Source organism: Paraburkholderia sp. BR14312, from assembly GCF_040948675.1.
GTDB classification, from domain to species: domain Bacteria; phylum Pseudomonadota; class Gammaproteobacteria; order Burkholderiales; family Burkholderiaceae; genus Paraburkholderia; species Paraburkholderia nodosa_A.
Window position 1 is genome coordinate 451,905 of record NZ_JBFPKI010000007.1, and the last position, 49,893, is coordinate 501,797.

The window sequence follows — 49,893 nt, forward strand, 5'->3', positions numbered from 1 at the left end:
TCTGGCAGCCGGGCCACGCGAGCCCGATCCATGCGCATCACACCTGGTGCGGTTACGCCGTGCTCGACGGCACGCTGACCGAAACGCTCTACGCGTGGGACGACTCACGCCAGGGCGCCGACGTGATGCGCTCGCATCGGCGCGCGAGCGGCGCCGTGTCGTTCGGCGGACGCGGGCGCACCAGCATTCACCGGCTGTCGAACGGCAGCGACGCGCAGGCCGTCTCGCTGCATGTCTACGGCGTCGCCGCCGAGCACATCTCAACGCAGGTCAACGACGTGCTGCCGCTCGTGCGCAAGACGGCGCTCGTGTCTTAACGCGACTGGCCCCTATCCATCGAAGGCGTCACAGGTGATTTGAGTTTGAACTGAGCGGCGCAGACCTTCAGCCGCGGCTGCCCGCCGTGGGAATCTGGGGCGGTGCGCCCTCGGGGCCCGCCGTCGGCGGCGGCGCGGGCCGCGGCTCGTGCGAGGCATCGCGTGCCACGCCGCCGCCCACGTGCACGCCATGCGGATGCGGATGACCATGCGGCTCCTCGACATCGCCGCCGCGCGAGGACATGTGCACCTGCATCTGCGGCACCGGCATCTCGATGCCGGCTTCGTCCATGTGGCGCTTCAGGCGCGCATTGAACGCGCGCGCCACACTCCACTGCTGCAGCGGCCGCGTCTTGATCTGCCCTTTCACGACCATCCAGTTCGGGTCGAACCGGTCGAGCCCCCACACTTCCACGGGCCCGAGTATCTCGCGGCGATAGCGGAAGTCGGCCACGAGTTCCGCGCCGGTCTCGCGAATCATGCGCGTGACCGTATCGAGATCGACCGAGAACGGCACGCGCACTTCGAACACGGCGAACGCGAAATCGCGCGAAAGGTTCTTCACGATCTTGATCTGCGAGAACGGAATCGCGTGGATCGCGCCCTGCCCGTCGCGCAGCCGCACGGTGCGGATCGACAGATGCTCGACCGTGCCCGCATGCCCGTTGTCGATGTCGATCCAGTCGCCCACCGAAATCGTCTCTTCGATGATGATGAACAGACCGGTGATGAGATCGGCCACGAGCGACTGCGCGCCAAAGCCGATGGCGAGACCGATCACGCCCGCGCCGGCGAGCAGCGGCGTGACGTTGATGCCGAGATTCGCCGCGGTGGCGATGCCGGTGATGGTGAGGATCGTCACGAGCACCGCGTTGCGCACGAGCGGCAGCATGGTGCGTGCGCGCGTGCTGGGCGCGCGGCCCTTGGTGCGCGGACCGCTCGGATTGAGCGCTTCGAGGATCGCAGTATCGACCGTGATCCACACGAGCCACGCGAGGAACACCGTCGACACGATCGCGAAAATGGCGTGCGCGATGCCGCGCGCGGCCACGCTCGCCTCGATGATCGCGGCGAGCGAAATGTCCCACAGGCGTGCGCACGATTCGAAGTACGCGAACCAGATGAACACCACGAGCAGCGTGCCGGCAAAGCGCAGCAGGCGCCGCAGATACGGCGAGCGCCGCCGCACGCGCGCGGGGTTCGGGCGCGTGATGCGCAGCACGACCGCCGAGAGGAAGAACGCGAGCACGAGCAGGAGCGCGGAGACCACGGAAATCTGCAGCACGTCGTCGCGGCTGCCGATCCCGCCGAACGTGGCGACGATCGAAGCGCCGGCGAGCAGCAGCATCGGCAGTTGCCAGAGCGAGGCGAGCACGTCGAGGACTTCGGTGAGCGCCTTGTGGCCGTGGCGCAGCGAATAGCTGCGGTTGCGGATGAGATGCGCGACCGGGCGCCGGAAACCAAAGGCGAACACCACCGTCAGCACTGCGGCCGCCATGTTCGCGGCGGTGCTCACCAGTGCCGCCGTGTTCGCGCCCAGCTGGCGCGCGACTTCGAAATTGGTCGCGGCGTCGCCGAGCGCGGCCAGCACGCCGATCGCAAAGAGCAGCCGGCGCGAGCGCGCGATCAGCAGGCGCACGGCCGCGCGCCGGTGCCCCGAACCGAACAGCGAAAACATGATCAGGCAGATGGACGAGAACACCGCGCCCGCGACGATCGCGTAGGCGATCACGAGGGCGAGCGTGCGCCCGAGCGCGTCGGGCAGCGAACGCTCGACCACGAGCGCGCCGAGGAACGCCACGATCCACGGCGCCGCGCGATGCACGACGAAAATCAGCAGATCGATGGTGCGGGGATCGGGCCGCAGGCCGGTCTCGACATCGAAACGCCTGAGCAGCCGCCGCTCGATCCAGCGCAGCACCGCGGCGCATGCGCCCCAGCCGGCCAGCATGGCGAACAGATCGAACACGATGCGGCCGAGGCTTTCGCCTTCTCCGCCCGAGGCGATGTCGTAAAGCTCGACGCCGGCTGCCCTGAAGCGCCCCGCCCAGTAGTGAAACGGACTGCGGCCGCGGCGGGCGTCCGCCTCGACCGAGGCGAGCCCGGATGCGATTGCGCCCAGCAGCCCCGCCGAGTTCGCCGCCGCGCCCGAAGCGGGCGCGGGCGCCACGTTTTGCGACGCGCTGCGCAGCTTCTTGAGCTGATTCAGGAGCGCGGTGCGCTGGCGCTCGTTGTCGAGCGTATTGATGACGCTGTCGAGCGAGCGCGTGAACTCGGCCTGGCTCGCCGGTGACGGCGCAGAGGCCGCCTCGGCCGCCGAAGCCCCCGAGGCAGCCGCCGGCGCCCCGGTGATGATGCTCTTGAGCACCGGCAGCACGGGCGCCGGCGCGGCTTGGGCGGCGGCCCGCAGCGGCGCGGCGAGGCACGCCGCGAGGCATGCGAGGAGCATGAGTGCGCGCAGGAACGCGCGTAGACCCGGGCGCGCCGGCGCGGCGCGTGAAAGAAGTGCACGATCCGCCGGGTCGATGCGCATGCGCGACGGCCCGGCGCCCGCGCCATCGCGTCCGATGCTGGTATTCATGGCGGAGGGGCATAAACAGGACGTTCCAGTTTAGCCGCACTCCACCTCGCCGCGCCGCGCGCGTGCGTAACAGTTTGTCAGCGCGCAGGACGCGCCGCGTCGCGCCTCAGTAGGCCACCGTTGTGATCTGACGAATGAAGCGGCCCTGCTCGAGTTCGTCGACGAAGGCGATTGCGTAGTCCTCGGCAGAAATGCGGCTCTCGCCCTTCGCATCGGCGATCAGCGTATTGGCGCCCGTGCGGAATGTGCCCGTGCGCTCGCCGGGCGCGATGATCGCGGCCGGCGCGAAGAAGGTCCAGTCGATGTCGGTGACGGTACGGTAGTAGTCGAACGCCTCGCGATGGGCGAGCGCGATCGCCCTGTAGGCGTCGGGGAAGCCTTCGGTATCGACGAGCTGCTTGCCGGGCGCCACTTCCAGCGAGCCGGCGCCGCCCACCACGACGAGACGCTCGAGCCCCGCGGCGCGCACGCCTTCCACGAGCGCGCGGCTCGCGACCAGCAGGTCGCCAAGCTGATCCTTGGGCGGCGCATAGGCGCTCGCCACCACATCGTGACCGCGCACCGCGGCTGCGACGCTCGCCGCGTCGAGCAGATCGGCCTTCGCCGCGTGGACGTTCGGTGCGGCCGCAACGCGCTCGGGCTGGCGCACCAGCGCGCTCACCTGGTGGCCGCGGCGCGCCGCTTCGGCGGCGATGCGAGAACCGACCATGCCGGTTGCGCCAAAGAGGGCGATTTTCAGCGTCTTGCTCATGAACTGACTCCTGTTTTCCGTAATTATGTAACTAACGAGGTTACATTTCGGGGGTGAAAAAACGGGGCAATGCCCCGCTGATGATTCTGCTTGCGCGCAGCCCGCTCAGGCCCGCCGCGCCCGCGCGCGTTCGAGCTTGCGCTCGCTGCGCGTCATGTCGTCGACGACGTCCGCGAGCGTGCGCGTGGCGAGCGACGCCTCCATGGCGCGCTGTGCGTCGTCGATCACGCCGCGCAGCGTCTGCTGGATGTGACGCCCGACGAGGCAGGCCGGATTCGGCTCCTCGCGGTGCATGGCGAACAACTGCGCGTCGTCGACTGCATGGTAGACGTCGAGCAGCGTGATTGCCTGCGGCTCGCGTGCGAGCAGCGCGCCACCGCCCGCGCCCAGTTGCGACGACGTGAGGCCCGCGCTGGCAAGCATCGACAGGAGCCGGCGGATCAGCGCGGGATTGGTGTTCACGCTGCCCGCGATGATCTCCGACGACAGCGGCACGCCCTCCTGCTGCGCCAGCAGCGCGAGCACGTGAACGGCAAAAGCGAAACGGCTACTCGTATTCACGGCAAACCTGCCACTGCTGTGCGGCGCACGAATGGTTCGAACCACGCGCGCCAAAAAGTGTAACCATCATAATTACATTAATTCGTAGCGTCAACCCGTCAGCCGCGGCCTGCACGGCTGCGGCCTTACTTCGAAGCATCCGATGCCGGCGCCGACGCGGCCGCGTTGCTCGCCCAGCGCTGCAACGAATGCCCCGCACTCGTCAAACCGGTCCCGGTGGCCGCGGCGGCCTGCCCGAGCAAGGCCTGCGCCGTGCTTGCCGCGCCGCGCAACTGGCCCTGCGCCGCCGAAGCCAGCTCGGCCGTGGACGCGCTCGCCTGTTGACCTTGCGAGGCCGCCGAATCGAGCTTCTGCTGCGCTGCACCGAGTTGCTGGTTCACGAAGCTCGCGGCCTTGTCGAGCGTTTGCGCAGCCTGCTGCGCGGCCTGGTTGGCGGCGTCCTGCGTGGCCTGCTTCACGGCGTCGGCGGACTGCTTGCTCAGATCGGGTGCGGAAGCATCGTGCTTGTTACAGCCGGCGAGCGCCGCACACACAAGCAGGGAGACCAGCGTCAGCCTTTGCGTCGAAACCTTCGAATACATGGTCATCCTGAAAAATTCGCCGCATGAAGCGGCTTGCATAGATGAAAACGCGGCAATGATACGCCGTCGCGCAACACCGACTCCGACGAAATGAGCGAAAAACCCGCGCGCTCGAAAATCGGCCGCGACACCGCGCTCGCGTCGGCACTCAATACCGTCGAGCGGGCCTCGCGCGCGAGCGCTTCGAGCCGCGCCAGCGACAGCGTCGCGAGGCCGCGGCGCGACCACACCGGCGCGACGTAAAGCATCTCGACGTGATCGAGCGGAAAGAGCTGCCCGAACGCCGCTGCCGCGCCGTCACAGTACGCCACGAGCGTGACCCCGCGAGAAAGACGCGCGTCGAAGTCCGCGAGATCGTCGGCGGCCGCAGCCCACGCGCTGCGCTGCGCCGCGTCGTAGAACGAGGCAGCGAGCGTGGTCACGGACGCGCGGAACAACGCGGCCAGCGCGCTCGCATCGCGGCCCGGCACGTAGCGCCGCCAGTCGATGGTGTGCAGTGCGGCGCCCGCGACGCCGTGCTTTGCGAAATCGTCAAACATGATGGAGTAGACTGCCCACGCGCACGATCTGTTCCACCGTCCACCTCCGGAGACAAACGATGGCCGTCAAGAAGATCCTGTTCCTCACCGGCGATTTTGCCGAAGACTATGAAACGATGGTGCCGTTCCAGGCGCTGCAGGCAGTCGGCCACCGCGTCGATGCGGTATGCCCCGGCAAGAAGGCTGGCGAGCGCGTGAAGACCGCCATCCACGATTTCGAGGGCGACCAGACCTACACCGAAAAGCCGGGACACCAGTTCGCGCTCAACGCGACTTTCGACGAAATCGACGCCGCCAGCTACGACGCGCTCGCCATCGCAGGGGGACGCGCGCCCGAATATCTGCGCCTCGACCCGAAGGTCATCGAGATGGTGCGTCACTTCGCCCAGGCGAACAAGCCCATCGCGGCGATCTGCCATGCGGCCCAGCTGCTCGCCGCGGCCGAGGTGATCCGCGGCAAGCGCATTTCGGCCTATCCGGCCTGCGCGCCCGAGGTGCGGCTCGCGGGCGGCGAATATGCCGACATCGCCATCGACAGCGCCGTGACCGACGCGCCCTTCGTCACCGCGCCGGCGTGGCCCGCCCATCCCGAATGGCTGCGCCAGTTCCTCGTGCTCCTCGGCACGCGCATCGAGCCGTGAGCGAGCGCTGATCCACGCGCGCGCCAGCCGCCAATTCGGGCAGCTCCGATAGAGCGCGCTTGTCTGGACGTCTAAGCGCCTGCCGGTGGTCGCAACGCCGTTGCAGGCGCCGCCCGCGATTCGCTTCGCTCGCTTGCCTTCGCATTCGCGCCACCCGCGCCATCGCCCGCACCCTATTCCGCAAGGCTACTGGGCGAAGCCTCCGAGCGCTCCGCGCGTTCGAGCGCGCTGATGATCTGCTCCGCGTCGCCGGGCAACGGCGGCGCGACCGCAAGCGCATCGGGCAGCGACAGATAGAACGTCGTCCCCTCGCCTTCCGTCGACTCCACCCACACGCGCCCGCCGTGCCGCTCGACCACGCGGCGCACGAGCGCGAGCCCGATGCCCTCGCCTGGCGCCACGTTGCCGTGCATGCGCTGAAACGCCTGAAAGAGCCGCGGCAGGCCGACCTCGGGAATACCGAGCCCGTTGTCGCGCACATAGAAAATCTGCAGCGACTCCACGCCCGGCGGTGCATGAGCCGTGCCGATCTCGACGCGCCCGTCGCGCGCCGGATCGAGATAGCTGAGCGCGTTGCCGATCAGGTTTGCAAACACCTGTTCGAGCGCAGTAGGGTCGCCCCATACGTCGGGCAGCGTTTGCACGCTCACCTGCGCGCCGCGTGCGCGGATCGACGCGTGCATCGCGTCGACCACGCGCTGCACCAGTTCCTGCACACTGATACGCTGTCGCCGGTACTCCACGCGCCCCGCGCGCGCGAGCCGCAGCAGCGCGTCGATGATGTGCGATGCGCGCAGCACCGCCGTTTGCAGATAGCGCAGCGCCTCGCCGATATCCTCGTTGATGGTGCGCTCGATGCGCGCGCGCACCTGCGGCGAGAGCGAAGAATGCGCGATACGCTCGCGCAGGTCGTTGCACGCGTGATTGAGCTCGCGCGAAAAGCCCTGCAGGTTCACGAGCGGCGCGCGCAGATCGTGCGACACGCCGTGGATGAACATCTCGTTTTCTTGAGTCTGCTGGCGAAGGTTTTCGTTGATGCGTGCGAGCTGGTCTGCGCGCCGTGCAAGGTCGGCCTGAAAACCGAGCCGCAGCCGCTCGGCTTCGATCAGCCGCTGGCTGATCTGGTGCAGCGTGAGGTCGAGTTCGGCGATTTCGTCGTTGCCCGCCGTGAGCGGCGCAAGCGGTTCGTTCGCGGCCAGCCGGTTCGCGTTGTCGGAAAGCGCATCGAGCCGCCCGCGCACCCCGCGCGTAAAGACCCAGACGGCAAGCGCAACCAGCACGATCGAACCAAGCACTGCCGTCATCACGAGCGTCTGCTGCTGGGCGCGCGCCGCTTCGGCGGCGGACACCCGTAATACGTCGAGGCGGCGCTCCTCGGTCTGGAACGAGACGATCTGCGTGCGCACGCGGTCGAGCACGTCGGCGGCCATGAGCGCGCGAAAGCGCTCGGCCAGGTCGGCGCGGCGGCCAGAACGCAAGAGGTCCTGCACGCGGTCCGACCATTGGCGATAGTTCTGCACGGCGTGGCGAATCTGCACGGCGCGCTCGACCTGTGTGGGATTATCGGCCACGAGATCGACGAGCCGGTCGATGCGGCGGTCCACGTCCATCCACATCGAGACCGGCGTGGCATAGCTCGTGTCATTGGCCGCCACCGCACCGCGCAGCTTGACCGACTCGACCAGCACCGGTTCGAGCACGCGCGAAGCCTGCGCCAGCACCGCCTGGCTGTGCTGGCCCCAGCGCTCCGCGGCGGCGGCGTCGGTCTCGGCCTTCACGATGGCCGACAGCAAGCTCAGTTCGAACACGGCGGGAATCGCGATCAGTAGAAGCCCTTTGGTCGTGAGGCGCATTGCGTGGCGGGTACCGGGCGGCCGGACGTGCGTGAGGTGGCAATCTGGCCATTATGTCGGCGTTTGCGCCCTATGTGCGCCCGAAATTTATCCTCGCGAAAACGCAAGAGGATTTCGATTCGCCGACAATCCATTGATGTGGAAAGGAAAATCGAATTAAGCGCCCTAACTTGGCGCGCGAGTTCCCCACCTTTGCGCGGGAGCCCCGAGGTTGTGCCGGAACGTGGTGCATGCGCCCCGGAAATCAGCACCGGCACCGGCGATACGGCGCCTGCCATTTTTCCGCATCGGTGCACGGCCGCACCGGCTTGACGCCTGCTTTCGCTGCGAATTCACCAGTTTGGCGCTGAAGCTGGCCCATATCTTGCTCACTATGCGCCATTTTGGGCAAACTGGGTACGCCAGATGGACAATCTAAAAACCGGCACCGACACGCTATTCCTGCTGCTGGGCGCCGCCATGGTGCTCGCCATGCACGCGGGGTTCGCGTTTCTCGAACTCGGCACCGTGCGCAAGAAGAACCAGGTCAATGCGCTCGTGAAGATCCTCGTCGATTTTTCGATTTCGACGATCGCCTACTTCTTCATCGGCTATACGCTCGCCTACGGCGTGCAGTTCTTCTCGCACGCCGACGTGCTCGCCGAGCACAACGGCTACGCGCTCGTGCGCTTCTTCTTCCTGCTCACCTTCGCGGCGGCCATTCCGGCCATCGTGTCGGGCGGCATCGCCGAGCGCTCGAAGTTCAATCCGCAGCTGTTCGCGACCTTCGTGATCGTCGGCTTCATCTACCCGTTCTTCGAGGGGATGGTGTGGAACAACCGCCTCGGTTTCGAGGATGCGATGACGCACGTGTTCGGCGTGCCGTTCCATGACTTCGCGGGCTCGGTAGTCGTCCACGCGTTCGGCGGCTGGATCGCCCTGCCGGCCGTGCTGCTGCTCGGGCCGCGCCACGGCCGCTATACGCGCGACGGCCGCATCGCCGCGCACCCGCCTTCGAACATCCCGTTCCTCGCGCTGGGCGCATGGGTGCTCGCGGTGGGCTGGTTCGGCTTCAACGTCATGAGCGCGCAGACCATCGACAAGATCAGCGGTCTTGTTGCCGTCAACTCGCTCATGGCGATGGTGGGCGGCACGCTCGCCGCGTGGTTCGCAGGCCGCAACGATCCGGGCTTCACGTACAACGGGCCGCTCGCGGGGCTCGTGGCCGTGTGCGCGGGCTCGGACATCATGCATCCGCTCGGCGCGCTCGTGACGGGGGCGGTTGCCGGCGCGCTGTTCGTCTATATGTTCACCTGCGTGCAGAACCGCTGGCGCATCGACGACGTGCTCGGCGTGTGGCCGCTGCACGGCCTGTGCGGCGCATGGGGCGGCATCGCCGCGGGCATTTTCGGCCAGCGCTGGCTCGGCGGCCTGGGCGGCGTCTCGCTCGGCGCGCAGATCGTCGGCACGATTGCGGGCATCGCGATCGCCTTCCTTGGCGGGCTCGTGGTGTACGGCCTGCTGCGCAAATTCGTTGGGCTGCGCATCGATCGCGAACAGGAATTCAACGGCACCGACCTGTCGATCCACAAGATCACGGCCACGCCGGAACGCGAAACGGTTTCCTGACCGACGCGCAGTACGCTCACGCGGGCGGCGCCCTGCCGCCCGCATTCCGTACGCATCACTAACGGATCATCAAAGCTGGCCCATGCCGCCGGCGACGATCACTTCGGTGCCGATCATGAAGGCCGATTCCGCCGCGCTCAGATGCAGCACGGTCGACGCGATCTCTTCCGCCGTCGCAAAGCGCTTGAGCGGCACCAGCCCACGAATCGATTCCTCGGCCGCCGCGAGCGCGGCGGCATCCATGCCGAACTTGTTGTAGAGCGGCGTCTTCACGGGCCCGGGGCTCACCACGTTCACGCGAATGCCGCGCGGCAGCAGTTCGGCCGAAAGTGTCTTCGCGAACGAGATCAGCGCGGCCTTGCTCGCCGCATACACCGACGACGTGGGCATGCCGATATGCGCGTTGATCGAGCCGTTGAGCACGATGGCCGCACCGTCGCCCAGCACCGGCAGGAGCGATTGAATCTGGAAGTACGCGCCCTTCACGTTGGTGTCGAAGGTGACGTCCCAGAGCGCTTCGTCCACTTGCTCGAACGGCGCGAGCTTCGCCACACCCGCATTGATGAACACCGCGTCGAGGCGCAGGCCGGCGTCGCGCACGGCGGCGGCCAGCTCGCGCGCGCCGGTGATCGAGGCCGCGTCGTTGCGCCATGCGTGCGCGTTCGGGCCGAGCGCGCGCCGCGCGGCTTCGAGGCCGGCTTCGTCGCGGCCCGTGACGATGACGTGCGCGCCTTCGGCGGCATAGGCCTGTGCGGCAGCGAGGCCGATACCGCTGGTTCCGCCGGTGACGAGGACAGTTTTGTTTGCAAAGCGGTTCATGACGTTCTCCTTGAAGGGGATAGTCTCGATCTGAGACTGTGATGCCATATTGCCGGGCGGCGCGCTTTCTGCCGTACGAAGGTTTTGGCGCAGACGTTCGAAGCTGTCGAACGTTTTGCACGGGCAGCCGGCTTCAGCCCGTGACCTCGATTCCGTCCACGAGGCGCCTGGCAAGACGCGGCTCGCGCAGCCGGTCGATCCACCATTGCAGTGCGCGTCCCACGTGTTCACCGCGCCACGCCACGTAAAGCATGTTCGGCTCGCGCGGGTTCGCCGTGACCTTCGCGACCAGTTCACCGCGCTCGATGAGCTTCGCCGCGCGCCGCCGCGGCACCCAGCCGACACCCAGGCCCGCGCGCTGCGCGAGGATCTTCGCGCGCATCGACGGCACCGCCAGCACCTCCTGCCCCCCGAGCAGCCCGTAGCCGCGGCCCGGCGTGAGCCGTGCCGAATCGCCGACCGCTACGCCGCGCTCAGCCAGCATGCGCTCGCGCGTGAGCGGCGCCTTCTCGCCCGCGAGCCGATGGCGAGGCGCCACCGCGAACACCCACTCCATCACGCCGAGTTCGAACCAGTGCAGGCCGTCGATGGCGGGCGGTTCGTTGGTCGCACCGACGATGAGATCGGCGCGGCCGTCGCGCAGCGCCTCCCAGGTGCCGGAAAGCACCTCGTGCGTGAAACGCAGCTTGACGCCCGACTGCAGCGCGTCGAAGTCGCGGATCACCGGCATGAGCAGTTCGAATTCGAGAATCTCGTCGGTGACGATCCACAAGCGGTCTTCCCAGCCGTTCGCGACCTGGCGCACGCGCTGCGTCATGCGCGCGACGTCCTGCATCAGGCGGCTCGCCTCCTCGGCGAGCAGATGCCCGGCTGGAGTGAGCTGCAGCCGGTAGCGCCGGCGGTCGAAGAGCAGCGCGTCGAAGCGCGCCTCGAGTTGGCGCGCCGCATGGGAGATCGTGGAAGGCGCCTTGTTCAGCCGTGCCGCCGCGCGCGACAGGCTGCCGGTTTCGCGGATGGCGTCGAGCAACGCCAGTTCCTCTTCGGAGAGCATGTGCGACTCCATCGAACGGGTGATGAGCGATGGTATGGCAGAAAGGGAACGTAGGTCGGTTCACATGACGCCGCGTCCTTGGGGGCGAGCTGTCAAAGTCGCCTTGACGGTCTGTCCAACAAAATTGTCGTTGCCTGGCGCAATGACCAGCCCGAGAATCGAACGCACGTTCACAAACCGTGAAGCGTGCCCGCGCGCCCATCAAAAGGGAGACCATTGCGCAAGAGAACTGCATCACGCCCGCGAAAACATCTTTCCAGTGAGGTATGAGGCCATGTCCGTGCAGTCCCCGTCCCCCGACTCCCCGTTCGTCGACTTGACCGCCATGATTCGCCAACGCACGGCGGAACACGGCGCGCGCGCGGCCATTGTCTGCGAAGACGAGACCGTCACGTTCGCCGCGCTCGATGCGCTGATCGACCGCTGTGCGGCCGCGCTGCAGCGTGACGGGCTGGCACCCGAAGACGTCGTGGCCATTTGTGCGTCGAGTTCCATCCCCTATGCCGCCGTTTTCTTCGGCGCGCTCCGGGCAGGACTCGCGGTCGCCCCGCTGTCGCCCTCCACGCATGCGGACAGCCTCGTCGCCATGCTGGAGAACTCGCGGGCGCAAATCCTCTTCGCCGATGCGGCGGTTTGCCAGTTGCTTGCGGGCGTCACGCTGCCGCCTGCGCTGCGCGTCGTCGACATCGGTGCAGCCGGGCAATTCGATGCCTGGCTCGCGCCCGTGGGCGCCGCGCCCTCGCACGTGGAAATTCGGCCGGAGTGGGCGTTCAACATCATTTACTCGTCCGGCACGACGGGCGCGCCCAAAGGGATCGTCCAGTCGCACGCGATGCGTTACGCCTATACGCTGCGAAGTCTCGAGCGCGGATACGGGCCGCACGCCGTCACCTTGATTGCGACGCCCCTCTATTCGAACACCACGCTGGTGAGCTTCTTCCCGACGCTCGCGCTCGGCGGAACGGTCGTCCTCATGCCGAAGTTCGATGCGAAGCAATATCTCGAGCTTGCCGAGCGCAAGCATGTCACGCACACCATGCTGGTTCCGGTGCAATACCAACGCATCCTCGGTCATCCGGACTTCGATCGCTACGACCTGTCCAGCTTCCACTCGAAGTTCTGCACGAGCGCGCCGTTCGCGGCGGCCCTCAAGGCGGACGCCCTGCGCAGGTGGCCGGGCAAACTCACCGAGTTCTATGGCATGACCGAAGGCGGCGCGTCATGCGAGCTTTGCGCGGACGAGTTTCCCGACAAGCTGCACACCGTTGGCCGCCCGCTGAACGGCCATGAAATGCGCCTGATCGATGCCGACGGACGCGAGGTCGCCGCCGGGGAAGCCGGTGAAATCGTCGGGCGCTCGCCTGCCATGATGACCGGCTACTACCGGCAACCGGACAAGACGGCGCAAGCCGAGTGGTACGACGGCGATGGGCGGCGCTTCATTCGAACCGGGGATGTCGGCCGCTTCGACGAAGACGGCTTCCTCGTGCTGATGGACCGCAAGAAGGACATGATCATCTCGGGCGGCTTCAACATCTATCCAAGTGATCTGGAACAGGTGCTCGCCCGACACCCCGAAGTCGCCGAATCCGCGGTGGTTGGCGTTCCATCGGCGCGCTGGGGCGAAACGCCGGTGGCGTTCGTCACGCTCCGGCGCGGTTCGGCATTGACCGCCGACACGCTCGCCGCTTGGGCCAACGGGCAATTGGGGAAGTTGCAGCGACTTGCCGACGTGGTGATCGTCGACGCGCTACCGCGCAGCCCGATCGGCAAGGTGCTCAAGCGTGAGTTGCGGGAGCGCTATAGCGGCGAGGTCGCCTGACCGGCCGCCTGGCGCACGTTCGTGGATTTGGAGCCGGCGGAAAAAAAAGCGCCACGTTTGCACGTGGCGCCTTGAAAAGTTCTAGCCATTCCGAGGGCCGTGCTAGAACCTGAGAGCCGGTATTCGGATGCGCCGTGCCGTCGGAAAAAGATGCGCAATTATGCGAATTGCATACCGCATGGCACATTAAAACCCCGCAATTTTGCGGGGTCGAGGCGGATTGCCGAAATCGCATTCCATTTTTTACCTACATGCTGACTAAGTCAAGCAAAATCTCGCCAAAATGCGCCAATCGTCGAGCTTCTGGCATCCATTACAATCGTCTGAGAATTAGCGCCCTAATTTAGGGAGCGCCGCATTGATCGAACGCAAACGGCTGTATCGCGCGGCACGCCCGCGCTGACTTTGTAACGGCTCGCGCGAAATCTCAAAACTGAAATCCTGTTTCGGAAAATTGTCCCGCCAATGACTTCCGCACCCGATTCGCGCCTTCCTGAAGACGCTCCGCGAGATAAAGACGGCGGCGCCGACGAAGTGACGGCGCTCGCGCGCGGCCTTGCCGTCCTGCGCTGCGTCGCGGCCGCCGACGCGCCGCTCAGCAACCGCGAACTGACCGAACTGACGGGCATTCCCAAGCCCACGCTTTCGCGCCTCACGGGCACGCTCGTGAGCACGGGCTTTCTCGCCCGGCTGCCCGACAGCGAACGCTTCGTGCTCACTTCGTCGGTGCTCGAGCTGTCCAACGGCTTCCTGCGCAACGCCGACATCCGCAGCCGGGCGCGGCCGTTTCTCACGCGGCTGGCCGAGCGCACCGCGCTCTCGGTGCACCTGACCGTGCGCGACCGTCTGGACATGGTCGTGATCGACGCGATCCGCCCGCGCACCGCCGTGCTCGTCACGCGCCTCGAGGTCGGCTCGCGCATCGACATGGGCCGCACCGCCGTCGGACGCGCCTACCTCGCCGCGCTCGACCCGCACGCGCGCGCGGAACTCACCGCCGCGCTGCAGACTTCGACCGGCAACGACTGGGGCGTCTTCGGCAGCCGTCTCGACGCCGCGCTCGCCGAGACCGCCGCCCACGGCTACGGGCTCGCGATCGGCGAATGGTACGAAGGGCTCAACGCCATCGCCACGGCGTTCGCGGGTCCCAACGGCGAGATCTACGCCATCAACTGCGGCGGCGCCGCGCAGCAGTGCCCGCGCGAGTGGCTCGTCAGCCACGTCGTGCCGCTGATGCGCGAATGCGTTGCGCACGTCGTCGACGAAATCGGCGGCGCCCTGCGCCTGCCTCACGCGACCTGACAACACGAGCGGCTGCGCCTTACAAAAAGCACTCGAAGGGTGTAACGCTCGTAACGTCTCGAAAGAAACGGCACTGGACTGTAACGAAGGGGGCAACGTAGCATCATGCTTTTTGGCGGCAAGGGCCAGCCGCGCCGCCGCCCTTCGCCCATTACGCCAGCCAGCCGCCAGCGACGCCGTCCATGCCCGTGAGCGCATGGCGCGGCACCCGGGCCGCAGCGCGGCGCGTCCTGACATCTTGCTAGCGCACGGCCTGGGTGGCATCGGCGCGCGCCGTTGCGCCGGCGCCATGCGCTGCGGCGCGCTTGTGCGAGCGCTTCGCGGCCGGCCCCCTGTAGTGAGCTCCGCCAAGAGCCTTCGAGAACCCCGCTTCGAGAACCTGTTACCGACCTGACCGATGGATCAACAAGAAAAGCGCCCGGATTCCCCCCGTAAAGACACGACGCCGCAGTCCCCCGCTCCGGTCGCCGCGAGGCGCGGCAAGGGCAAGTTCATCGCACTGGGTGTGGTCATCGTGATCACCGGCATCGTGCTCGCGCGCTGGCAGCCGTGGAACAAGGCGCTCTCGGGCGGCAACGCCGCACCGGCGGCCGGCGCGCACGCGCGGCGCGGCGGTCCGGGCGCCATGGCCAACATGCCGCAGCCCGTGAGCGTGGCGACGGCGAAGGCCGGCGACATGCCCATCGTCATCACCGCGCTCGGCACGGTCACGCCGCTTGCCGACATCACGGTGCGCACGCAACTATCCGGCACGCTTCAGGACGTGTACTTCCAGGAAGGCCAGATGGTGAAAAAGGGCGACGTGCTCGCCCAGATCGACCCGCGCCCCTACCAGATCTCGCTCGCCAACGCCGAAGGCCAGCTCGCGCGCGACCAGGCGCTGCTCGCCACGGCGCGCCTCGACCTCAAGCGCTACCAGACGCTGCTCTCGCAAGACTCGATCGCGAGCCAGCAGGTCGACACCCAGGCCTCGCTCGTCAAGCAATATGAGGGCACCGTCAAGTCCGATCAGGCCAGCGTCGATACCTACAAGCTCGACCTGACCTATGCGCGCATCACGGCGCCCGTCTCGGGCCGCGTGGGCCTGCGCCAGGTCGATCCGGGCAACTACGTGACGCCCAGCGACACCAACGGCATCGTCGTGCTCACGCAGCTCGAGCCGATCAGCGTGATCTTCACGACTTCGGAGGACAACCTGCCCCCCATCATGAAGCAGCTGCGCGCGGGCACGAAAATGTCGGTCACGGCCTACGACCGCAGCAACACGACGCTGCTCGAAGCCGGCTCGCTCCAGACCATCGACAACCAGATCGACACCACCACGGGCACCGTCAAGCTGCGCGCGAGCTTCACGAACCATGAGCAGGGGCTCTTTCCGAACCAGTTCGTGAACGCGCGCCTGCTCGTCGATACGATCCACGACGCCGTGATCGTGCCCACTTCGGCCGTGCTCAACGGCTCGCAGGGGCAGTACGTCTATGTCGCGAAGCCCGACAACACGGTGACGGTGCGGCTCGTGAAGGTCGGCCCCGTCGATGCCGAACGCACCAGCATCGCCTCGGGCCTCACCGTGGGCGAGCGCGTCGTGACCGACGGCTCCGACCGTCTGCGCGAAGGCGCGAAGATCACGATTCCCGCCGAGCATCCGCAACACGCTAAGGGAGCGTCGGGAGCGTCGGGAGCCGCGGGCGCGCAAGGCGCATCAGGGGCCGGCGCGGCCTCGGGCGCGCGTCATGGCCATCGCCACGCCTCGCAGACGCAAGCCCAGTAAGCCAGCATGAATCCATCCCGCGCCTTTATCCTGCGGCCGGTCGGCACGGCGCTGCTCATGGCGGCGATCATGCTGGTCGGTCTCGTCGCGCTGCGCTTTCTGCCGCTTTCCGCGCTGCCTGAAGTCGATTACCCGACCATCCAGGTGCAGACCTTCTACCCGGGGGCGAGTCCGGACGTGATGACGTCCTCGGTCACGGCGCCGCTCGAACGTCAATTCGGGCAGATGCCGTCGCTCAACCAGATGTCGTCGCAGAGTTCGGCGGGCTCCTCGGTCATCACGCTCCAGTTCAGCCTCGACCTGCCGCTCGACGTGGCCGAACAGGAAGTGCAGGCCGCCATCAACGCGGCCGGCAACCTGCTGCCCTCGGACCTGCCCGCGCCGCCGATCTACGCCAAGGTCAACCCCGCCGACGCGCCGATCCTCACGCTCGCGATCACCTCGAAGACGCTGCCGCTCACGCAGATCCAGGATCTCGCCGACACCCGCCTCGCGCAGAAAATCTCGCAGGTGGCGGGCGTGGGCCTCGTGAGCCTCTCGGGCGGCCAGCGCCCTGCCGTGCGCATCCAGGCGAATCCGCGCGCGCTCGCGGCCTACGGCCTGAACCTCGACGACCTGCGCACGAGCATTTCGAACCTGAACGTCAACACGCCCAAGGGCAACTTCGACGGCCCCACGCGCGCCTACACGATCAACGCGAACGACCAGCTGACCGACGCCGACGCCTACAAGGACGCGGTAATCGCCTACCGCAACGGCCGCCCCGTCATGCTCACCGACGTCGCGAACATCGTGCAGGGCGCGGAGAACACCAAGCTCGGCGCGTGGGCCGACGGCACCCCCGCGATCATCCTGAACGTGCAGCGCCAGCCGGGCGCGAACGTGATCCAGGTGGTGGACAGCATCAAGGCGCTCCTGCCGCAACTGCAGGAATCGCTGCCCTCTTCGCTCGACGTGCAGATCGTCACCGACCGCACCACCACGATCCGCGCCTCGGTGCGCGACGTGCAGTTCGAGCTGCTGATGTCGGTGGTGCTCGTGGTGCTCGTGATGTACCTGTTCCTCGCGAACATCTACGCCACGATCATTCCGAGCCTTTCGGTGCCGCTATCGCTGATCGGCACGCTCGCGGTCATGTACCTGTGCGGCTTCTCGCTCGACAACCTGTCGTTGATGGCGCTCACCATCGCGACCGGTTTCGTGGTGGACGACGCCATCGTCATGATCGAGAACATCGCGCGCTACGTGGAGGCGGGCGACACCCCGCTCGAAGCGGCGCTTAAGGGCAGCAAGCAGATCGGCTTCACCATCATCTCGCTGACGGTGTCGCTGATCGCCGTGCTGATTCCGCTGCTGTTCATGGGCGACGTGGTGGGCCGCCTGTTCCACGAATTCGCCATCACGCTCGCGGTGACGATCGTGATCTCGGCCGTGGTCTCGCTCACGCTCGTGCCGATGATGTGCGCGAAAATGCTGCGCCACACGCCGCCGCCCGAAAGCCACCGCTTCGAGGCGCGCGTGCATGCGTTCTTCGACTATGTGATCGGCCGCTACGGCGTGGCGCTCGAATGGGTGCTCGCACGCCAGCGCCTCACAATGATCGTGTTCCTCATCACACTCGTGCTCACCGGCATTCTCTACGCGATCGTGCCCAAGGGTTTCTTCCCCGTGCAGGACACGGGCGTGATCCAGGCCATCACCCAGATGCCGCAATCGGTGTCGTATGCGTCGATGGCCGAGCGCCAGCAGGCGCTCGCCGTGGAGATTCTCAAGAACGAGAACGTCGAGAGCCTCACCTCGTTCATCGGCGTGGACGGCACCAATATCACGCTCAACAGCGGCCGCATGCTCATCAACCTGAAGCCGCGCGACGACCGCAGCGAAACGGCGAGCGAGATCATCCGCGACCTGCAAACGAGTGTGGCCCACGTGCCGGGCGCGACGCTCTACATGCAGCCGGTGCAGGACCTCACGATCGACTCGACGGTGAGCCCCACGCAGTATCAGTTCATGCTCACCACGCCGAACATCCAGGACTTCACGACCTGGGTGCCGAAGCTCGTGCAGCGCCTGAAGCAACTGCCCGAACTCGCGGATGTGGCGACCGACCTGCAGGACCAGGGCAGCTCGGTGTTCATCGAGATCGACCGCGCGAGCGCCGCGCGCTACGGCATCACGCCCGCGACGGTGGATAACGCGCTCTACGACGCCTACGGCCAGCGCATCATCTCGACGATCTTCACGCAGTCGAACCAGTACCGCGTGATTCTGGAAGCCGATCCGGTTCTGCAGCACTACACCGACGCGCTGAATTCGATCTACCTGCCCTCCTCGACCTCGAGCACGGGCCAGGTGCCGCTCTCGGCCATCGCGAAGTTCCACGAGCGGCCCGCGCCGCTGCTCGTCACGCATCTCTCGCAGTTCCCGGCCACGACGATCTCGTTCAACCTGGCTCAGGGCGCCTCGCTCGGCGCGGCGGTGAAGGCGATCGAGCAGGCGGAAAAAGACATCGGCCTGCCGGGCTCGTTCCAGACCCGCTTCCAGGGCGCCGCGCTCGCGTTCCAGGCGTCGCTGTCCAACGAGCTGTTCCTGATCCTCGCGGCCATCGTCACGATGTATATCGTGCTCGGCGTGCTGTACGAGAGCTTCGTGCACCCGATCACGATTCTCTCGACGCTGCCGTCGGCCGGGATCGGCGCTTTGCTCGCGCTGATCCTGACCGGGCACGACCTCGACATCATCGGCATCATCGGCATCGTGCTCTTGATCGGCATCGTGAAGAAGAACGCCATCATGATGATCGACTTCGCGCTCGAGGCCGAGCGCCACGAAGGCAAGCCGCCGCGCGAGGCGATCTACCAGGCGTGTCTGCTGCGCTTCCGGCCGATCATGATGACGACGATGGCGGCGCTGCTCGGCGCCGTGCCGCTGATCCTCGGCTACGGCGCGGGCAGCGAGCTGCGCCGGCCGCTCGGCATCGCGATTGCGGGCGGCCTGATCGTGAGCCAGGCGCTCACGCTCTTCACGACGCCGGTGATCTACCTCGCGTTCGACCGGATCGCGCAGCGTCTGCGCCAGCGCTTTGGCGGCGGTTCGCACGGCGCGGCGTCGTCTTCGTCGGAGAGCTGACGCGATGAATCTCTCGCGCCCGTTCATCTCGCGCCCCGTCGCGACCACGCTGCTCGCCGTCGGCATCGCGCTGGCCGGCCTCTTCGCGTTCACGAAGCTGCCGGTCGCGCCCTTGCCGCAGGTGGACTTTCCGACCATCTCCGTGCAGGCCACCTTGCCGGGCGCAAGCCCCGAAACGGTGGCAACCAGCGTGGCGAGCCCGCTGGAGCGGCATCTGGGCTCGATCGCCGACGTCTCGGAGATGACCTCGCAAAGCTCGGTGGGCAGCACGCGCATCACGCTGCAATTCGGCCTGAACCGCGACATCGACGGTGCGGCGCGCGACGTGCAGGCGGCGATCAACGCCGCGCGCGCGGACCTGCCCACGAGCCTGCGGCAGAACCCGACCTACCACAAGGTCAACCCGGCCGACGCGCCGATTCTGATTCTCGCGCTCACCTCGCCCACGTTGAGCGCGGGCCAGCTCTACGACTCGGCGGCGACGGTGCTGCAGCAGTCGCTCTCGCAGGTGGACGGCGTGGGCGAAGTCGACGTGAGCGGCTCGGCCAATCCGGCCGTGCGCGTGGAGCTGGAGCCGCATGCGCTCTTTCACTACGGCATCGGCCTCGAGGACGTGCGCGCCGCGCTCGCCTCGGCCAACGCGAACAGCCCCAAGGGCGATATCGAATTCGGTCCGCAGCGCTTTCAGCTCTACACCAATGACCAGGCGAGCAAGGCGAGCCAGTACAAGGACCTCGTGATCGCCTACCGCAACGGCGCGGGCGTGAAGCTCTCCGACGTGGGCGAAGTGGTCGATTCGGTGGAAGACCTGCGCAACATCGGACTCGCCAACGGCAAGCGTTCCGTGCTCGTGATCCTCTACCGCCAGCCGGGCGCGAACATCATCGAGACCGTGGACCGCGTGATCGCCATGCTGCCGCAGCTCAAGGCGTCGCTGCCCGCCGACGTCGAGGTGATCCCGACGTCCGACCGCTCGGTCACGATCCGCTCCTCGCTCAAGGACACCGAGCGCACGCTCATCATCGCCGTGGCGCTCGTCGTGATGGTGGTGTTCCTGTTCCTGCGCAACTGGCGCGCGACGCTCATTCCGAGCGTGGCCGTGCCCATCTCGATCATCGGCACCTTCGCGGCCATGTACCTGATGGGCTTTTCGCTCGACAACCTCTCGCTGATGGCGCTCACCATCGCGACCGGCTTCGTCGTCGACGACGCCATCGTCGTGCTCGAGAACATCTCGCGGCATATCGAAAACGGCGTGCCGCGCATGAAGGCGGCGCTGCTCGGCGCGCGCGAAGTGGGCTTCACGGTGCTCTCGATCAGCGTCTCGCTCGTCGCCGTGTTCCTGCCTATTTTGCTGATGGGCGGCATCGTCGGGCGCCTGTTCCGCGAGTTCGCGCTCACGCTCTCGCTCGCCATTGCGGTGTCGCTCGCTGTATCGCTCACGCTCACGCCGATGATGTGCTCGCGCCTGCTCGAAGAAGCGCACGAGAAGAAGGAAGAAGGCCGCTTCGCGCAGTGGCTCGAGCGCGGCTTCCAGCGCATGCAGGGCGGCTACGAGCGCACGCTCGGCTGGGCGCTGGCGCATCCGTTCGTCATCCTGCTCACGCTCGTCGCGACCATCGCGCTGAACGTCGCGCTCTACGTGATCGTGCCCAAGGGCTTCTTCCCGCAGCAGGACACGGGGCGTCTGATCGGCGGCATCCAGGCCGACCAGTCCACCTCGTTCCAGGCGATGAAGGTGAAGTTCGCAGAGATGATGCGCATCGTGCAGGCGAACCCGGCGGTGGAATCAGTCGCGGGATTCTCGGGCGGGCGCGCGACCAACTCGGGCTTCATGTTCGTCTCGCTCAAGCCCAAGAGCGAGCGCAAGATTTCCGCCGACGAAGTGATCGCGCAACTGCGCGGGCCGCTCTCGAACGTGGCGGGCGCGCGCACCTTCCTGCAAGCGGTGCAGGATATTCGCGTGGGCGGCCGGCAGTCGAACGCGCAGTACCAGTTCACGCTGCTCGCGGACAACACCGCCGACCTCTACAAGTGGGGGCCGAAGCTCACCGAGGCGCTGCAGGCGCGCCCCGAACTCGCCGACGTGAATTCGGACCAGCAGCAAGGCGGCCTCGAATCGATGATCAACATCGACCGGCAGAGCGCCGCGCGGCTGAACATCACGCCCTCGCAGATCGACAACACGCTCTACGACGCGTTCGGCCAGCGCCAGGTCTCGACGATCTACAACCCGCTCAACCAGTACCACGTGGTGATGGAAGTCGCGCCGAAGTACTGGCAGAGCCCGACCATGCTCAACGAGATATGGGTGAGCACCTCGGGCGGCACGGCGAGCGGCGCGCAGAGCACCAACGCGACGGCGGGCACGGTGACGGGCCCCACCACCGCCAAGACGGGCGGCACGGCCGCCACCACGGCGTCGAGCGCCGCGGCCATCGCAGCCGACTCCGCGCGCAACCTCGCGACCAACTCGCTCGCCGCGAGCGGCAAGTCGAGCGCGTCGTCGGGCGCGGCTGTGTCCACGTCGAAGGAAACGATGGTGCCGCTCTCGTCGATCGCCTCGTTCGGCCCCGGCACGACGCCGCTTTCGGTGAATCACCAGAGCCAGTTCGTGGCCTCGACGATCTCGTTCAACCTGCCGCCCGGCAAATCGCTCTCCGACGCCACCCAGGCGATCTACGACACGATGGGCGAGATCGGCATGCCCGCGACGATCCACGGCAGCTTCCAGGGCACGGCGCAGGCGTTCCAGCAATCGCTGGACAACCAGCCGCTGCTGATTCTCGCGGCGCTCGCGGCCGTGTATATCGTGTTGGGCATTCTGTACGAGAGCTATATCCACCCGCTCACGATTCTCTCCACCCTGCCCTCGGCGGGCGTGGGCGCGCTGCTCGCGCTGCTGCTCTTCAAGACGGAGTTCAGCATCATCGCGCTGATCGGCGTGATTCTGCTGATCGGCATTGTGAAGAAGAACGCGATCATGATGGTGGACTTCGCGATCCAGGCCTCGCGTGAGGGGCTGAGTTCGCGCGACGCGATTCACCAGGCCTGCCTGCTGCGCTTCCGGCCGATCATGATGACGACCTGCGCGGCGCTGCTCGGCGCGCTGCCGCTCGCGTTCGGGCGCGGCGAAGGTGCGGAGTTGCGCGCGCCGCTCGGTATCTCGATCGTGGGCGGGCTGATCGTGAGCCAGATGCTCACGCTCTATACGACGCCGGTGGTGTACCTGTACATGGACCGGCTGCGCGTGTGGTGGGATGCGAAGCGCGGGCGCGCGGCGCCCGCGGCGCAAGTGGAGTGAGCGAGCGCTCCCGCAGTAGAAGACGGCTGAAGCGTGGCTTCAGCCGTTTTTTTATGCGCGTGCCTGGCGAGGCCGCGGGTGGCGCAAATGCGCAGGCAGGCAACGCACGATCAGGTGCAACACGAGCGGCACGATGATGCCGTCGTCCACGACACCGGCGACCGGCATCGCGATATTGAACGGGTCGAGCGCATAGAGCGCGAGCAGCGCCGTGGCGGGCACGAGCCACACGGGACGCCCCGGCTGGCGCAGCGCGTGCCACAGCACGCGCGCATCGCCCTTCACCACATGCCATAGCAACGCGATACGTTTCATCTGCTTTCTCCTTGCGGCTGGCGCGATCGATGCGATCGATGCGCTCGCCGACTCAATGCTGCTCGTGACCCGGTGCGTCCGAGCGCGAGGTCCTGATCACGAGCCCATCCGGCGCGAAATGGGCGTTGAACATGCCGTCCCCCGCCACACCGCCTTCGGCCCAGTGCCAGCTCCATACTTCCTCGTGGCTCAGCGCATATTTTGCTACCGTGGCCGGCTTGCCGAGCAGGCGCCGCACTTCGTCCTGCGTCATGCCGGGCACGACCTGAGCGATATTCTGCGCCGTCAGCGCCTGGGTCATCGCCACGAGCTTGCCGTCCGCGTCGAAGTCGAGCATCCACGTGGTGAGGCCGTTGGGCCCGCGCGGGTATTCGAGGCGCTGCGCGCCGTCGTCGTCCTCCCACACCATTTCGGGCTTGCCCGCCTGCCGGCGCACGTCCTCGACCGTCGACACGCCAATGCGCAGGCCGCCGAACGCCATCGAATCGGGCTTGATCGCGTTGACGGCGTCGGCGACCTTTTGCTGGTCGCACGCCGCGAGCAGCGTGGCGCAGACAGCGATCAACGCCGCCGCGATCCAGGGTTTTCGTGACATATCCAGTCTGCGTTGCCGGGAAGTAGTTGGGACAGCGCTGCGCCCGGATCGTTCAGCGCCGCCGCCGCGCTCAGAGTTTTTGCGCAATCGCCAGCGTGAAAATACGCGCCCAGCGCTTCGCTTCGCGCTCGCTTGGCATCGGCAATTGCCAGAGCGGGCGCTTCGGGTCGGCCACTCGCAGCGCCACGTGCCAGCCGTTGGCATCGCGCGCCGCCTGGGCGCCTTGCAGGTCGGCGAAGATATACGCGCCATGCGCGCCGCCCTGCGTCAGCTCGCAGAAGCGCTTGCCCGCCGCGAGACGGGCCTCGCCCCAGGCACCGGCCACGCGGTGTGTCCAGTCGCCTTCGCCGCGCATATTGGGCGCCACGTCGCGCATCCGGCGCCACACCCAGGCGATGAGCGCGGCGAACAACGCTGCGGCAACCACCGCTGCGCCCACGGCAACGCCCGTGCCGAAGTGCGCCGCGATGGCGTTGAAGGACCAGTACGCGCCGTAGACGAGCGCGGCAAAGGCAAGTAGAACGACGACGATCGGCATGCGAGGGATCCGTGCGGCGGGAGAGAAAAACCAGGGGCGAAACGCGGAGGGACGACTGGGACAGATCGCGACGAGGCCCGCGCGCGTGGCGGGCCCCATGGCTTACTACGTTTGCGATAACTTGCGATCCCTACTGCTGCGGATGCTGCGCGGCCCACTCCTTCAAGGCGCGCAACGTGTTACTCACGTGCTGGTCCGGCGACAGGCTCGTGTATTCGTAGATGATCTTGCCGTCCGGCGCGATCACATACGACACGCGATTGGCCATCGACTCGTGCAGCGGCATCGACGCGTCGTACGACTTGATGATCTTCGAGTCTTCGTCGGCGGCAACCGGGAACTTGCTGCGGCACTCGCTCACCGAAAACTTCGTGAGCGTGTCGATGTTGTCGTGCGAAACGCCGATCACGGTCGCACCGTACTGCTTGTACTGATCGACCGCTTCAGCGAATTCGTGCGCCTCGATCGTGCAGCCCTTCGTGAACGCAGCCGGATAGAAGTACACCACCACTGGCCCCTTCTTGAGCTCCGAAGCGAGCGAATAGGTGTAGGTCTTGCCGCCCAGCGATGCCTGGGTCGTGAAGTCGGGGGCGGAATCGCCTGGCTTGAGCGTTGCCTGCGCAGACAGCGTAAAGAGCGCAAGCCCGGCGCAGACGAGCGCCGCGGCTCCCGCCGCAAAGAACCTCGGTTTCATGTCAAATGCCCTCGAGTTGAATCGCCACGCCGGCGCGCGTTTTGCCCGCGGGTCTTGCCCATCATGCAAATGAGACGCATGACGCCGCGACGATACCGATATTGGATCACACAATTGCGGCACTCGCAGCGCGTCCCCCGGGCGCAAACCTGACAAGCTGTATTCAACCCTCGGCATAAGCCGTGAACCACGCGCCGGCCCACAGGTTCAACTCGCCGAGCAGCGGCGGCGTGAGCGCATTGAACATGCCCCCCGCCTCGCGCGCGAGGCGCTGCGCGCCGTCGTGATCGCCGCGCTCGGCCGCGGTCGCGATGCGCAGCAGCGTACCGAGCTCGCCGCGATGACCGTCGACGGCCTCGACGATCTCGCGTGCAAGGCCGAGACGATCGAGCGTGTGCTCGGGCGTCGAGCCGACCAGCACGTGCACGAGCGAGAAGATGCCGGTCATGAAGGCGGCATCGGCAAAATCGGGGTCCTGCGGGCTCAGGCTGCGCGCGGCAAGTTCCATGAAATGCGAGCGCGTGCCCGCGAGCTGCACGAGCGGGTCCGAGCCCCAGGGCAGGTCGCGTCCGCTCGCGTAGAGCAGCAGTTGCGCCCAGCGCGCGATCTGGCGCGTGCCCGCCGCGAGCACCGCTTCGCGCAGCGACGAAATCGGCCGCCCCGGTGAGTACGCGCTCGAATTGACGAGACGCAACAGTTGCACCACTACGCCGGGGTGGCTGCGCAGTTCGCGCTCGAGTTCAGCCGTGCCGACGTCGTTGGCGACCAGCGCGAGCAGGCGCACGAGCGCGAGGCGCGACGCGCGCACGCGCGGCGCGCGCAGCACCTGCGGGCGCGCGAAGAAGTAGCCCTGAAACAGCTCGAAGCCGAGCGACGAGGCCAGCTCGAAGTCCTCGCCCGTCTCGACCTTCTCGGCGATCAGCGTCTTGCCGTGCGCGGCGAGGCTCGCGACGAGCCCAGGCAATGCCGCGCGCTCGGTTTGCAGCAGGTCGACCTTGATGATGTCCGCGTAGGGCAACGCGCGCAGCAGGTTCTCCGTGATCTCGCACACGTCGTCGAAGGCAATGCGGTAGCCGGCGCGCCGCAGTTGCGCGAGACGCTCCAGCACCGCGGCGTCGAAGCGCACGTGTTCGAGCACCTCCAGCACGAAGCGGCCCGGCGGCAGCAGATGCACGATGTCGTCGAACAGCAACTCGCGGCTGATATTGACATAGCCGTAGTGACGGCCAAGCACCGCGGGCACGCCGAGCTGGCCGATCGTGCGCGTCATCACCTGGGCCGTGGCGAGCGCGTCGTCGTCGACGTCCGCGCGGTTCTGCGCGCCGCCGCGGAACAGCAGCTCATAGGCGTTGAGCGCGCCATTGCGATCGAGAATAGGCTGCCGCCCGAGATAGACGAACGGCTGCGGACCCGTTGATGACCCGGTAGCAAGGTCCGGTTGTGAAGCTGACGGCATAGAAGGCGCGGAACCAGGGGTGCCCCTGCCCGCATCGTCTCGCGCAGCCTCGCTTGCCGGCGCGGCAAACGCTGACGATGAATCGGACATGGCGGATGACTCGTACGGATGGAATGGCCGGTAATGGCCGCCGACGCGCCGGGCCGCCCCTGCGGCCCGCAAGACGGGCGCTTCACGCGCGCCGACCCATCGCGCATGGCGAACGGCGTCTCGACCGGCGCCACTTTAACCGAATCTGGACGCCACCGCACCGATCTCCCGTCACGTTTATGCGTTAGGTGTTTTTTCGGTCGCCGCGGCTAAAGATTTCCCGTCCCGGGTCGATAACTTGCTCTGATGGGCGGCTTCAGACGGACGTGGAAACCGGCCGGGATGCCACAGACAAACAAAGGGTTGCCAGCGACAGACATGGAAGCGAACAGGATCTCCGCGCCCCGCGAGGGCTGGTTGCGCACGGTCGTCGACCGGTTTTACGCGCTTGCCGGCCTCAAGGGCGTTGCCGGCGACCCGCCCATGCCTGGCGACGCGAACGCCTCACATGCCGCGCAGGCGCAGAGCGCGGCGCGCGCAGCCGAAACAGCCGACGACAAAGCCGCCGCGCCGCTCGTGCCCCCCTCGCCTCCCGCCGCCGAACCCGACTACGCCGACGCCGTTTCGCTATCGTTCGAGAACACGGCCGCCGCGGTGGACTTCCTCGTGCACGTGGACGCGAGGCTGCACTTTCTCTACGTCTCCGACGCGAGCCTGCGCTTCGCGGGATATCACCGCGAGTTCCTGCTCGGCGCGACGCTCGCCGACATCGTCACCCCCGAGCATCACGAGCGCCTCGAGGCGCTGATCGCGCGCGCCGCGCACAGCGGCGCCGTGGAAAAGGACACCATCGACCTCGTCAAGGCGCTCACCTACCCGCTTCCCGTGGAGCTGCGCGTGCAGCGCGCCCAGTATGGCGAGACGACCGGCTTCGCCGTGGCGGGCTTCGACGTCTCCGGCTGGCAGGGCACCGAGGCCGCGCTCACCCACGCGCTCCATCACGATCCGCTCACCGGTCTGCCCAACCAGACCGCGCTCGCGCCCGAGCTGCAGCGCGCCCAGGCCGACGCGGACCATTTCGGCGTGCCGGTGGCGCTGCTGCTGCTCGACCTCGACGACTATCAGCGCGTGAACCGCGCGCTCGGCTACGACGCCGGCGACGAGCTGCTGCGCGAGACCGCGCGGCGCCTCACCCACCTCGCGCTGCAGGGCGAGATGATCGCGCGCATCGGCAGCGACGAGTTCGCCATCCTGATCACGCCGCAACGCCACGCCGCGCCCGACGAAGTGCGCGCCGCCGCCGAAGCGCTCGGCCGCCGCCTGCTCACCTCCATCCTGCAGCCGTACTCGTTTCGCAACCAGCCCGTGCACCTTTCGGCGAGCATCGGCATTGCCTTCCATCCCGACCAGCGCCCGGACGCCTCCGGGGCGGGCGAGGGCGAGGCCGATGCCAGCGCCGACACCACGCCGCTCATCCGCCGCGCGGACCAGGCGCTCCAGCAGGCCAAGGCGATCGGCGGCAACACGCTGACGTTGCACGTGCCCGTCGACGATCCCACCGACGCCATACGCCTGAAGCTGGAGTCGGACCTCTACGACGGTGTGCGCAACGGCGAATTCTCGCTACACTTCCAGCCCATCACGAGCAGCGCTTCGCGCGGCGTGGTCGGCGTGGAGGCATTGATCCGCTGGCAACATCCATTGCACGGTCTCGTGCCGCCATCAACGTTTATTCCGCTTGCGGAATCCGTCGGCCTGATTAATTATCTCGGCAACTGGGTTTTGAAGGCTGCCTGTATGCAACTGACCCAATGGGACGAGCAAGGCATCGAGCTGCAGTACGTCGCGGTCAATGTCTCGCCCCAGCAGTTCCGTAATCCGCGGTTCAGGGAAAGTGTCGAGGAGGCGATCGAGCTCACCGGAGTCGATCCGGGCCGGCTGGTGTTCGAGATCACCGAAAGCCTGCTCATGCACGATCCGCAGCATGCGAAAACGCTGCTCGAAGAGCTCACCTCGCTTGGCATTCGCTTCGCGGTGGACGACTTCGGCACGGGGTATTCGAGTCTGGCGTATCTGCAGCGCTTCCCGCTCTCGAAGCTGAAGATCGATCGAAGCTTCGTCGAGAACCTCATCACTTCGCGCAACGATCAGGCGATCGTCAACGCGGTGGTGGGGCTCGCGCGTACGCTCGATCTCGAGCTCGTGGCAGAGGGCGTGGAGACGGAGGCGCAGCGCGAGCTGCTGACGAACATGGGTTGCGAGCATATCCAGGGATGGCTCGTCTGCAAGGCGCTGCCTTCAGAAGAATTGCAGCAGCGCTTCGTTTCGGGTGCGTTGCACGTGCACGAGGTGCAATGATGCGGGCATCGCAAACAGCAGGGCTTTCGCGAAATTGACATGGTTCAGATGGTAAAGGCCGTCCTGCTAGACCGCTTGTGGGCCCGCATGAATGAACGCGGGGACTTCCCCTTGCTGTCGCAATCGCTGCGTACCACAGTCGCGGCGATGACCAACGACGATTACGATTTCAGCGCGCTCGTGAAGGTCGTGCTCTCGGATTTCGCGCTCACGCAGAAGGTGCTGCGTCTCGCGAATTCGGCCATGTACATGGCGTTCGGCGGCAACATCACGACCGTCACGCGCGCGCTGATGGTCCTCGGCATGGACGCGGTCGGCCATCTCGTCGTCGGCCTGAAGATCGTCGATCACTTTCACCACAGCGCGCCGCGTCGCATCGACGCCAAGCTCGAACTGAACCGCACCATGCTCTCGGGCTGCGTCGCACGCAAGCTCACCGAGCACGGCGACCTGCGCGCGGGCGAAGAGGCCGTGGTCTGCACGCTCATGCGCCAGGTGGGCAAGCTGCTCGTGGTGTTCTATCTCGAGCCCGAGTGGGACCAGATCCGCCGCGAGATCGACGAAGGCGCGAGCGACGACGAGGCCTGCCTCGAAGTGCTCGGCGTGACCTTCGAAGAGCTCGGCCTCGAAGCCGCCACGCGCTGGCGCCTGCCCGACACGATCCGTGCAGGCATGCGCCAGTACGACCCGGCCGACAAGGAACCGCGCGACGTGCAGTGGCTGCGCGCCATCACCAACTATTCGACGGAAGTCGCGCGCGTGCTGACCACGCAGGGCCTCTCCGAAGAGATGCGCGAGACGCATATCGCCGAGCTGGCGCAGCACTACGGCCGCGCGCTCTCGACCGATGCCGACGTGCTCGTGCAGATGAGCCTCGCGCTTGCGCGCGAAGAAGCCGAAGACGGCGTCATGCGCGAGATCGTCGAATTGCGCGCCAATGCCGACGCCATCGCTCGCGAAGCGCTCGATCCCGAGGCGCGCATTGCGGCCGGCGTCGAGGACCTGCGCGCATTGCCGGCGGACAGCGCGCTGAGCACCGCCCTCACGCTCGCGACCGAAACCGTGCTCGCGGGCCTGGGTTTCGCCCGCAGCGTGGTATTCGTGCGACGCGGGGCGAACATGTTCGAGGCGCAGCACGGCTTCGGCCCGCACATGGGCGACGTGCTGCCCAAGCTCGCGTTTTCCGCCGCGTTCCAGCCCGACGTGTTTCACCTCGCCATCGCGAACAAGGTCGGCATTTTCATCGAGAATGCGCGCGATGCGAAGATACTCGCGCGCCTGCCCGGGTGGTATCGCTCGAGCTTCGACGACGCGCGCGCGTTCGTCCTGCTGCCCGTGGGCGCGCCTGGCGTCGAGCCCGTGGCGCTGATGTACGGCGACTGGCTCGTGACCCAGGAGCCACGCCGCATTTCACAGAAAGAGATGAGCGCGCTGAACGATCTCGCGCAGCAGCTCGCGCGCTTCTTCACCCACGTACCGCTAACCGCCTGACTCCGACTGAGTCACGACTGAGCGCGGCGCCGCATGGCTTTGCGGCACCGCCCCGCCCGCTCAATCCTCGATCCGCTCCAGCCCCTCGTCTTCCGCGTCTCGGCCGGACGTGCCCGCCCATTCCGCGGCCGTGAGCGAGATCGCCGCGACCGTCGCGGCATCGAGCGGCTCGAGTTCCGCGCACAGCGCATCCACGCGGGCCCAGTCCGCACGCTCCACCGCCTCGGAAAGTTCGAGCAGCCGCCCAAGCGCGCCCTCGCGCTTCACGATCGCCGTGCGGATCGGCTTGGCGAGCGTGAGCACTTCGAGCGTGCTTTCGAGGGGTCCGCCGAACACCGCCTCGACGAACGAGAACACGCCCACGAGGAACGCCGCGTCTTCCTCTTCGAGGTGCGCGTGGGCAAGCTGAGTCACCGCGATTTCCATGAAGCGCGCACGCGTGGCCACGAGTTGCAGCAGCGGGTCGTCTTCGGCGGCGATCTTGCGGCCGTCCGCGTAGAGCAGCAACTGCGTCCAGCGCGCGATCGCGTTGGTGCCGGTCGCATTGATCGCCTCGCGCAGCGTCGTCACCTTGCGGCCGATGTTCATGCTGCCCGAGTTGGCAAGCCGCATCAGATGCATCACGAGCACGGGGTTGAGCTTCAGCTCCGCTTCGAGCTGCGCGACGGTGGGCTCGGCCGCGAGCAGATGCAGCAGGTTCAGCAGCGCCTGGCGCGGCGCGCTCGAGCGGCGCGCGCCACCGTGCGGTTTCGCGAAGAAGTAGCCCTGGAAGCGGTCGAAACCGAGCTCGTGCGCGCGCTGATAGTCGGCCTGGGTCTCGACGCCCATGGCCACGAGAAGCTTGCCCGCCGCCTTCATCACGCTCGCGAACTTCGGCAGCACCGCGGGCGCGATCTCGCGGATATCGATCTTAATGGCGTCCACATACGGCAGTAGTTTCGCGAGCGACTCATCCGCCTTCGACACATGGTCGAGCGCGAAGCGGTAGCGGCGGCGGTGCAGTTCGACGAGCCGCGCGATCAGATCCGCATCCGCGCCGATGTCCACGGGCAACTCGAGCATGACGCGCTCGGGGCTCACGCGCTGCAGACTGTCGTGAAAAAGCGCGTCGCGAGTCATGTCGAGCCAGGCGGGATGGCCCGCGAGCGAGGCGCGCAAGGCGGGTGCGGCGAAGCTTTTGAGGAGCGCGGTGCTAGTGGCGGAAGGCTTGGGCGCGAGGCCCGAGGCCTGGTCTTTGGCGGCCGCTTCGGCCTCTTGTGCGATTTCGGCGCTTTCGCGCCGGTCCACGAGGCGCGGCGACGTCTCGAACGCACAGAGGAGCCCCTCCCGGTCGAGCATCGGCTGGCGCGCGAAATACACGTCGATGGGCGGGCCGGCTTGTTCCGGCGACTGCGTGCTGCCCGCGACTCCCGACATCTGCGGCCGGTCTGCGGCGTTCAAGCTCATGGGGTCCCCCGCGCGGCGCCGCGCGCATGGCGGCGCCCTGGTCTTGTTTCTTGGCATGCCGCAACCGTTTGCGCTTGGCACAGATCGCGCACCCGACGCGGCACTTTCTTGGCTCGATTTTATCCTGGCAAGTAAGGCGCGGAAATGAAGTTCTGCGCAATCCGCGGGATTTTTTTGCAGTTTTTGCAGTGCCACACGCGTCGCTTGCACCGCGTTGCCGCTCGACGCACGAACGATTTGATACGCAATCCGAAGCAAAGACGCGAAAAAAAACCGACCGGCTGGATTTCGCCCAGCCGGTCGGTCTATCGGCGGTACTGGTCGATTACTTGAGCACGACCTTCACGTCGAAATACTTCGCCGCGATGCGGTCGATCGTGCCGTCCGCTTTCAGGTCCTTGAGCGCACCGTTCAGCGCTGCCTTGAGCGCCGCGTCGTTCTTGCGCACACCGTAGCCCACGCCCTCGCCGAGCAGCTTCGCATCAACGACCTGCGGGCCCGCGAACGCGAAAGCCGCGCCCTGCGGCTTGTTCAGGAAGCCCTTGGAAGCGGCTTCGGCGTCCAGAAACGAGGCGTCGAGGCGGCCCGAAACGAGATCCGCGTAGATCTGGTCCTGCGTCGGGTACGGCACGACGTCGACGCCCGCGGGCGCCCACTTCGCTTTCGCGTAGGTCTCCTGGATCGTGCCCTGGAGCACGCCCACGTGCTTGCCCTTGAGCGACTCGGGCGTGGGCTGCAGCGTGCTGCCCTTCTTCGCGATCATCTGGTTCGGGATTGCGTAGATCGGGTCGGTGAAGTCGATGGCCTGGCGGCGCTGGTCCGTGATCGACATGTCGGAATTGATCGCGGCGAACTTGCGCGCCTGCAGCGCCGGAATCAGGCCGTCGAACGAGTTTTCCACCCACACGCACTTTGCCTTGAGCTTCGCGCAGACGGCATTGCCCACGTCGATATCGAAGCCCTGCAGTTCGCCCGCGGGCGACTTCGATTCGAACGGCGCGTACGACGCCTCCACGCCAAAGCGGACTTCCTTGATATCGGCGGCATGTGCGGCCCCTGCCGCGCCTGCCGTCATGGCGCCCGCGCAGAATGCGAGCGTTGCCAGCTTGTTCCAGTTCGTCTTCATCAGTGTCTCTTTCCAGTCAGATTGGGTGCGTCGGCGAAACCCGTTCTTGCAGCTTCATGGTTCGATTCGCGGCTAAAAAACGGCTTCCCGGCGCCGGCACAGGATCGCTGCACCAAAAACACGGCTCAATCGCGCGCACCGTGTGTGGTGCGCCGCAACAACCGCGAGGGCGCGATTGTACCGCGACGGCGCCGGCGCCCCGCCGCGCGGGCGGCAAGCGGCGCAAGGCGCGCCCGCGCGCGGCAGACCGACCACGCAGTGCGTTCGAACATGCAAGTGGGTGTCGTGGATGCGCAAGCGCGTGACAGCGCGTGCGCTCGCGGCTAGCGCTCAGGCGAGCGCGGCGAGCGTCTCGCGGGTCGTATCGACGACGAGCAGGCCCGCGCGCAAGCCCGGCTTCACGCCTGGATTCGGAAACACGATGCGCTCCTCGTCGTGCTGCACCACGTAGCGGTAGGCACCGTCTTCCGCCAGCACCTCGCCGCGCGCGAACGGCGTGAAGTTCGGCACGTCGGCGGCCACGTTGAGCTTGAGGGCCGCGCTCTGCTTCGTGATCTGGCCGATCACCGTGAAGATGCGCGGCATCTGCGCGCCCTTCGGCAACGACAATTCTCCCGCCACGAGACGGCGCACGGCGGCATCGGCGCCGGCGAAGCGAGCCAGATCGTTCTGGCCGAACGGACGCACCTTGCCCAGTTCGAGCGTGCAGGCGAGCGCGCCACACGTCTCCGCCGTAAACGACGACAAGGTCGCGCCCTTCTCGGTGTGGATCAGCACGGCTGCGATGCGCGCGTCGGCGAGCCATTCGAGCATCGCGCGCGCGGGCGGCTCGCCCGTGTGCGGCAGCAGCGCGAACTGCTCGAACGCCGACGCGCGGATCGCCGTGTGCATGTCGAGGTGCCAGCGCGCGAAGGGCGCAGCGGCAGAACCCGCGGCCTTCGCGAAGAAACGCTGCGCCGCCGCTTCGAGCGCCGCGGCGCGCGGCGCCTCGCGGCTCGCCGGCACACGCGCATGGCGGCCGCCGAACAGGCGGTTGAGATCGTCGTCGAGATAACGCTCGCCCGCGCGCATCGCGCCGGCATTGCCGAGCACCGCGAGCACGCGGCAGGCGAGCGGCGAGCGGCCCGCCGCGATGTCGGCCACGAGCTGCGAGAGCAGTTCGATCGGCGCAGTTTCGTCGCCGTGTACGCCTGCCGAAAGCAGCACGCTGCGCGTCGTCTCGTCGACGTGTGCCGGCTCCAGCTCCACCACGCCCTCGTCGAGCCATTGCCAGCGCACGCCGCCCGCGCATTCGCCGCGCGCGGCTTGCGGCGTGGCCGGGCGCGAGCCCGCAAGCGTGTACGCGAGAAAATCCGCAAGCGGGCTATCAGCGCTGGAAGTCATAGAGCGATCCGAGGCCGAGAATCTGCGTGAGTTCGTCGAGCGCCGTGCGCGACTCGACGAGCAGCGCCGGATCGGTCAGGTCCTGCGGCGCGAGCCGGTCGCGATAGTGCCGCTCGATCCAGCCGTCGAGGCGCGTGAAGAGCGCGTCGTTCATCCACACGCCGGGCGCCGTCGCCGCGCGCTCTTGCGCGCTGAGCACCACGCGCAAACGCAGGCACGCCGGGCCGCCGCCGTTCTTCATGCTCTCGCGCAGGTCGAACACGAGCACTTCGTCCACCGGTCCGCTGCTCGCGACCAGTTCGTCGAGATAGATCGCCACGTGCGGATTCTCGCGGCACTCCTGCGGCACGACGAGAATCTGCGTGCCGTCCGCGCGGCTCAGCAACTGGCTGTTGAAGAGATAGGACGACACGGCGTCGCCTACACTCACGCGCGCCTCGGGCACTTCGATCACGTGGAACGGCGCGTCGTGCGCGGCGAGCTTCGTGCGCAGTTCGTCGTAGACCGCCTGCTGGTCGACGAACGCGCGCTCATGGCAAAACAGCGTGCTGCGGTTGCCCACAGCGATCACGTCGTTATGGAACACGCCTGCGTCGATCACGTCCGGATTCTGCTGCGCGAACACCGTGCCGGCATCGGTCAGGCCGTGGCGCTGCGCGATGGCGCGGCTCGCCTCGAACGTCTGCCGCGCCGGGAAGCGCTTGGGCTCCGGTCCGCGGCGGTATTCGCTGCGCCCGTACACGAAGAACTCCACGCCGCGCTCGCCGTACTGTGCGCTAAAACGCGTATGGTTGGCCGCGCCTTCGTCGCCGAGCGCGGGCGTGCCGGGCAGCGCCTCGTGCACGACGAAGTGCGACGGGTCCGCGAACACCGTGGAAAGCGTGCGGCGCGTGGACTCGTGCTCGATCGCCCGATGCAGCTTGCTGCACAGGTTCGCGGGCGTGAAGTGCACGCGCCGGTTGGGCGTATCCGCCGAAGGGCTCACCGTGGCCGCATTCGCGGTCCACATCGCCGACGCGGAGCTTGCCGCCGCGAGCAGTTCGGGCGCGTCCTTCGCGGCGCGCGCGATCGCTTCGGCATCCTTACCGCCGAAGCCCAGCTCGCGCAGCAGCCGCATGGACGGCCGCTCCTGCGGCGGCAGCACGCCTTGTGCGAAGCCGAGGTCGGCGAGCCGCTTCATCTTGCGCAAGCCCTGCTGCGCCGCGGCGCGCGGGTTCGCGACGGACTTCTCGTTACTCTGCGAGGCGACGTTGCCGAACGACAGCCCGGCGTAGTTGTGCGTGGGGCCGACGAGTCCGTCGAAGTTGGCTTCAAGGGTTTGCATCGTCGTTCCTTAGAAGTGAAGACCCGGCGAAACGCTCGCGGGCATCTGCAATTGCGCGCTTTCCACCGAGGCCATCGGGTAGGCGCAGTAGTCGGCGGCGTAGTACGCGCTCGGGCGGTGGTTGCCCGAGCGGCCCGCGCCGCCGAACGGCGCACCGCTCGACGCACCGTTTGTCGGCCGGTTCCAGTTCACCACCCCCGCGCGGATCTCGCGCGTGAAGCGCTGCCACAGCGCTTCGTCGTCGGCGAGCAGACCCGCCGAGAGGCCGTACGCCGTATTGTTGGCCTGCGCGATGGCGTCGTCGAAACCCGCGTAGCGGGTCACCTGCGCGAGCGGCCCGAAGTGCTCCTCGTCGGGCAGATCGGCGACGCCTGTCACGTCGAGGATCGCGGGCGTCACGAAGCCGAGCGCCGGGTCGCGCTGTGTCATCGGCAGCAAGGCGCGTGCGCCGCGGTCGAGCAGTTGCGCCTGGGCACTCATCAGCTTGCCCGCGGCGCGCGCCGAAATCACGGCGCCCATGAAGGGCTGCGGCTCGGCGTCGTACTCGCCCACCGTAATGCGCGAACTGACTTCGACGAAGCGCGCGAGGAAGCGCTCGCCGAATGCGTCAGCGGGTACGAGAATGCGGCGCGCGCACGTGCAGCGCTGCCCCGCCGAAAGGAACGCCGACTGGATCGTGTGATGCACGGCGGCGTCGATATCCTCGACCGGCGCGACGACGAGCGGATTGTTGCCGCCCATCTCCAGCGCGAGCACGATCTCGGGCCGTCCGCCGAACTGGCGATGCAGCAGCGTGCCCGTATCCGAGCTGCCCGTGAAGAAGAGCCCGTCGATCTGTTTGTGATTCGCAAGCGCGATGCCAGTGTCGCGCTCGCCCTGCACGAGGTTGAGCACGCCTGCGGGCAAGCCGGCTTCGCGCCAGAGTTCGACCGTCACGCGTGCCACTTCCGGAGCAAGTTCCGATGGCTTGAACACGACGGCGTTGCCCGCGATCAGCGCCGGCACGATATGCCCGTTAGGCAAATGGCCCGGGAAGTTGTACGGCCCGAACACGGCGACGACGCCATGCGGGCGATGGCGCAGCACCGCCACGCCGTCGGCCATCGGTGCGCGTTTCTCGCCGGTGCGCTCGCTATAAGCGGCGATCGAAATCGCGACCTTCGCGGCCATCGACGCCGCCTCGGTGCGCGCTTCCCAGAGCGGCTTGCCGGTCTCGCGGCCAATGGCCTGGGCGAGCGTTTCCTTCTTTTCGGTGACGAGCGCGGCGAAGCGCTGCACGATCTCGCAGCGCGCTTCGAGCGGCGTTTGCGCCCACGCGGCGAACGCGCGGCGCGCGGCGTTCACGGCGCGATCGACATCGTCGGCGCTCGCGGCATTGCCGCTCCACACGGTCTCGCCCGTGCCGGGGTTGCGCGAAGCGAACGCGGGGCCCGAGGCCGCGCACCATTGTCCATCGATGTAAAGCTCGTTCATGGTCATCCCTGTTTCTGCTTTGTTGCCGGGCCGAGCACGCGCACCGGATCGCCCGCCGCGACGTTCAGCGCCGCCGCTTCCGTGGCGCCCAGCGTGAACACGCCGTCGTGCACGACGCCCGGCGCGAAACCCACGCGAAAATCGCCGAGCGACGTATTGGATACCAGTGAGCGCACGCCCTCTTCGGCATGCGCCTCACCGATCTCGACCGGCACGACCACGCTGTCGCGCACCGTGCGCAAGTCGACGATATGGCATTCGAGCACCGGGCCCGCGTCGAAGATATCGACGTGGTTTTCATAACGCAGCCCCTCGGCTTCGAGCATGCGGCGCGCAGGAATCGTGTCGGCATGCGTGAGGCCGACGCACGCCTGTGCTTCCTCGGGCAGCAGCTCGACGTACACCGGGTAACGCGGCATCAGCTCCGCGAGGAACGACTTGCGCCCGTGCGAGCTGAGGTAATCGGCAGCGTTGAAGTCGATTTGATAGAAGTGCGAACCGACCGCGCGCCAGAACGGCGATGTGCCTTGCGCGTCGAAATGGCCGCGCAATTCCGCGCACAGGCGCTCGGGAAAGCGCTCGCGAAACTGCGCGATGAACATGAAGCGCGAACGCGACAGCAGGCTGCCCACCCCGCCCGTGCGATAGCGCGGCGAAAGAAAGAGCGAGCACACTTCGGCGTAGCCCGTGAGATCGTGCGAGATATTGAGCGCGCGCATGCGCGTCCAGATGCCGAGCTCCTGGCTTGCGTGCACCACCGTGCTCACGCGGTAGTTGTAGAACGGCTGCTCCAGGCCCACGGCCGTTTCGATGCCGCAAACGCCGGCCACGTCGCCCGTGGCCGTGTCTTCCATCACGAAGAAGTAGCCGGCTTCGCGCGGCGCGGCTTCGCCTGCGAGCGTGCGCCGCGCGCGCTCGATGCGCGCCTTGAGCGCCTCGCGGTCGGGCTTGAAGGTGGTGAGGCCGGGCCCCGTTTCCTGGGCGAGCGCGACGAGCGCGTCCACGTCGCCCGTTTGCACGACGCGTACCACGATCATTGTGCATCTCCCATATAAGCATCCTCTGTTTGCGGGGTGGCGCGATACAGCGGCGCGCAGCGCACCGGCTCGCCGTCCTGCACGCCGAGCACGGCGCGCGCGCTCGCGTCGAGCGGCGCGATGATGCCCGCGCCCTTCTCGCTTTCGGGCAGCGTCGCGAGCACGCAGCGGAACTCGCCCGCGCGCTGGCTCGCGACCAGATACGCCGCGCCTTCCAGGTTCGTAGCGCCCGCCGCTTCACGCACCGTGCGCGTCTCGTTGCCGGCGACCGAGGCCGTGCGGTCCACCTGCGCGGTCAGCACCGGGCCCGCATCGAAAATATCGACGTAACGATCCGGCTCGAAGCCCTCTTCCAGATGGATCTCGTAAGCGAGCAAGGCGCTCGGATCGGGCTCGCCGAGCACACGCTGCGCCGGCTCTGGCAGCAGCGGCACATAGAGCGGATAAGCCGGCATGACCTCGGCGATGAAGGTGCGGCTGCGTCCGCCAGAGGCCAGTTCGATGTCCTTGAAGTCGCGCCCGAAGAACTTGCGCCCCACGGCTTCCCAGAAGGGCGAGGCGCCCGTCTCGTCGGTCACGCCGAGCAGCAGCGAGAACACTTCGGGCGTGAAGCGCCGGCGGTTCATCGCGACGTACATCATGCGTGCGCGCGACATGAGATGCGCGGCCGCGTCGCCGCGCAGCGTCGGCTCGATGTAGAAGCCCGCGAGGCGGCTCTTGCCCGTGAGTTCGTGCGACATCGTGAGCGCGTGAATCTTGCGGTTCACGTGCAGCTCGCGCGATGCGTGAATGAGCGCGTCGTTGCGAAACGCGTAGAACGGCTCGGCGTAGCCGGCCGCCGCCACGATGCTCGAGGTGCCGACGAGCCGCCCCGTGGCGGAATCTTCGAGCACGAACAGATAGAACTCCTCACCGGGGAAGTCCACGTCCGCGCGAAACGAATCTTCGGAAAGCGCGATGCGCGCTTCGAGCGCCGCGCGGTCGTGCGGCAGCGAATGCAGCACCGGCTGCGCGGTACGCGCCATGTGGGCGATCGCGTCGAGATCGGAAAGCCTGGCGGGGCGAACGAATAGCATCGTCGGTCCTGTGTGTGCGCTGGGTTGCGGCTGGGTTGCGATTTAGCGTGCGCCGATCACATCTGCGCAGGCCTGCTCGAAGCGCGCAAAGCCTTCGTCGAGGTCCGCTTCGGGAATGATGAGCGAGGGCGCGAAGCGCAGCACGTCCGGCCCGGCAATCAGCATCATCACGCCGCGATTCGCGGCCGCCCCGTTGAAGTCCTTGGCGCGGCCCGCAAAGCGCGCATTCAGTTCGGCGCCGATCAAGAGCCCCTTGCCGCGCACTTCCTTGAACATGTCGAAACGCTCGTTGAGTTTCGCGAGCTTGCCGCGAATCGCTTCGCCGCGTGCACGCACGCCCGCCAGCAGCGCCGGATCGCTCACGAGCTCGACCACCTTGCCCGCGAGCGCGGCGCCCAGCGGATTGCCGCCATAGGTCGTGCCGTGCACCCCCACCTTGAAGTGGGCGGCAATCGCTTCGGTCGTGAGCATCGCGCCAATCGGGAAGCCGTTGCCGAGCGCCTTGGCCGTCGTGAGGATGTCGGGCGTGACGCCCGTCTCTTCGTAGGCATAGAAGTGGCCCGTGCGGCCCACGCCCGTTTGCACTTCGTCGAAAATCAACAGCGCGCCGTGCGCATCGCACGCCTCGCGCAGCGCGCGCAGGAACGCGGGATCGGCGGGAATCACACCGCCCTCGCCCTGCACCGGCTCGACGATCACGGCGCAGGTCTGCGCGCCGATGGCGCGCGTGGCCGCTTCGATGTCGTTGTACGGCAGATGCGTGATGCCGCCCGGCACGGGGCCAAAGCCTTCCGAATACTTGGGCTGGCCGCCCACGCTCACGGTGAAGAACGTGCGGCCGTGGAACGACTGCGTGAACGAGACGATCTCGAACTTGTCGGCGCCGTGCCGATCGAAGGCCACGCGGCGTGCGAGCTTGAGCGCCGCCTCATTGGCCTCCGCGCCCGAGTTCGCGAAAAACGCGCGGTCGGCGAACGTGAGCGCTTCGAGCTGGCGCGCGAGACGCAGCACCGGCTCGTTGGTGTAGCCGTTGCCGATGTGCCAGAGCTTGCTGCCCTGCTCCTGCAGCACGCGCAGCAGCTCCGGATGCGCGTGGCCGAGCGAGGTCACGGCGATGCCGCAGGCGAAGTCGATGTAATCGCGGCCCTCGGTGTCCCACACGCGCGAGCCGACACCGCGATCCGGCACGAACGGCGCGGGCGAGAAACACGGCACCATCACTTCGTCGAAGGTCTTGCGGCTCACAGTCTGGTCGTTCATGGCGATTCCTCTATTACTCAGTGCGTGTCGAATTCGGGGTCGGTGTGCGTTCGGGCCGCGCCCTTTCGCTTAGTTGGCTTTGCATGAGACGGGACCAAGCGCTCAAGCGCCAGGTCCCGTCGACACCTGTGCAGTGTAGGCAAGCTCGCGGCAAACGTCTTGCGCAGGCGCGACGCGTTTTTTCGTACGGAACCTGCAAGTCCGCGCGTTTGCTGCGCCGCGGCCAGTTTCACTGGACTTCCGGGGGCTCCACGAGCGCGCCCGCGCGCGGCTCGGCGGCGGCTCCGCCGTGCTGGCGCTCGATCCAGTTGCGGCGATCCTCGCGCGGCGTCACGCCGAAACGCTCGCGATACGCATTCGAAAAATGCGCAGCCGACGAAAACCCGCACGCGAGACTGATCTGCACCACCGACTTGCTGGTGCGCTGCAACTGCGAGCGCGCCTTGGCAAGACGCAGGCCCAGGTAGTACTTCGACGGCATCGCGCCGAGGTACTGGCGAAAGAGCCGTTCGAGCTGACGACGCGACACACCCACGAGATTCGCGATCTCGTCGGTCGTGAGCGGGTCCTCGATATTCGCCTCCATCAGCTTGAGCGCGTCGTTCAGGCGCGGGTGCCGCTCGCCGGGCGCGGTCACGAACGGAATGCGCTGGCGCTCGTCGCCGCTGCGCAGCGTGCTCGCGCCCAGCGCGTCGGCGATGCGCTCGGCGAGTTCCGGGCCGTGGTCGCGGCCGATCATCGCGAGCATGAAGTCGAGCGTGGCCTGGCCGCCCGAGCAGGTCGCGCGGTCGCGGTCGATTTCGTAGATGTGCTGCGTGACGATGGTGCGCTCGAACTGCTCGGCGAACTGCTGGAAGGTCTCCCAGTTCGCGGCCACGCGGTAGCCCTGCAACTGCCCCGCCATCGCGAGCCACCAGATGCCATGGTGAATGCCCGTGACGAGCGGCGTGCGCTGCCCCACGCGCGCGAGACTCGCGAGGAAGAGCCGGTAGTCGGCGAACTGCTGGTAGCGCTCGGTCACGACGATGAGCCAGTCGGCCGAAACGGCGTCGCCGAACGCGCAGTCGGCGGGCCACTGCGCGCCGCCCGCGAGCGGCACAGGGCGGCCGTTCCATGAGCACATCTGCCAGCGGTACAGCGCGCGGCCGTCGATCTCGTTCGCGAGATTGAGCGCGTCGACGATCGGGCCCACGCCCGACATCGAAACCGGCGGGAGCGCGACGATCGCCACCTGGGTCGTGCGGCCGGCGCGCGCGAGCGGCGCCTGGCCCCCGGGCGCGGCGGCCGGAACTGAAGCGGAAGGAAGAGCGGCGGAACGGACCATCGGCAAGACGCGGCGCGAGACTGAACGCGCCGCTTACTTGAGACTGCCGGAGAGGAACTGACGCAAGCGATCGCTCTTCGGCGCGCCGAGCACATCGGCGGGGGCGCCCTCCTCCTCCGTGCGCCCCTGGTGCAGGAACATCACATGATTCGAGACGTTGCGCGCAAAGCCCATTTCGTGGGTGACGACGATCATCGTGCGGCCCTCTTCGGCGAGCTTTTGCATCACCTTGAGCACTTCGCCCACGAGTTCGGGGTCGAGCGCCGAAGTCGGTTCGTCGAACAGCATCACGTCGGGATGCATCGCGAGCGCGCGCGCAATCGCCACGCGCTGCTGCTGGCCGCCCGAAAGATGCGACGGATATTGCTTCTCCACGCGGGGCGCGAGGCCCACTTTCTCCAGATACTGCCGCGCGCGGTCCTCGGCTTCCTTGCGCGGCACGCCCAGCACGTGGATAGGCGCTTCCATCACGTTCTCGAGCACGTTCATGTGCGACCAGAGGTTGAAGTGCTGGAACACCATCGCGAGCTTGGTGCGGATGCGCTGCAACTGCTTGTGATCGGCCACGTCGAGGTCGCCGTTGCGGCCCGCCTTCGTGCGCACGGCCTCGCCGTCCACGACGATCTCGCCCGCGTTCGGCTTCTCGAGGAAATTGATGCAGCGCAGGAAGGTGCTCTTGCCCGAGCCGCTCGCGCCGATGATGCTGATCACGTCGCCCTTCTTCGCGTCGAGCGAGACGCCCTTGAGCACCTCGTTGTCGCCGTAGCGCTTGTGGATGTCGCGCGCGACGAGCTTGCTATCTGAGGATTGCGTCTGAGCCAAGATGGTCTCCAGTTTCCGGTGAATCAGCGGGTGCGCACGGCGAGATGGCCGAGCCAGCGTTTTTCGGCGCGGCGGAACGCGGCCACCAGCACGAACGATACCGCACAGTAGATCAGCGCCGCGAGGCCGAACGACTCGAACGAGCGGTAGGTGGCCGAGTTGGCGTCGCGCGCGACCTTGAGGATGTCGGGCACCGTCGCGGTGAAGGCCACCGTGGTCGCGTGCAGCATCAGGATCACTTCGTTACTGTACAGCGGCAGTGCGCGGCGCAGCGCCGAAGGCAGGATCACGCGCCAGTACATCGTGAACGGGCTCATGCCGTAGGCGCGAGCCGCTTCCACTTCGCCGTGGGTGGTCGCGCGAATCGCACCCGCGAAGATCTCCGTCGTGTACGCACAGGTGTTGAGCGCGAACGCGAGCACGGCGCAGTTCAGGCCGCTGCGAAAGAACGCGTCGAGCAGCGGCTCCGAACGGATGAATGCGAGACTGTACACGCCCGTGTAGATGAGCAGCAACTGCACGTAGAGCGGCGTGCCGCGAAACACGTAGGTGTAGAAGCGCACCGGCAGCGAGAGCCAGCGGCGGCTCGAGACGCGCGCCACGGCGAGCGGCACCGCGCACACGAACCCGAAGGCGACGGAGATCACGAGCAGCCACAGCGTCATCGCGAGGCCCGAGACATGCTCGCCGTCCCAGTAGAGGAACGCGCGGCCGAATTGCTGGATGATTTCGTTCATGACGGCCTTGTCCTCACAGTTGCGCGTGACGCACGCCCACCGAATAGCGGCGTTCGAGCCAGACGAGCGCGAAGTTCGAGAGCGTGGTGATCGCGAGGTAGATGAGCGCCGCGATCACGAGGAAGAAGAACAGGTTGAAGGTGCTGCGGCCCGCGTCCTGGGCGGCCTTCACGACATCGGCGAGACCGATGATCGACACGAGCGCCGTTGCCTTCACGAGCACCTGCCAGTTGTTGCCGATGCCGGGCAGCGCGAAACGCATCATCTGCGGGAAGAGGATGCGGGCGAACACGCGCGCGCCGCTCATGCCGTAGGCGTGCCCCGCTTCGAGCTGGCCGCGCGGCACCGCGAGAAACGCGCCGCGGAACGTTTCGGTGAAGTACGCGCCGTAAATGAAGCCGAGCGTGACGACGCCGGCCACGAACGGATCGATATCGATCTGCGCCATGCCGAGCGCGTCGGTGGCCTCGTTCACGCCGATCTGGATGCTGTAGAAGAGCAGCAGCATCAGCACGAGGTCGGGCACCGAGCGGATCAGCGTCGTGTAGGCGGTCGCCACGGCGGCGAGCGGCCGGTTGAACGAGAGCTTGGCCGCCGCGCCAGCCAGACCGAGCAGCACGGCCACGCCGAGCGAGAGGAGCGAAAGTTCGATGGTCTGGATCGTGCCGGCGAGCAGCACCGGGCCAAAGCCGTAAAGGATCACGCGCGTCTCCGGAACAAAGTTGTTTTGTCGTTTCGGGCGGCCTCGCGCGGCACGTGGGCGCCGCTGAAACCGATGAACTGGCGCGGATCGTCTCAGTGCAAAATGGATTGCTCAAACTCGTGCGGCGCGGATATTGCAGTGCAGCATTGCCGCGCGACGCGTCGGCGCGTGCGGATCAGGCCCGCACAGCCGCGGGCGCGATGCTTTTGAAAGGCGAAAAAAAATGCCCCGGCACGCGAGGCGCGCGGGGCATTTACGCAAGTTTGGGGTCGCTTTTTCGATAGGCGCGCGGCGTGCGCCCCGGCGACCCCAGCGGAGCTTAAGTGGCGCGCGTTTGCGTGCCGTGTGCGCTGCCCGCACGGGCATTCGCGCCAGGCAGCTTTTCGGCGAGCGCGCCAAACAGCAGGCCGATCGTGGTCCAGAGAATGAGCTGCATACCGATCGACACCGTGCGGAACTTCCACAGCAGCACGGCCGGGAACGCGGCGGGCACCTCGTTGATCGTCGGCAGCGCGAGCTGGACCGCGCCGATCACGACGACGAACAGCACGAGCGCCACGATCGACGCGTTCCAGACGCCCAGACGCGGCACGAAAGCGGCGCGCACCTTGAGCGAGAACACCGACACGGCGATCGAGATCGCGATCATCAGGAAGAAGAGCCCGGTGCGATAGCCGATCGTCTCCGGGTCGCCGACCGAGGGCGGATTCGCCGGATACTTGATGTTCGGCACCAGGTAGATCGCGACGAACGCCGCGAGCGCGAGCCAGGCCGAGAGCGCGCGCGGCGAAAGACGCCCCACGCGACCATTGGCATACGCGAAGACGAGCGCAAAGAGTCCGCCGATCGACGCGCCATAGACCATGACGCCCGTGAAGAGACCGACGCTCGCCTGGGTCTTGCGGCTGACGATTTCGGGCTCGGGCGCTTCGCCCTTCGCGGCGTCGGCTTTCTCCTCGAAGGAGATCGCCTGATCGACCTGGGGCTCGCCCGCGATCTTCGCGAAGCCGAACGTGAGAAGTCCCGCGGCGATGCCTGCGAGCATGCCGCGCACCAGCAACTTGCCAACCATGGTCAGCTCCCGGTCAGTGGCAGGGGAAGCCGAGCAGATGGCGGCCGTCGTGAACGAACTCGTGGACGTACATGCCCGGGAAGATCGACGTGGCGCCCTGCTCGGCGCCCACGAAGTACAGGGCCAGCAGCAGCATGAGGCCGCCGAAGATCGCCCAGGGCAGGATGTCTCGCAGCGCAATGGGCGCCGGCGCGGCCGGGGCGTGCTGCAAGGGGAATGAGGTTTCGGACATGCTGACTTCTCCTGGGGTTACGCGCCCCGCTAGTCGTTGAAAGAGTGGTTCACGACGCGCAGGTCTGACTTCCGTTGCTTCGATGTTTTCGACGGCAACCAGTTACAGTGGCGCGACCGCGCCGGACTTGCACCGGCTTCCGCGTGTCGTGGAGCCTGTATTCTACGCGCTGCGGCGGCCGGCCGCGGCCCGGATGTCAGCTAAAGAGTAGTGAAGCATAAGGAAAAGCATGTCGACGACAGTCTGGCTGGTGAGCCATGCGGCGAACGCTGCGCTGCGCTCGGGCACGTTCCCGCAAGCGCCTGAAGTGCCTGTTGCGGGTGAAGACGCCGAAGCAGCGCTCGACGCGCGCGCACTCGAGGCGCTTGCCGCCTGGCGCGAGCGCTGGCACGCGGGGCTGGCCGGTGGTAATCGCAATGGCGAGGCGCCGCGCGCGCTCACGAGTCCCACCGCGATCGCCCGCGCGAGCGCACGCGCGGCAGGCTTCGCGGGGGCAACGCCAGCTGAAGCGCTCGCCGAAGCCGCCTTCGGTGCATGGCAAGGCCAGCGCCTGACGGATCTCGCGCGTGAAGCGCCCGAGGCCCTTGCGGCCTGGACGCGCGATCCGGGCTTTCGGCCGCCAGGCGGCGGCGAATCGTTCGACGATGTCCGCGCGCGCGTCAGCGCCTGGCTCGATGCGGTGCCCGACTCGGGGCACAACGTGGTCGCCTTCACGCACGCGAGCGTGATCCGGGCGGCGATTCTTCACGCGCTGGGCGCGCCGTCGGAGGGGTTTCGCTCGATCGAAATCGCGCCGCTTTCCGTGACGGCCCTACGCCGCACAGAGCACGGCTGGATTTGGCTCGCGGCGATGAAGTGAGGACCGGAACGGCGCTACCGCCCTGCCCTCGCCGTCGCCGGCATTCTGGATCGGTAGCTAGAAGCGCTCTAGTCCAGCCCCAGCTGTGCCTTGATGGCCGGCATCATGTACTGCACGGCTGCGCGCCCTTCCTCGATGGCGGGCGCGGCGCGATGAAAGTCGAAGATCCCCATGCCGCCCAGGCGCGGCTGGATCAGCACGTCGGCGGGCTCGCCTGCCAGGCGGCTGCGCGTAATGCGCACCTGCATGATGTCGATGCTCTGGGCCACCGAACTCAACACGGAAGGCGCACGCGTGCTAGGCGGCGGCGCCACGCGCACGTCCGGACCGCCAGCCGCGCCGGGGCCTGCAGGCTGCAGCCAGCGCGGAAAGCGCTTGCCATTGCGGCGCAGGAGCGGTTCGGGCCCCGCTTCGCTGTTTTCGGCACCATTGGCGCCGCCGCTGGCCGCCACGGCGGCCGATGCCGCCGTCGCCGCGTCGCTCGCCTCCACGGGCAGCTCGCGCGGCATCGTGTCGATCGCACCGCCCAGGTCGCGGCCGTTGAGAATGTCGTGATTGAGGTCGATGGCGATCACGGTGTCGGCGCGCATCGCACGCGCGGCGGATACCGGCACGGGGTTGCTCAGTCCGCCGTCCACGAGCCACACGCCGTCATGCCAGATCGGCGTGAAGATGCCGGGAATCGCGATCGAAGCGCGCACGGCGTCCACCACGCCGCCTTCGCGCAGCCAGACTTCGCGTCCGGTGTCGAGTTCGGTAGCAACCGCCGTGAACGGCAGCCTCAGGTCATCGATCGAGCGGCCGTTGAACTGGTGCGCAAACAGGTCGATCACTTTGCGCCCGCCGAGCAGCCCGCCCGAAAAACGCAAGTCGAGCAGGCGCACCACTGTCTGCCAGGTCAGCTTGCCTACCCAGTCTTCAAGCCAGTCGAGATCGCCGTTCGCGTACACCGCGCCGACGAGCGCGCCAATCGACGTACCGCATACCACGTCGGGCTTGATGCCCGCTTCCTCGAGCGCGCGAATCGCGCCGATATGCGCCCAGCCGCGCGCAGCGCCACCGCCGAGCACGAGTCCGACACGCTTGGGCCGTCGCCGGTTCATCATGCGCGCCTCCTTGCGTGGCCCTGGGTCGACTGAGTCAACGCAGTCAGCGACCGCGGATCACGTCCGAGCGCGAGGTCGTCGTGACCCGCCCGTCCGGTCCGAAATGCACATTGAAATACGCTTCGGGCGTCACGCCCCCTTCCAGCCACTTCCAGCTCCACACCGTCTCCTTCTTCAAGCGGTAGCCGGCCACTTGCCCGGGTTTACCGAGCAATCGCCGGACCTCGTCCTCACTCATGCCGACGCGGATCTTCGCGAAGTTTTCCGCAGTAAGCGCCTGAGTAATGGCCACGAGCCGCCCGTTCGGACCGATGTCGACCATCCAGGTCTTGAGGCCCTGCGGGCCGCGCGGATATTCGAGGCGGCGCGAGCCGTCGTCGAACACGCGCTCGGTCTCGGGCTTGCCCATTTGCTCGCGCACCTGCTCGAGCGTGGAAACGCCTGGCGTGAGGCCCTTGAGCAGCAGCGCGTCGGGCTTCACGGAATCGAAGAACGCCTTGAATCCCTGCCGGATGGTATCGAGCATGGCATCGAACTGGCGATCGTCGCAGCCGGAAAGCGTGAACGCCGCCGTGGCGGCGCACGCGAGCGCGAGCGAACGCGTGAGTGAAAACGTGGGCTTCATGTCCTTGCTAACGCATCAACATGGACTTGCGTCTACGCGCGCCGATCCGGCGCGCATCGACATGCCCACAATGTACCGTCAATGGACCTGATCGTGCTGCGAGTCCCGCTTCGGGGTCGGCGCGCGTGCGGACGCGCTCGCCGCGGCGGGCAGCGCGTCAGCAGTCTGCGCGGCGGCCTGCGCGCCGTGGCGCATGGTGCGACGCGTGCGAACGATTTCCGCAGCCTGCCACGAGAGCAGCGCGAGCACGCCGAACACCACTTCGCGCATGCGCTTGACGAGCGCGAGCGAGAACGCCACGTCCTGGCTCACGCCAAACAGCTGCGCGAGCAGCACCACGGCGACTTCCTGCACGCCGAGCCCGGCGGGCACCATGAAGGCGGCATGACGCACGGCCTGGGTGATGGCTTCGATGGCGAGTGCATCGCCCACCGTCACCGGATGGCCGAGCAGCGCGAGCGCCCACCACGTCTCGAACGCGCCGAGCATGTAGCCGGCGAGCTGCCAGAAGAAAGCGCGAAACATGAGGCCCGTGCGCGACATCAGCGCGTCGAGATCGGCGTCGAGCTGCTTGCCGTCGATGCCGAGCATGAGCGGATTGTCGGCGCCGAGCAGCTTCGCGGCCCAGCGTTCGATCGCATGGAAAACGCCGCCGCGACGCACCAGCAACACGGCGAGCACGGGCAGCGGCGCCGTGAGCACGAGCGCCAGTGCGATCGTGGCGATGGTGCGCAGCGAGCCGCCGGCGCCGGTCGCCGCAACGATCAGCACGACGCCGAGCGCCGAGAACGCGTATTGCACGGCAATCGTCACGAACACCTCGACGATCACCGAAGCCGTGACCTCGCTCGCATTGCGCACCTTCCAGCGCGCGAGACGAATGCCGACGAGTTCGCCGCCCACGCCGACCACGGGCAGCAGCCGGTTCACTGCCTCGCGTACGGTCGCGGTCCACCAGAGGAAGCTCAGCGGTGCGCGCTTGTCGAGCAGGAGGCGCCACGCATGCGCGTCGAGCAGGAGCGGCAGCGCGTGGAACGGCACGAGCCAGAGCAGCATGGGGCCTGCGGTGCCGATCACGCGCAGCACATCGTGCGCGCCGTTATGGACGACGAGACCGATCAGGATGGCGATCCCGACCGGCAAGCCCAGCCATTGCAGCCACTTCATGACACCTGCACCTCGGGGCCGCGCGACGCAGCGGGATCGGAGCCCGAAGCCGCGCCGAAAAACACGTCGGTGAAGCCGCCCCGGCGCACGCCCGCTTGCGCGAGCGCTGCAGCCACGCGAGGCGAGATGAGCGCGCCGAATTCGTCGGCGTGGCGATACGTCTGCATCGACGGCGTGATGGGCCCTTCGTGCGCATCATCGGCGAGCGCCGGGTGGCAGTAGATCTCGCCCACGCCCCGCGCCGGCAGATGCGCGAGCGCGTCGAGCACGGCGGCCTCGTCCATTGCGCCCGTCTTCGCGATGCCGACCACGTAGTCGTTGTGCGCGACGCCCGCACGCGCGAGCCGCGCGCGCACGAGCGCGAGCCAGGGCTTGAGCGCGAACGGCGCGCCCGCCTCGAGCGGCAAACGCATCGCGCGCAAACCATAGTCGCGGCCGATCTCGAGAATCAACGCGAGCACCGTGGGATGCAGATGAAAATGCTTGTGCGTGTTCACGTGATCGAGCGCGAGCCCGGTCGCCGCGAACGCTTCGAACTGCGCGCGGATCTCCTTCGCGAGCTCTCTGCGCACGTGCGGCAGGAAGAAGAAGCGCACGCCGTCGCGGACCATGTTGTCGCCGAAACGCCCTTGCGCGTCGACGAGTGCGGGAATCTGCGCGCGCGGCAGCATGGCCGCACCGTCCGCCAGCACCAGATGCAGCCCGACGCGCAAACCCGGCGTGCGGCGCGCCCGTGCCACGGCGTCCGCCGCGGCGGGCGCGGCCACCATCAGGCTCGCGCAGTCCAGCACGCCCTCGCGATGCGCGCGCTCCACCGCCGCATTGACCCGCTCGTGCAGGCCGAAGTCGTCGGCGGTGAAGATGAGCGCGCGCGCATCGTGAGACGAGCGGTCCATCATGCCTCGTGTGCGCGCAGGAAGCGGAAGAACTCCACGCCTTCGCGCAGACGCCGCTTCATCATGTCCCAGCTCGTGAGCATCTCGCGCACGATCTCCCAGATCTTCGACGGCCGGA

General features: G+C 67.3%; 42 protein-coding genes and 1 riboswitch (1 of these 43 cut by a window edge). Of the genes, 11 read left to right on the forward strand and 31 right to left on the reverse strand.

Features of this window, described 5'->3' with window-relative positions:
• On the forward strand, positions 1–317 hold the 3' portion of the coding sequence (locus tag AB3X98_RS22285; protein WP_368604091.1) for a cysteine dioxygenase. 292 nt of this gene lie to the left of the window's left edge; only the last 317 of its 609 coding nucleotides appear in the window; the start codon falls outside the window, past its left edge; the stop codon is at positions 315–317.
• Positions 318–384: 67 nt separating this feature from the next.
• Here the strand turns inward: AB3X98_RS22285 and AB3X98_RS22290 are convergent, their stop codons facing one another.
• The 5 genes from AB3X98_RS22290 to AB3X98_RS22310 form a co-directional block, all read right to left on the reverse strand.
• Positions 385–2,766, reverse strand: a complete 2,382-nt coding sequence (locus AB3X98_RS22290; protein WP_342946000.1) for a mechanosensitive ion channel domain-containing protein — start codon at positions 2,764–2,766, stop codon at positions 385–387.
• 238 nt (positions 2,767–3,004) lie between these two features.
• Positions 3,005–3,649, reverse strand: a complete 645-nt coding sequence (locus tag AB3X98_RS22295) for an NAD(P)-dependent oxidoreductase (protein ID WP_368604090.1) — start codon at positions 3,647–3,649, stop codon at positions 3,005–3,007.
• 105 nt (positions 3,650–3,754) lie between these two features.
• Entirely contained in the window at positions 3,755–4,210 is a 456-nt protein-coding gene (locus AB3X98_RS22300; RefSeq protein WP_069267928.1) for an Rrf2 family transcriptional regulator, read from the reverse strand.
• 125 nt (positions 4,211–4,335) lie between these two features.
• Entirely contained in the window at positions 4,336–4,791 is a 456-nt protein-coding gene (locus AB3X98_RS22305; protein WP_069267889.1) for a hypothetical protein, read from the reverse strand.
• 2 nt (positions 4,792–4,793) lie between these two features.
• Entirely contained in the window at positions 4,794–5,330 is a 537-nt protein-coding gene (locus AB3X98_RS22310) for a GNAT family N-acetyltransferase (protein ID WP_083245542.1), read from the reverse strand.
• A gap of 59 nt (positions 5,331–5,389) precedes the next feature.
• Between AB3X98_RS22310 and AB3X98_RS22315 the strand changes: the two genes are divergently transcribed.
• Positions 5,390–5,971 carry a DJ-1/PfpI family protein gene (locus AB3X98_RS22315; RefSeq protein ID WP_069267890.1) on the forward strand — a complete coding sequence of 194 codons (582 nt, stop codon included), beginning with the start codon at positions 5,390–5,392 and terminating at the stop codon, positions 5,969–5,971.
• A 173-nt stretch (positions 5,972–6,144) separates the two neighbouring features.
• On the opposite strand, the gene AB3X98_RS22320 is transcribed toward AB3X98_RS22315, so the two are convergent.
• The gene (locus AB3X98_RS22320; protein WP_368604089.1) at positions 6,145–7,824 is read right to left on the reverse strand and encodes an ATP-binding protein; all 1,680 of its coding nucleotides are present in this window, start codon (positions 7,822–7,824) and stop codon (positions 6,145–6,147) included.
• A 405-nt stretch (positions 7,825–8,229) separates the two neighbouring features.
• Between AB3X98_RS22320 and AB3X98_RS22325 the strand changes: the two genes are divergently transcribed.
• Complete coding sequence (locus AB3X98_RS22325) at positions 8,230–9,432, forward strand: ammonium transporter (protein WP_368604088.1); 1,203 nt, start codon at positions 8,230–8,232, stop codon at positions 9,430–9,432.
• Positions 9,433–9,501: 69 nt separating this feature from the next.
• On the opposite strand, the gene AB3X98_RS22330 is transcribed toward AB3X98_RS22325, so the two are convergent.
• The gene (locus AB3X98_RS22330) at positions 9,502–10,251 is read right to left on the reverse strand and encodes an SDR family oxidoreductase (RefSeq protein ID WP_342945588.1); all 750 of its coding nucleotides are present in this window, start codon (positions 10,249–10,251) and stop codon (positions 9,502–9,504) included.
• 133 nt (positions 10,252–10,384) lie between these two features.
• Positions 10,385–11,302: a LysR family transcriptional regulator gene (locus AB3X98_RS22335; RefSeq protein ID WP_368604087.1), complete on the reverse strand. Its 918-nt coding sequence runs from the start codon at positions 11,300–11,302 to the stop codon at positions 10,385–10,387.
• 274 nt (positions 11,303–11,576) lie between these two features.
• Here AB3X98_RS22335 and AB3X98_RS22340 point away from each other — a divergent pair, with 274 nt between their 5' ends.
• From AB3X98_RS22340 to AB3X98_RS22360, 5 genes are all read left to right on the forward strand, one after another.
• Complete coding sequence (locus AB3X98_RS22340; protein WP_368604213.1) at positions 11,577–13,124, forward strand: class I adenylate-forming enzyme family protein; 1,548 nt, start codon at positions 11,577–11,579, stop codon at positions 13,122–13,124.
• Between the two features lie 465 nt (positions 13,125–13,589).
• The gene (locus AB3X98_RS22345; RefSeq protein ID WP_342945586.1) at positions 13,590–14,426 is read left to right on the forward strand and encodes an IclR family transcriptional regulator; all 837 of its coding nucleotides are present in this window, start codon (positions 13,590–13,592) and stop codon (positions 14,424–14,426) included.
• Between the two features lie 397 nt (positions 14,427–14,823).
• The gene (locus tag AB3X98_RS22350; protein WP_368604086.1) at positions 14,824–16,197 is read left to right on the forward strand and encodes an MdtA/MuxA family multidrug efflux RND transporter periplasmic adaptor subunit; all 1,374 of its coding nucleotides are present in this window, start codon (positions 14,824–14,826) and stop codon (positions 16,195–16,197) included.
• Between the two features lie 6 nt (positions 16,198–16,203).
• Positions 16,204–19,326 carry an MdtB/MuxB family multidrug efflux RND transporter permease subunit gene (locus AB3X98_RS22355; RefSeq protein WP_368610315.1) on the forward strand — a complete coding sequence of 1,041 codons (3,123 nt, stop codon included), beginning with the start codon at positions 16,204–16,206 and terminating at the stop codon, positions 19,324–19,326.
• 4 nt (positions 19,327–19,330) lie between these two features.
• On the forward strand, positions 19,331–22,630 hold the full coding sequence (locus tag AB3X98_RS22360) for an efflux RND transporter permease subunit (protein ID WP_368610316.1): 3,300 nt from the start codon (positions 19,331–19,333) through the stop codon (positions 22,628–22,630).
• A 51-nt stretch (positions 22,631–22,681) separates the two neighbouring features.
• On the opposite strand, the gene AB3X98_RS22365 is transcribed toward AB3X98_RS22360, so the two are convergent.
• From AB3X98_RS22365 to AB3X98_RS22385, 5 genes are all read right to left on the reverse strand, one after another.
• Positions 22,682–22,945 carry a hypothetical protein gene (locus AB3X98_RS22365; protein WP_368604084.1) on the reverse strand — a complete coding sequence of 88 codons (264 nt, stop codon included), beginning with the start codon at positions 22,943–22,945 and terminating at the stop codon, positions 22,682–22,684.
• Positions 22,946–22,997: 52 nt separating this feature from the next.
• Entirely contained in the window at positions 22,998–23,540 is a 543-nt protein-coding gene (bamE, locus tag AB3X98_RS22370) for an outer membrane protein assembly factor BamE (RefSeq protein ID WP_368604083.1), read from the reverse strand.
• A 70-nt stretch (positions 23,541–23,610) separates the two neighbouring features.
• The gene (locus AB3X98_RS22375; RefSeq protein ID WP_368604082.1) at positions 23,611–24,078 is read right to left on the reverse strand and encodes a hypothetical protein; all 468 of its coding nucleotides are present in this window, start codon (positions 24,076–24,078) and stop codon (positions 23,611–23,613) included.
• A gap of 130 nt (positions 24,079–24,208) precedes the next feature.
• Positions 24,209–24,772, reverse strand: a complete 564-nt coding sequence (locus tag AB3X98_RS22380) for a peroxiredoxin (protein WP_342945580.1) — start codon at positions 24,770–24,772, stop codon at positions 24,209–24,211.
• A gap of 163 nt (positions 24,773–24,935) precedes the next feature.
• Positions 24,936–26,228: an EAL and HDOD domain-containing protein gene (locus AB3X98_RS22385; protein ID WP_368610317.1), complete on the reverse strand. Its 1,293-nt coding sequence runs from the start codon at positions 26,226–26,228 to the stop codon at positions 24,936–24,938.
• A 408-nt stretch (positions 26,229–26,636) separates the two neighbouring features.
• Between AB3X98_RS22385 and AB3X98_RS22390 the strand changes: the two genes are divergently transcribed.
• Positions 26,637–28,616 carry a putative bifunctional diguanylate cyclase/phosphodiesterase gene (locus AB3X98_RS22390; RefSeq protein ID WP_368606957.1) on the forward strand — a complete coding sequence of 660 codons (1,980 nt, stop codon included), beginning with the start codon at positions 26,637–26,639 and terminating at the stop codon, positions 28,614–28,616.
• 48 nt (positions 28,617–28,664) lie between these two features.
• Positions 28,665–30,107 carry an HDOD domain-containing protein gene (locus AB3X98_RS22395; protein WP_342945998.1) on the forward strand — a complete coding sequence of 481 codons (1,443 nt, stop codon included), beginning with the start codon at positions 28,665–28,667 and terminating at the stop codon, positions 30,105–30,107.
• A 60-nt stretch (positions 30,108–30,167) separates the two neighbouring features.
• Here AB3X98_RS22395 and AB3X98_RS22400 read toward each other — a convergent pair whose 3' ends face one another.
• The 14 genes from AB3X98_RS22400 to AB3X98_RS22465 form a co-directional block, all read right to left on the reverse strand.
• The gene (locus tag AB3X98_RS22400) at positions 30,168–31,553 is read right to left on the reverse strand and encodes an EAL and HDOD domain-containing protein (protein ID WP_368606958.1); all 1,386 of its coding nucleotides are present in this window, start codon (positions 31,551–31,553) and stop codon (positions 30,168–30,170) included.
• A 325-nt stretch (positions 31,554–31,878) separates the two neighbouring features.
• Positions 31,879–32,679 carry an ABC transporter substrate-binding protein gene (locus AB3X98_RS22405; protein WP_069267907.1) on the reverse strand — a complete coding sequence of 267 codons (801 nt, stop codon included), beginning with the start codon at positions 32,677–32,679 and terminating at the stop codon, positions 31,879–31,881.
• Positions 32,680–33,009: 330 nt separating this feature from the next.
• Positions 33,010–34,062: a succinylglutamate desuccinylase gene (gene astE, locus AB3X98_RS22410; RefSeq protein WP_368606959.1), complete on the reverse strand. Its 1,053-nt coding sequence runs from the start codon at positions 34,060–34,062 to the stop codon at positions 33,010–33,012.
• The gene (gene astB, locus AB3X98_RS22415) at positions 34,046–35,386 is read right to left on the reverse strand and encodes an N-succinylarginine dihydrolase (RefSeq protein WP_069267909.1); all 1,341 of its coding nucleotides are present in this window, start codon (positions 35,384–35,386) and stop codon (positions 34,046–34,048) included. The genes astE and astB overlap by 17 nt, the downstream gene beginning before the upstream one ends.
• 9 nt (positions 35,387–35,395) lie before the next feature.
• Positions 35,396–36,859: a succinylglutamate-semialdehyde dehydrogenase gene (gene astD, locus AB3X98_RS22420; RefSeq protein ID WP_368606960.1), complete on the reverse strand. Its 1,464-nt coding sequence runs from the start codon at positions 36,857–36,859 to the stop codon at positions 35,396–35,398.
• Between the two features lie 2 nt (positions 36,860–36,861).
• Positions 36,862–37,896: an arginine N-succinyltransferase gene (astA, locus tag AB3X98_RS22425; protein WP_368606961.1), complete on the reverse strand. Its 1,035-nt coding sequence runs from the start codon at positions 37,894–37,896 to the stop codon at positions 36,862–36,864.
• Positions 37,893–38,972, reverse strand: coding sequence for an arginine/ornithine succinyltransferase subunit alpha (gene aruF, locus AB3X98_RS22430; protein ID WP_368606962.1), 1,080 nt, complete (start codon positions 38,970–38,972; stop codon positions 37,893–37,895). Before aruF ends, astA begins: the two co-directional genes overlap by 4 nt.
• Before the next feature lie 42 nt (positions 38,973–39,014).
• Positions 39,015–40,232 carry an aspartate aminotransferase family protein gene (locus tag AB3X98_RS22435; protein ID WP_342945573.1) on the reverse strand — a complete coding sequence of 406 codons (1,218 nt, stop codon included), beginning with the start codon at positions 40,230–40,232 and terminating at the stop codon, positions 39,015–39,017.
• A 229-nt stretch (positions 40,233–40,461) separates the two neighbouring features.
• Entirely contained in the window at positions 40,462–41,433 is a 972-nt protein-coding gene (locus AB3X98_RS22440; RefSeq protein ID WP_368606966.1) for a GlxA family transcriptional regulator, read from the reverse strand.
• A gap of 156 nt (positions 41,434–41,589) precedes the next feature.
• Positions 41,590–42,378 carry an ABC transporter ATP-binding protein gene (locus tag AB3X98_RS22445; RefSeq protein WP_141710848.1) on the reverse strand — a complete coding sequence of 263 codons (789 nt, stop codon included), beginning with the start codon at positions 42,376–42,378 and terminating at the stop codon, positions 41,590–41,592.
• Between the two features lie 23 nt (positions 42,379–42,401).
• The gene (locus AB3X98_RS22450) at positions 42,402–43,115 is read right to left on the reverse strand and encodes an ABC transporter permease (RefSeq protein ID WP_069267915.1); all 714 of its coding nucleotides are present in this window, start codon (positions 43,113–43,115) and stop codon (positions 42,402–42,404) included.
• Between the two features lie 13 nt (positions 43,116–43,128).
• Positions 43,129–43,818 carry an ABC transporter permease gene (locus AB3X98_RS22455; protein ID WP_028204762.1) on the reverse strand — a complete coding sequence of 230 codons (690 nt, stop codon included), beginning with the start codon at positions 43,816–43,818 and terminating at the stop codon, positions 43,129–43,131.
• A gap of 319 nt (positions 43,819–44,137) precedes the next feature.
• On the reverse strand, positions 44,138–44,890 hold the full coding sequence (locus tag AB3X98_RS22460) for a CbtA family protein (RefSeq protein WP_368606963.1): 753 nt from the start codon (positions 44,888–44,890) through the stop codon (positions 44,138–44,140).
• A 13-nt stretch (positions 44,891–44,903) separates the two neighbouring features.
• Positions 44,904–45,122, reverse strand: coding sequence for a CbtB domain-containing protein (locus AB3X98_RS22465; protein ID WP_069267918.1), 219 nt, complete (start codon positions 45,120–45,122; stop codon positions 44,904–44,906).
• Between the two features lie 39 nt (positions 45,123–45,161).
• A riboswitch (cobalamin riboswitch) is annotated at positions 45,162–45,307 on the reverse strand.
• Positions 45,308–45,351: 44 nt separating this feature from the next.
• On the opposite strand from AB3X98_RS22465, the gene AB3X98_RS22470 reads away from it, so the two are divergent.
• Positions 45,352–45,981 carry a histidine phosphatase family protein gene (locus AB3X98_RS22470; RefSeq protein ID WP_368606964.1) on the forward strand — a complete coding sequence of 210 codons (630 nt, stop codon included), beginning with the start codon at positions 45,352–45,354 and terminating at the stop codon, positions 45,979–45,981.
• 68 nt (positions 45,982–46,049) lie between these two features.
• On the opposite strand, the gene AB3X98_RS22475 is transcribed toward AB3X98_RS22470, so the two are convergent.
• The 4 genes from AB3X98_RS22475 to hpnK form a co-directional block, all read right to left on the reverse strand.
• Complete coding sequence (locus AB3X98_RS22475) at positions 46,050–47,087, reverse strand: patatin-like phospholipase family protein (RefSeq protein ID WP_069267920.1); 1,038 nt, start codon at positions 47,085–47,087, stop codon at positions 46,050–46,052.
• Between the two features lie 43 nt (positions 47,088–47,130).
• Positions 47,131–47,712, reverse strand: a complete 582-nt coding sequence (locus AB3X98_RS22480) for a hypothetical protein (protein ID WP_028204757.1) — start codon at positions 47,710–47,712, stop codon at positions 47,131–47,133.
• Positions 47,713–47,790: 78 nt separating this feature from the next.
• Positions 47,791–48,879, reverse strand: coding sequence for a lysylphosphatidylglycerol synthase domain-containing protein (locus AB3X98_RS22485; protein ID WP_368606965.1), 1,089 nt, complete (start codon positions 48,877–48,879; stop codon positions 47,791–47,793).
• Entirely contained in the window at positions 48,876–49,775 is a 900-nt protein-coding gene (gene hpnK / locus AB3X98_RS22490; RefSeq protein WP_368606967.1) for a hopanoid biosynthesis-associated protein HpnK, read from the reverse strand. Before hpnK ends, AB3X98_RS22485 begins: the two co-directional genes overlap by 4 nt.
• Positions 49,776–49,893 lie beyond the last annotated feature (118 nt).

Bases quoted from the DNA above. Each gene is read 5' to 3' on its own strand.
- AB3X98_RS22450 (WP_069267915.1), bottom strand. From the start codon at position 43,115: ATGAACGAAATCATCCAGCAATTCGGCCGCGCGTTCCTCTACTGGGAC.
- AB3X98_RS22340 (WP_368604213.1), top strand. From the start codon at position 11,577: ATGTCCGTGCAGTCCCCGTCCCCCGACTCCCCGTTCGTCGACTTGACC.
- aruF (WP_368606962.1), bottom strand. From the start codon at position 38,972: ATGCTATTCGTTCGCCCCGCCAGGCTTTCCGATCTCGACGCGATCGCC.
- AB3X98_RS22360 (WP_368610316.1), top strand. From the start codon at position 19,331: ATGAATCTCTCGCGCCCGTTCATCTCGCGCCCCGTCGCGACCACGCTG.
- AB3X98_RS22290 (WP_342946000.1), bottom strand. From the start codon at position 2,766: ATGCTCCTCGCATGCCTCGCGGCGTGCCTCGCCGCGCCGCTGCGGGCC.
- AB3X98_RS22435 (WP_342945573.1), bottom strand. From the start codon at position 40,232: ATGAACGACCAGACTGTGAGCCGCAAGACCTTCGACGAAGTGATGGTG.
- AB3X98_RS22395 (WP_342945998.1), top strand. From the start codon at position 28,665: ATGGTAAAGGCCGTCCTGCTAGACCGCTTGTGGGCCCGCATGAATGAA.
- AB3X98_RS22390 (WP_368606957.1), top strand. From the start codon at position 26,637: ATGGAAGCGAACAGGATCTCCGCGCCCCGCGAGGGCTGGTTGCGCACG.
- AB3X98_RS22365 (WP_368604084.1), bottom strand. From the start codon at position 22,945: ATGAAACGTATCGCGTTGCTATGGCATGTGGTGAAGGGCGATGCGCGC.
- AB3X98_RS22355 (WP_368610315.1), top strand. From the start codon at position 16,204: ATGAATCCATCCCGCGCCTTTATCCTGCGGCCGGTCGGCACGGCGCTG.
- AB3X98_RS22305 (WP_069267889.1), bottom strand. From the start codon at position 4,791: ATGTATTCGAAGGTTTCGACGCAAAGGCTGACGCTGGTCTCCCTGCTT.
- AB3X98_RS22470 (WP_368606964.1), top strand. From the start codon at position 45,352: ATGTCGACGACAGTCTGGCTGGTGAGCCATGCGGCGAACGCTGCGCTG.
- hpnK (WP_368606967.1), bottom strand. From the start codon at position 49,775: ATGGACCGCTCGTCTCACGATGCGCGCGCGCTCATCTTCACCGCCGAC.
- AB3X98_RS22380 (WP_342945580.1), bottom strand. From the start codon at position 24,772: ATGAAACCGAGGTTCTTTGCGGCGGGAGCCGCGGCGCTCGTCTGCGCC.
- AB3X98_RS22405 (WP_069267907.1), bottom strand. From the start codon at position 32,679: ATGAAGACGAACTGGAACAAGCTGGCAACGCTCGCATTCTGCGCGGGC.
- AB3X98_RS22330 (WP_342945588.1), bottom strand. From the start codon at position 10,251: ATGAACCGCTTTGCAAACAAAACTGTCCTCGTCACCGGCGGAACCAGC.
- astE (WP_368606959.1), bottom strand. From the start codon at position 34,062: ATGACTTCCAGCGCTGATAGCCCGCTTGCGGATTTTCTCGCGTACACG.
- AB3X98_RS22385 (WP_368610317.1), bottom strand. From the start codon at position 26,228: ATGCCGTCAGCTTCACAACCGGACCTTGCTACCGGGTCATCAACGGGT.
- AB3X98_RS22400 (WP_368606958.1), bottom strand. From the start codon at position 31,553: ATGAGCTTGAACGCCGCAGACCGGCCGCAGATGTCGGGAGTCGCGGGC.
- AB3X98_RS22475 (WP_069267920.1), bottom strand. From the start codon at position 47,087: ATGATGAACCGGCGACGGCCCAAGCGTGTCGGACTCGTGCTCGGCGGT.
- AB3X98_RS22465 (WP_069267918.1), bottom strand. From the start codon at position 45,122: ATGTCCGAAACCTCATTCCCCTTGCAGCACGCCCCGGCCGCGCCGGCG.
- AB3X98_RS22375 (WP_368604082.1), bottom strand. From the start codon at position 24,078: ATGCCGATCGTCGTCGTTCTACTTGCCTTTGCCGCGCTCGTCTACGGC.
- AB3X98_RS22485 (WP_368606965.1), bottom strand. From the start codon at position 48,879: ATGAAGTGGCTGCAATGGCTGGGCTTGCCGGTCGGGATCGCCATCCTG.
- AB3X98_RS22440 (WP_368606966.1), bottom strand. From the start codon at position 41,433: ATGTCGGGCGTGGGCCCGATCGTCGACGCGCTCAATCTCGCGAACGAG.
- AB3X98_RS22310 (WP_083245542.1), bottom strand. From the start codon at position 5,330: ATGTTTGACGATTTCGCAAAGCACGGCGTCGCGGGCGCCGCACTGCAC.
- AB3X98_RS22315 (WP_069267890.1), top strand. From the start codon at position 5,390: ATGGCCGTCAAGAAGATCCTGTTCCTCACCGGCGATTTTGCCGAAGAC.
- astD (WP_368606960.1), bottom strand. From the start codon at position 36,859: ATGAACGAGCTTTACATCGATGGACAATGGTGCGCGGCCTCGGGCCCC.
- AB3X98_RS22350 (WP_368604086.1), top strand. From the start codon at position 14,824: ATGGATCAACAAGAAAAGCGCCCGGATTCCCCCCGTAAAGACACGACG.
- AB3X98_RS22460 (WP_368606963.1), bottom strand. From the start codon at position 44,890: ATGGTTGGCAAGTTGCTGGTGCGCGGCATGCTCGCAGGCATCGCCGCG.
- AB3X98_RS22325 (WP_368604088.1), top strand. From the start codon at position 8,230: ATGGACAATCTAAAAACCGGCACCGACACGCTATTCCTGCTGCTGGGC.
- AB3X98_RS22345 (WP_342945586.1), top strand. From the start codon at position 13,590: ATGACTTCCGCACCCGATTCGCGCCTTCCTGAAGACGCTCCGCGAGAT.
- bamE (WP_368604083.1), bottom strand. From the start codon at position 23,540: ATGTCACGAAAACCCTGGATCGCGGCGGCGTTGATCGCTGTCTGCGCC.
- astB (WP_069267909.1), bottom strand. From the start codon at position 35,386: ATGCAAACCCTTGAAGCCAACTTCGACGGACTCGTCGGCCCCACGCAC.
- AB3X98_RS22320 (WP_368604089.1), bottom strand. From the start codon at position 7,824: ATGCGCCTCACGACCAAAGGGCTTCTACTGATCGCGATTCCCGCCGTG.
- AB3X98_RS22480 (WP_028204757.1), bottom strand. From the start codon at position 47,712: ATGAAGCCCACGTTTTCACTCACGCGTTCGCTCGCGCTCGCGTGCGCC.
- AB3X98_RS22295 (WP_368604090.1), bottom strand. From the start codon at position 3,649: ATGAGCAAGACGCTGAAAATCGCCCTCTTTGGCGCAACCGGCATGGTC.
- astA (WP_368606961.1), bottom strand. From the start codon at position 37,896: ATGATCGTGGTACGCGTCGTGCAAACGGGCGACGTGGACGCGCTCGTC.
- AB3X98_RS22335 (WP_368604087.1), bottom strand. From the start codon at position 11,302: ATGCTCTCCGAAGAGGAACTGGCGTTGCTCGACGCCATCCGCGAAACC.